At 59.5% G+C, this 55,947-nt stretch carries 53 protein-coding genes and 2 pseudogenes (1 of these 55 only partly in view); 16 read left to right on the forward strand and 39 right to left on the reverse strand.

Translation table 11 applies throughout. The features are described from left to right. Positions 1 to 175 precede the first annotated feature (175 nt). The 12 genes from ACIQV9_RS18545 to ACIQV9_RS18600 form a co-directional block, all read right to left on the reverse strand. The gene (locus tag ACIQV9_RS18545; protein ID WP_403104316.1) at positions 176 to 532 is read right to left on the reverse strand and encodes a DUF6124 family protein; all 357 of its coding nucleotides are present in this window, start codon (positions 530 to 532) and stop codon (positions 176 to 178) included. A 544-nt stretch (positions 533 to 1,076) separates the two neighbouring features. After that, complete coding sequence (locus ACIQV9_RS18550) at positions 1,077 to 1,721, reverse strand: methionine ABC transporter permease (RefSeq protein WP_403104318.1); 645 nt, start codon at positions 1,719 to 1,721, stop codon at positions 1,077 to 1,079. Then, the gene (locus tag ACIQV9_RS18555; protein WP_403104320.1) at positions 1,711 to 2,832 is read right to left on the reverse strand and encodes a methionine ABC transporter ATP-binding protein; all 1,122 of its coding nucleotides are present in this window, start codon (positions 2,830 to 2,832) and stop codon (positions 1,711 to 1,713) included. Before ACIQV9_RS18555 ends, ACIQV9_RS18550 begins: the two co-directional genes overlap by 11 nt. Before the next feature lie 2 nt (positions 2,833 to 2,834). After that, positions 2,835 to 3,644, reverse strand: a complete 810-nt coding sequence (locus ACIQV9_RS18560; RefSeq protein ID WP_403104322.1) for a MetQ/NlpA family ABC transporter substrate-binding protein — start codon at positions 3,642 to 3,644, stop codon at positions 2,835 to 2,837. A gap of 144 nt (positions 3,645 to 3,788) precedes the next feature. Continuing rightward, positions 3,789 to 5,147 (reverse strand): LLM class flavin-dependent oxidoreductase, encoded by a 1,359-nt coding sequence (locus tag ACIQV9_RS18565; RefSeq protein ID WP_403104324.1) that lies wholly within the window; start codon positions 5,145 to 5,147, stop codon positions 3,789 to 3,791. Beyond that, the gene (locus ACIQV9_RS18570; protein WP_403104325.1) at positions 5,147 to 6,340 is read right to left on the reverse strand and encodes an SfnB family sulfur acquisition oxidoreductase; all 1,194 of its coding nucleotides are present in this window, start codon (positions 6,338 to 6,340) and stop codon (positions 5,147 to 5,149) included. Before ACIQV9_RS18570 ends, ACIQV9_RS18565 begins: the two co-directional genes overlap by 1 nt. Before the next feature lie 38 nt (positions 6,341 to 6,378). Next, on the reverse strand, positions 6,379 to 7,620 hold the full coding sequence (locus ACIQV9_RS18575; protein ID WP_403104327.1) for an SfnB family sulfur acquisition oxidoreductase: 1,242 nt from the start codon (positions 7,618 to 7,620) through the stop codon (positions 6,379 to 6,381). A gap of 323 nt (positions 7,621 to 7,943) precedes the next feature. Continuing rightward, positions 7,944 to 8,708 (reverse strand): hypothetical protein, encoded by a 765-nt coding sequence (locus ACIQV9_RS18580; RefSeq protein ID WP_403104329.1) that lies wholly within the window; start codon positions 8,706 to 8,708, stop codon positions 7,944 to 7,946. 489 nt (positions 8,709 to 9,197) lie between these two features. Beyond that, entirely contained in the window at positions 9,198 to 9,953 is a 756-nt protein-coding gene (gene tcyN / locus ACIQV9_RS18585; protein WP_403104331.1) for an L-cystine ABC transporter ATP-binding protein TcyN, read from the reverse strand. A 4-nt stretch (positions 9,954 to 9,957) separates the two neighbouring features. Then, positions 9,958 to 10,623 carry a cystine ABC transporter permease gene (tcyL, locus tag ACIQV9_RS18590; RefSeq protein ID WP_010464804.1) on the reverse strand — a complete coding sequence of 222 codons (666 nt, stop codon included), beginning with the start codon at positions 10,621 to 10,623 and terminating at the stop codon, positions 9,958 to 9,960. Next, the gene (gene tcyJ, locus ACIQV9_RS18595; RefSeq protein ID WP_403104333.1) at positions 10,623 to 11,423 is read right to left on the reverse strand and encodes a cystine ABC transporter substrate-binding protein; all 801 of its coding nucleotides are present in this window, start codon (positions 11,421 to 11,423) and stop codon (positions 10,623 to 10,625) included. The genes tcyL and tcyJ overlap by 1 nt, the downstream gene beginning before the upstream one ends. A gap of 303 nt (positions 11,424 to 11,726) precedes the next feature. After that, positions 11,727 to 12,719: a D-cysteine desulfhydrase gene (locus tag ACIQV9_RS18600; protein WP_403104335.1), complete on the reverse strand. Its 993-nt coding sequence runs from the start codon at positions 12,717 to 12,719 to the stop codon at positions 11,727 to 11,729. 190 nt (positions 12,720 to 12,909) lie between these two features. Here ACIQV9_RS18600 and epsC point away from each other — a divergent pair, with 190 nt between their 5' ends. Both epsC and betT read left to right on the forward strand, forming a co-directional pair. Next, positions 12,910 to 13,836 carry a serine O-acetyltransferase EpsC gene (epsC, locus tag ACIQV9_RS18605; RefSeq protein WP_403104336.1) on the forward strand — a complete coding sequence of 309 codons (927 nt, stop codon included), beginning with the start codon at positions 12,910 to 12,912 and terminating at the stop codon, positions 13,834 to 13,836. 426 nt (positions 13,837 to 14,262) lie between these two features. Then, on the forward strand, positions 14,263 to 16,218 hold the full coding sequence (betT, locus tag ACIQV9_RS18610; RefSeq protein ID WP_403104502.1) for a choline transporter BetT: 1,956 nt from the start codon (positions 14,263 to 14,265) through the stop codon (positions 16,216 to 16,218). Between the two features lie 8 nt (positions 16,219 to 16,226). On the opposite strand, the gene ACIQV9_RS18615 is transcribed toward betT, so the two are convergent. Both ACIQV9_RS18615 and ACIQV9_RS18620 read right to left on the reverse strand, forming a co-directional pair. Continuing rightward, a complete protein-coding gene (locus tag ACIQV9_RS18615; protein ID WP_403104338.1) occupies positions 16,227 to 16,487 on the reverse strand; it encodes a hypothetical protein in 261 nt (86 codons plus the stop codon). 136 nt (positions 16,488 to 16,623) lie between these two features. After that, positions 16,624 to 17,364: an SDR family oxidoreductase gene (locus ACIQV9_RS18620; protein WP_403104340.1), complete on the reverse strand. Its 741-nt coding sequence runs from the start codon at positions 17,362 to 17,364 to the stop codon at positions 16,624 to 16,626. 130 nt (positions 17,365 to 17,494) lie between these two features. On the opposite strand from ACIQV9_RS18620, the gene ACIQV9_RS18625 reads away from it, so the two are divergent. Together ACIQV9_RS18625 and mgrA are read left to right on the forward strand one after the other, a co-directional pair. Then, the gene (locus ACIQV9_RS18625) at positions 17,495 to 18,385 is read left to right on the forward strand and encodes a LysR family transcriptional regulator (protein ID WP_403104342.1); all 891 of its coding nucleotides are present in this window, start codon (positions 17,495 to 17,497) and stop codon (positions 18,383 to 18,385) included. A gap of 247 nt (positions 18,386 to 18,632) precedes the next feature. Continuing rightward, a complete protein-coding gene (gene mgrA, locus ACIQV9_RS18630) occupies positions 18,633 to 19,670 on the forward strand; it encodes an L-glyceraldehyde 3-phosphate reductase (protein ID WP_403104344.1) in 1,038 nt (345 codons plus the stop codon). A 125-nt stretch (positions 19,671 to 19,795) separates the two neighbouring features. On the opposite strand, the gene tauD is transcribed toward mgrA, so the two are convergent. The 7 genes from tauD to ACIQV9_RS18665 all read right to left on the reverse strand — a co-directional run bounded on the left by tauD (position 19,796) and on the right by ACIQV9_RS18665 (position 28,252). Then, complete coding sequence (tauD, locus tag ACIQV9_RS18635) at positions 19,796 to 20,638, reverse strand: taurine dioxygenase (RefSeq protein ID WP_403104346.1); 843 nt, start codon at positions 20,636 to 20,638, stop codon at positions 19,796 to 19,798. A 144-nt stretch (positions 20,639 to 20,782) separates the two neighbouring features. Next, a complete protein-coding gene (gene tauC / locus ACIQV9_RS18640; RefSeq protein ID WP_403104348.1) occupies positions 20,783 to 21,616 on the reverse strand; it encodes a taurine ABC transporter permease TauC in 834 nt (277 codons plus the stop codon). Continuing rightward, positions 21,613 to 22,407, reverse strand: coding sequence for a taurine ABC transporter ATP-binding subunit (gene tauB, locus ACIQV9_RS18645; RefSeq protein ID WP_403104350.1), 795 nt, complete (start codon positions 22,405 to 22,407; stop codon positions 21,613 to 21,615). Before tauB ends, tauC begins: the two co-directional genes overlap by 4 nt. 16 nt (positions 22,408 to 22,423) lie before the next feature. After that, positions 22,424 to 23,401, reverse strand: coding sequence for a taurine ABC transporter substrate-binding protein (tauA, locus tag ACIQV9_RS18650; RefSeq protein WP_219093226.1), 978 nt, complete (start codon positions 23,399 to 23,401; stop codon positions 22,424 to 22,426). Between the two features lie 243 nt (positions 23,402 to 23,644). Then, positions 23,645 to 25,228, reverse strand: a complete 1,584-nt coding sequence (gshA, locus tag ACIQV9_RS18655; RefSeq protein ID WP_403104352.1) for a glutamate--cysteine ligase — start codon at positions 25,226 to 25,228, stop codon at positions 23,645 to 23,647. Between the two features lie 316 nt (positions 25,229 to 25,544). Further along, positions 25,545 to 25,928, reverse strand: a complete 384-nt coding sequence (locus ACIQV9_RS18660; protein WP_010464779.1) for a PaaI family thioesterase — start codon at positions 25,926 to 25,928, stop codon at positions 25,545 to 25,547. Beyond that, positions 25,928 to 28,252, reverse strand: a complete 2,325-nt coding sequence (locus tag ACIQV9_RS18665) for a Tex family protein (protein ID WP_403104354.1) — start codon at positions 28,250 to 28,252, stop codon at positions 25,928 to 25,930. The genes ACIQV9_RS18660 and ACIQV9_RS18665 overlap by 1 nt, the downstream gene beginning before the upstream one ends. A gap of 360 nt (positions 28,253 to 28,612) precedes the next feature. Here ACIQV9_RS18665 and ompR point away from each other — a divergent pair, with 360 nt between their 5' ends. Both ompR and ACIQV9_RS18675 read left to right on the forward strand, forming a co-directional pair. Further along, positions 28,613 to 29,353 (forward strand): two-component system response regulator OmpR, encoded by a 741-nt coding sequence (gene ompR, locus ACIQV9_RS18670; protein WP_010464774.1) that lies wholly within the window; start codon positions 28,613 to 28,615, stop codon positions 29,351 to 29,353. Positions 29,354 to 29,454: 101 nt separating this feature from the next. Beyond that, positions 29,455 to 30,768, forward strand: a complete 1,314-nt coding sequence (locus ACIQV9_RS18675; protein WP_403104356.1) for an ATP-binding protein — start codon at positions 29,455 to 29,457, stop codon at positions 30,766 to 30,768. A 120-nt stretch (positions 30,769 to 30,888) separates the two neighbouring features. Here the strand turns inward: ACIQV9_RS18675 and rimK are convergent, their stop codons facing one another. From rimK to ACIQV9_RS18690, 3 genes are all read right to left on the reverse strand, one after another. Further along, positions 30,889 to 31,794 carry a 30S ribosomal protein S6--L-glutamate ligase gene (gene rimK / locus ACIQV9_RS18680; RefSeq protein ID WP_007949201.1) on the reverse strand — a complete coding sequence of 302 codons (906 nt, stop codon included), beginning with the start codon at positions 31,792 to 31,794 and terminating at the stop codon, positions 30,889 to 30,891. Beyond that, positions 31,791 to 32,210, reverse strand: a complete 420-nt coding sequence (locus ACIQV9_RS18685) for an ATP-dependent zinc protease (RefSeq protein WP_229801818.1) — start codon at positions 32,208 to 32,210, stop codon at positions 31,791 to 31,793. Before ACIQV9_RS18685 ends, rimK begins: the two co-directional genes overlap by 4 nt. Before the next feature lie 77 nt (positions 32,211 to 32,287). Then, positions 32,288 to 33,067 (reverse strand): EAL domain-containing protein, encoded by a 780-nt coding sequence (locus tag ACIQV9_RS18690; protein WP_403104357.1) that lies wholly within the window; start codon positions 33,065 to 33,067, stop codon positions 32,288 to 32,290. A 116-nt stretch (positions 33,068 to 33,183) separates the two neighbouring features. Between ACIQV9_RS18690 and ACIQV9_RS18695 the strand changes: the two genes are divergently transcribed. Continuing rightward, the gene (locus ACIQV9_RS18695) at positions 33,184 to 33,591 is read left to right on the forward strand and encodes an RNA-binding S4 domain-containing protein (RefSeq protein ID WP_403104358.1); all 408 of its coding nucleotides are present in this window, start codon (positions 33,184 to 33,186) and stop codon (positions 33,589 to 33,591) included. 165 nt (positions 33,592 to 33,756) lie between these two features. On the opposite strand, the pseudogene ACIQV9_RS18700 reads toward ACIQV9_RS18695, so the two are convergent. Beyond that, positions 33,757 to 34,020: pseudogene (locus ACIQV9_RS18700) on the reverse strand (phosphoesterase); the annotation flags it as partial. Positions 34,021 to 34,122: 102 nt separating this feature from the next. Here ACIQV9_RS18700 and hslO point away from each other — a divergent pair. After that, entirely contained in the window at positions 34,123 to 35,025 is a 903-nt protein-coding gene (gene hslO / locus ACIQV9_RS18705; RefSeq protein WP_403104360.1) for an Hsp33 family molecular chaperone HslO, read from the forward strand. Between the two features lie 179 nt (positions 35,026 to 35,204). Continuing rightward, positions 35,205 to 36,746, forward strand: coding sequence for a phosphoenolpyruvate carboxykinase (locus ACIQV9_RS18710; protein ID WP_403104362.1), 1,542 nt, complete (start codon positions 35,205 to 35,207; stop codon positions 36,744 to 36,746). A 62-nt stretch (positions 36,747 to 36,808) separates the two neighbouring features. Here ACIQV9_RS18710 and ACIQV9_RS18715 read toward each other — a convergent pair whose 3' ends face one another. The 7 genes and pseudogenes from ACIQV9_RS18715 to ACIQV9_RS18745 all read right to left on the reverse strand — a co-directional run bounded on the left by ACIQV9_RS18715 (position 36,809) and on the right by ACIQV9_RS18745 (position 41,351). Further along, positions 36,809 to 37,663, reverse strand: a complete 855-nt coding sequence (locus tag ACIQV9_RS18715; RefSeq protein ID WP_403104504.1) for an EamA family transporter — start codon at positions 37,661 to 37,663, stop codon at positions 36,809 to 36,811. Between the two features lie 144 nt (positions 37,664 to 37,807). Continuing rightward, positions 37,808 to 38,296 carry a helix-turn-helix domain-containing protein gene (locus ACIQV9_RS18720; RefSeq protein WP_403104364.1) on the reverse strand — a complete coding sequence of 163 codons (489 nt, stop codon included), beginning with the start codon at positions 38,294 to 38,296 and terminating at the stop codon, positions 37,808 to 37,810. 82 nt (positions 38,297 to 38,378) lie between these two features. Next, positions 38,379 to 38,732 carry a DUF1493 family protein gene (locus ACIQV9_RS18725; RefSeq protein ID WP_403104365.1) on the reverse strand — a complete coding sequence of 118 codons (354 nt, stop codon included), beginning with the start codon at positions 38,730 to 38,732 and terminating at the stop codon, positions 38,379 to 38,381. Between the two features lie 88 nt (positions 38,733 to 38,820). After that, a pseudogene (locus tag ACIQV9_RS18730) lies at positions 38,821 to 38,976 on the reverse strand (YhfG family protein); the annotation flags it as partial. Between the two features lie 147 nt (positions 38,977 to 39,123). After that, positions 39,124 to 39,423: a hypothetical protein gene (locus ACIQV9_RS18735; RefSeq protein ID WP_403104367.1), complete on the reverse strand. Its 300-nt coding sequence runs from the start codon at positions 39,421 to 39,423 to the stop codon at positions 39,124 to 39,126. Positions 39,424 to 39,871: 448 nt separating this feature from the next. After that, positions 39,872 to 40,999: a hypothetical protein gene (locus ACIQV9_RS18740; protein ID WP_403104369.1), complete on the reverse strand. Its 1,128-nt coding sequence runs from the start codon at positions 40,997 to 40,999 to the stop codon at positions 39,872 to 39,874. Between the two features lie 88 nt (positions 41,000 to 41,087). Further along, positions 41,088 to 41,351, reverse strand: a complete 264-nt coding sequence (locus tag ACIQV9_RS18745) for a hypothetical protein (protein WP_403104371.1) — start codon at positions 41,349 to 41,351, stop codon at positions 41,088 to 41,090. Positions 41,352 to 41,620: 269 nt separating this feature from the next. Between ACIQV9_RS18745 and ACIQV9_RS18750 the strand changes: the two genes are divergently transcribed. From ACIQV9_RS18750 to ACIQV9_RS18765, 4 genes are all read left to right on the forward strand, one after another. After that, the gene (locus tag ACIQV9_RS18750; protein ID WP_403104372.1) at positions 41,621 to 42,124 is read left to right on the forward strand and encodes a polysaccharide deacetylase; all 504 of its coding nucleotides are present in this window, start codon (positions 41,621 to 41,623) and stop codon (positions 42,122 to 42,124) included. A gap of 258 nt (positions 42,125 to 42,382) precedes the next feature. Next, positions 42,383 to 44,317, forward strand: a complete 1,935-nt coding sequence (locus ACIQV9_RS18755) for an ATP-dependent DNA helicase RecQ (RefSeq protein WP_403104374.1) — start codon at positions 42,383 to 42,385, stop codon at positions 44,315 to 44,317. A gap of 102 nt (positions 44,318 to 44,419) precedes the next feature. Further along, positions 44,420 to 45,646: a 3-hydroxyacyl-CoA dehydrogenase NAD-binding domain-containing protein gene (locus tag ACIQV9_RS18760; RefSeq protein ID WP_403104376.1), complete on the forward strand. Its 1,227-nt coding sequence runs from the start codon at positions 44,420 to 44,422 to the stop codon at positions 45,644 to 45,646. A 136-nt stretch (positions 45,647 to 45,782) separates the two neighbouring features. Further along, a complete protein-coding gene (locus tag ACIQV9_RS18765) occupies positions 45,783 to 46,202 on the forward strand; it encodes an acyl-CoA thioesterase (RefSeq protein WP_403104378.1) in 420 nt (139 codons plus the stop codon). 67 nt (positions 46,203 to 46,269) lie between these two features. Here ACIQV9_RS18765 and ACIQV9_RS18770 read toward each other — a convergent pair whose 3' ends face one another. From ACIQV9_RS18770 to ACIQV9_RS18785, 4 genes are all read right to left on the reverse strand, one after another. Next, positions 46,270 to 46,758 (reverse strand): glycine zipper domain-containing protein, encoded by a 489-nt coding sequence (locus tag ACIQV9_RS18770; RefSeq protein WP_109627361.1) that lies wholly within the window; start codon positions 46,756 to 46,758, stop codon positions 46,270 to 46,272. 357 nt (positions 46,759 to 47,115) lie between these two features. Further along, the gene (locus ACIQV9_RS18775) at positions 47,116 to 49,464 is read right to left on the reverse strand and encodes an FdhF/YdeP family oxidoreductase (RefSeq protein WP_403104380.1); all 2,349 of its coding nucleotides are present in this window, start codon (positions 49,462 to 49,464) and stop codon (positions 47,116 to 47,118) included. Continuing rightward, the gene (fdhD, locus tag ACIQV9_RS18780) at positions 49,461 to 50,300 is read right to left on the reverse strand and encodes a formate dehydrogenase accessory sulfurtransferase FdhD (RefSeq protein ID WP_403104382.1); all 840 of its coding nucleotides are present in this window, start codon (positions 50,298 to 50,300) and stop codon (positions 49,461 to 49,463) included. Before fdhD ends, ACIQV9_RS18775 begins: the two co-directional genes overlap by 4 nt. 93 nt (positions 50,301 to 50,393) lie before the next feature. After that, positions 50,394 to 51,281 carry a LysR family transcriptional regulator gene (locus tag ACIQV9_RS18785; RefSeq protein ID WP_403104384.1) on the reverse strand — a complete coding sequence of 296 codons (888 nt, stop codon included), beginning with the start codon at positions 51,279 to 51,281 and terminating at the stop codon, positions 50,394 to 50,396. 138 nt (positions 51,282 to 51,419) lie between these two features. Between ACIQV9_RS18785 and lysM the strand changes: the two genes are divergently transcribed. Continuing rightward, a complete protein-coding gene (gene lysM, locus ACIQV9_RS18790; RefSeq protein ID WP_403104386.1) occupies positions 51,420 to 51,869 on the forward strand; it encodes a peptidoglycan-binding protein LysM in 450 nt (149 codons plus the stop codon). A gap of 127 nt (positions 51,870 to 51,996) precedes the next feature. Here lysM and yrfG read toward each other — a convergent pair whose 3' ends face one another. Beyond that, a complete protein-coding gene (gene yrfG, locus ACIQV9_RS18795; RefSeq protein WP_403104387.1) occupies positions 51,997 to 52,659 on the reverse strand; it encodes a GMP/IMP nucleotidase in 663 nt (220 codons plus the stop codon). A 90-nt stretch (positions 52,660 to 52,749) separates the two neighbouring features. Between yrfG and nudE the strand changes: the two genes are divergently transcribed. Both nudE and cysQ read left to right on the forward strand, forming a co-directional pair. Then, a complete protein-coding gene (nudE, locus tag ACIQV9_RS18800; protein ID WP_403104389.1) occupies positions 52,750 to 53,316 on the forward strand; it encodes an ADP compounds hydrolase NudE in 567 nt (188 codons plus the stop codon). Next, positions 53,313 to 54,140: a 3'(2'),5'-bisphosphate nucleotidase CysQ gene (cysQ, locus tag ACIQV9_RS18805; RefSeq protein WP_403104391.1), complete on the forward strand. Its 828-nt coding sequence runs from the start codon at positions 53,313 to 53,315 to the stop codon at positions 54,138 to 54,140. The genes nudE and cysQ overlap by 4 nt, the downstream gene beginning before the upstream one ends. A gap of 99 nt (positions 54,141 to 54,239) precedes the next feature. Here the strand turns inward: cysQ and ACIQV9_RS18810 are convergent, their stop codons facing one another. Both ACIQV9_RS18810 and ACIQV9_RS18815 read right to left on the reverse strand, forming a co-directional pair. After that, positions 54,240 to 54,695: a thioesterase domain-containing protein gene (locus ACIQV9_RS18810; RefSeq protein ID WP_403104392.1), complete on the reverse strand. Its 456-nt coding sequence runs from the start codon at positions 54,693 to 54,695 to the stop codon at positions 54,240 to 54,242. Positions 54,696 to 54,735: 40 nt separating this feature from the next. After that, positions 54,736 to 55,947: the 3' portion of a sigma-54-dependent transcriptional regulator gene (locus tag ACIQV9_RS18815; RefSeq protein ID WP_403104393.1), read on the reverse strand. The gene runs 183 nt beyond the window's last position; the window shows 1,212 of its 1,395 coding nt (coding positions 184–1,395); its start codon lies off the right edge, out of view; its stop codon occupies positions 54,736 to 54,738.

The following is a 55,947-nucleotide window of genomic DNA, read 5'->3' on the forward strand; positions in this document are numbered from 1 at the left end:
TTACCACTCACCTGTAGCAGCGGAAAAGCTGGCGGCGTGAGAACCGAAAAAAATGTCCAAAATTACTGGACCAGTTCAGCCTCGCTCCTACAGGGAACCGCGTCCGTCTGGACAACTCGGTCAACTGTAGGAGCGAGGCTTGCCCGCGAAGGCGATTTCACTGCCGACCGATAACTCAGCCCTGCTTCATCCCCAAACAATCAATGGATCGATCAACCATGGCTTTGGCAATCTCCAGCAAATGCCAGACAGAGAACACCATAGCCCGATCCGCCCCCTTGAGGTGATCGCCACACTGATACGCAGTGACCGAGGCGCATCGCAGCAGATCCGCGACATAAAGTTGGGTGTCTTCAAAGCTCACGTCTTCACTGACGTTGTAGAACCGCAGTTCATCGGGCGCCGAAGGCTGTTCACCGGTGAGGTAGAAATCGATTGCACGATAAAGAGCGGAACGGTCTCTTGGCGGATCGTCGGAGGGTTTGCCTTGGGTGGACGTTTCGGGAGGTGGATCGGGGACAGATCTTTTCATTGGTGTTGCTCCTATTGCTGCAGGGGAGCTGACACCTTCGCCTACTAAGCGGTGGGTGGCAGCTGTGCGCAGGTAGTAGGCCGGTCAATAGGAAAACCGGTGCACCCGAGAGTGCCCCACGCACAGCCGCCATTTTCTGCACGCGGTAAAAAACACCGGGCATGAGCATGGAACCGCCATACGCCTATTGTTCCGGGCTACTAAACCCGATCACTGATATGCAGTGACGGACCGAAGACTAGCCACCGGAATTGGCAGGCGCAAGCGAGCGGAATGATCTAGGAAATGTCCTGCAAATGAAAGGGACCAGGCCTGTAGGCACACTGATTTTCCTGTGGGAAATGTTCCCCCTGTCACGAAGGAAATTGCCTGTGCCGAGAGTGCTTTTGTGGCGAGGGGGTTTACCCCCGTTGGGTTGCGAAGCAGCCCCCAAGCCATTCAAAGAGGTGTGTCAGGCAAAACAGGTCGTCAGGTTTTTGGGGCCGCTTCGCAGCCCAACGGGGGCAAGCCCCCTCGCCACAAAAGCCCTTCAACCGTACCGCATTCAGCGTTTGTTTAGGCCCCGCGCCAACCGATCCCCACCGAGCTGGATAATCGCCACCAACACCACCAGCAGCACAATCACCGTCAGCATGATCTGGCTATCAAACCGCTGATACCCATACCGGTACGCAATGTCCCCCAACCCACCCGCACCAATCGCCCCGGCCATGGCCGACGAGTTGATCATGGTCACCAACGTAATGGTGAAACCACCGACAATCCCCGGCAGTGCCTCGGGCAACAACACATGCCAGACGATGTGCCAGCGTCGGCAACCCATCGCTTGCGCCGCTTCGACCAAGCCATGGTCCACCTCGCGCAAGCTGACTTCGGCAATGCGCGCAAAGAACGGCGTGGCTGCAATCGTCAGCGGCACCACGGCGGCCCAGACACCGTACGTGGTGCCGACGATCAACCGGGTAAACGGAATCAGCGCCACCATCAGAATCAGAAACGGAATCGAGCGGAACAGGTTCACGAAGGCGCCCAGTGCGCGGTTCAGCGCGGGTGCTTCGTAGATGCCGCCCTTGGTGCTGGTGACCAGAATCACCGCCAGCGGAATGCCCGCCAGCAGCGCAATCAGCGACGACACGCCGACCATCAAAAACGTGTCGATGAAGCCTTGCAGCAAGCGATCAAACCACATAACCCAATACCTCCGCCTGTTGCGCCCAGTTGCCAGCGCGCTGGCGCAGTTCTTCAGCGCCGAGCGCCGAACCGGTCACCGCCAGCAGCAATTGCCCTAGCGCGTGGCCCTGAATGCGCTCCACGCCACCTTGCAGCAACCTCACGCGACCGCCGAGGGCGCTGAACAGCGCTGCCAGGTCCGGTTCGTTCGTGGCGCTGCCGGTGAACTGCAAACGCAACACAACCGCCGCGTCCGAGGACTGAGGTTGTAGGCTCAAACGGCTTTGCAGTTCTTCCGGCAGAGCGTGTTGCAGCGGCGCGAGCAAGGTTTTGCTGACCTCATGCTGCGGGTTGCCGAACACTTCCCAGACCGGCCCTTGCTCGACGATTTTCCCGTGTTCCAGCACCACCACCCGATCACAGATATCGCGGATCACCGCCATCTCGTGGGTGATCAGCACAATGGTCAAACCAAGCCGCTGATTGATCTCACGCAGCAGGCCGAGGATCGATTGCGTGGTCTCCGGATCCAGCGCCGACGTGGCTTCGTCGCACAGCAGGATTTCCGGGTCGTGCACCAGGGCGCGGGCGATGCCGACACGCTGTTTCTGTCCGCCGGACAGTTGCGCCGGATAGGCCTTGTGCTTGCCTTGCAGGCCCACCAGCTCCAGCAGTTCGCGGACTTTCTGTTCGCGTTTTTCCTTGGGCACACCGGCCACTTTCAGCGGCAATTCGACGTTCTGCCAAACGGTCTTGGCCGACATCAGGTTGAAGTGCTGGAAGATCATGCCGATCCGTCGGCGCAGCGCGACCAGGCGGTCTTCGTCGAACTCGCCGATGTCCACTTGATCGATCAGCACCCGCCCGCTGCTCGGTTGTTCGAGGCGGTTGATGGTGCGGATCAGCGACGACTTGCCGGCGCCGCTGCGACCGATGATGCCGAACACCTCACCGCGCTGGATCGCCAGGTCGATGCCGTGCAACGCCGCCACCGGACCCTGCTGGCCGGTGTAGGTTTTACCCAGGCCGATGAAGCGCACATGGGCACGGTTCAGGTCCGGATGCAGTTCGGTCTGTTCGGCTTTATGTGGCTCTGGAATATCCAGTCGCCGTTGGATGGCGGCCGTCATCCTCAGCTTTCCCAGCCAGCTTGATAGAGCTTGCCGTGAGCCTTGTCCAGCGCCGCACGAACGGCCGGCGAGTGCTGGTAGATGTCGACGAACTTGATCAGGCGCGGGTCGGTTTTGCTCTTGGGCTGGATCACGAACTGGATCACGTATTCCTTGTGATCGAGGCCATCAAACAGCAACGCCGAACCGGCATCGAAAGTCTTCGACAGGCGAATGTAGGCCGGGTAGCCCTGGACCAGATCGGCGTCGTCATAGGCGCGTACAAGCTGCACGGCTTCAACCTGGAGGATTTTGATTTTCTTCGGGTTGGCGATGATGTCTTCTTCGGTGGCCTTGTAGCCAACACCCGGTTTGAGGGTGATCAGCCCGGCCTTGGCCAACAGTTGCAGGCCGCGACCGCTGTTGATCGGGTCGTTGGCGATGGCGACGCTGGCGCCTTGTGGCAGCTCGTCGAAGCTTTTGTATTTTTTCGAGTAGAGGCCGACGTTGTTGATGATCCCCGGCGCGAACGGCACCAGGTCAAAACCGGCGGCGGCCTTGGCGTTTTCCAGGAACGGGACGTGCTGGAAGTAATTCACGTCGATGTCGCCAGCCGCTAGGCTGACGTTGGGGGCGATCCAGTCGCTGAACTCCACCAGGTCGACTTGCAGGCCTTGTTTTTTGGCTTCCTCGACGGCGGCTTCCAGCGGGATGGCGAAGGCGGCGGTGGTGCCGACTTTCAGCGGCGCGTCGGCGGCGAAGGTGACAGAGCTGAAGAGGCCGAGGGCCAGGACCAGTGCTTTGACTGGGTGGGAGAGGCAGGTCTTTTTCATGGTGGATTTTCCAGTCAGTACATAAATTTAGGGTGTTTGGGCGGGCCTCTTCGCGGGCCAGCCTCGCTCCTACAGGTTCAGCGTCGTATCGGACATTTATGAACGACTCGATACCTGTAGGAGCGAGGCTTGCCCGCGAAGCTTTTAGCGGCGGTAGGCCGAACCGGTATGTTGCTCAGGCAAATGCGCTTCACCGTGAAACAGCTTTTCCCGCAGGCTGCCGTCGTCATAAACCGTCTTGTACGACCCACGCCGCTGTAACTCCGGGATCACCAGTTCAATGAAATCCACATAGCTTTCCGGCGTGACAATCCGTGTCAGGTTGAAGCCATCCAGCCCGGTCTCGGCGATCCACGATTCGAGTTCGTCCGCCACTTGCTCAGGCGAACCCACCACCGTGATGTAGCGACCGCCGAGGGCGTGTTGCTCAAGCAATTTGCGCCGGGTCCAGTCGTTGTTTTGCAGGTTTTTGGTCGCCGACTGGATCGCGTTGCTCTTCACGTACTGGATCGGTTCGTCGATCTCGTATTCGGAAAAATCGATTCCGGTCGACGCCGAAAAATGCGCTACGCCTGCTTCAGCGCTGGCGTAACTGAGGTACTCGGCGTGCTTCTTCCAGGCAAGCTCTTCGGTGGCACCGACAATCACGTTCAAGCCCATGAACACTTTGATGTCCTCGGGGTTACGCCCGGCTTCAACAGCGCTGGCGCGAACCTTGTCCACCTGAACCTTGGTCGACGGTTTGTTCTGCCCGCTGATGAACACGCACTCGGCATGACGCCCGGCGAACAGCAAACCGCGATCGGAACTGCCGGCCTGGAACAGCACCGGCGTGCGCTGCGGCGACGGCTCGCAGAGGTGATAACCCTCGACCTGATAGAACTCGCCCTTGTGCTCGACCTTGTGCACTTTTTCCGGTTGGGCGTAGATCCGCTGTTGCGGGTCATTCAGCACCGCGCCGTTTTCCCAGCTGCCTTCCCAGAGTTTGTAGAGCACTTCGAGGTATTCATCGGCCTGGTCGTAACGGCGATCGTGTTCCACCTGTTCGCTCAGGCCCATGGCTTTGGCGGCGCTGTCGAGGTAACCGGTGACGATGTTCCAGCCAACCCGGCCGCGACTCAGGTGATCGAGCGTCGACATGCGCCGGGCGAACAGATACGGCGGTTCGTACGTCAGGTTGGCGGTGAGGCCGAAGCCGAGATTTTTCGTCACCGCCGCCATGGCTGAAACCAGCAGCAGCGGGTCGTTGACCGGCAGCTGGATCGACTCTTTCAGCGGCACGTCGACCGAGTTCTGGTAGACGTCGTACACGCCGACGATATCGGCGATGAACAGGCCGTCGAACAACCCGCGCTCCAGCAACTGCGCCAGTTCGGTCCAGTATTCGATGGTTTTGTATTGGGTGGAGGTGTCCCGTGGATGCGTCCACAGGCCATGGTTGATGTGCCCGATGCAGTTCATGTTGAACGCGTTGAGCAGGATCTTCTTTTTCGCCTCGGCCATCAGAGGGTCCCTCGCAACGGAGGGTTTTCATCGTTGAGGTAGTAATTGCCGACGGCGTGATACTTCCAGCGCACCGGGTCGTGCAGGGTGTGCACCCGGGCGTTGCGCCAGTGGCGATCGAGGCCGTGTTCGATCAGCGTCGCCTGGCTGCCGGCCAGTTCAAACAGCGTGCTGCCGGCGGCGAGGGAAATTTCGGTGCTCAGAGCGCGGGCTTCGGCGACGGCAATCGAGGCAGCAGCGACGGTCTCGGCGTTGGAGTTGGCCTGGGCCTTGTCGAGGAATTCGCCGGAGCGTTCCAGCAAGGCTTCGGCAGCGTGCAGGCGAATGCTCAAGTGGCCGAAGCTCTTGATGGTCAACGGGTCGTCAGTGGCTTTTTCATGGGTGGCATCGATCCACGGCCGGGTTTTGGTGCGCACGAAGTGCAGGGCATCTTCATACGCGGCGCGGGCGATGCCGGTGTCGATGGCGGCGTGAAGAATCTGCGCCAATGGGCCGACAGGGGTCGGGCGCTCGAAGGCACTTTGAAAAGGGATCACGTCTTCGGCGGCGACGTAGACGTCTTCGAACACCACCGAACCGCTGCCGGTGGTGCGCTGGCCGAAACCGCTCCAGTCGTCGATGACGGTCAGGCCTTTGCTGTTGTGGGGGACGAACGCCAATTGCTGCACGCCGTTTTCATCCACGACGGAGGTCGGAATGCGTTGCGCATAGATCGCGCCGGTCGCGTAGAACTTGCGGCCGTTGATGCGATAACCATCACCGTCGCGAGTCAGGCTCGTGACACGGTCATGGGCGGTTTTGGTGCCCAGTTCCGCCAAGGCATTGCCGAAGCGCTGGCCGGCCAATACTTCGGCGTACAAACGTTTTTTCTGCTCTTCGCTGCCATTCACGCGCAGCACTTCGAGGGCGTAGAAATGGTTCTGCGGGATCTGTCCGAGTGAGCCGTCAGCCTGGGCAATCAGTGTGATGACCTTGGCCAGGGTGACGTTGGACACGCCGGCGCCACCGTATTCTTTTGGCACGCTGATGCCCCAGAGGCCCGAGCGGGAAAACACTTCCAGCTCCGGGTGCGGCAGGCGACGTTCGCGGTCGCGCAGGGCGCTGTCGCGTTTGAAATCTTCGGCCAGATCGGTAGCGACGATCAGGGCTTGCTCATCGCTGGTTATGACCGCGACGTGGTGAGAAAGAGTCATGTGTTTCTCCAGAGATCTGGTCAAAAGTGTTCTGGTCGTTAGATCCAGGAGTGGCGAGCGGGCAGCGTGCCGTTGAGGTGGTAAGTCCCGACCGCGTGATATTTCCAGCGCACCGGGTCGTGCAGCGTGTGCACGCGGGCGTTGCGCCAATGACGGTCGAGATTGAACTCGGCGAGCGTCGCGCGGCTGCCGGCCAGTTCGAAGAGCTTTTCGCTGGCGAGCAGCGAGATCTCGGTGGTCAGCACTTTCGCTTCAGCGACGGCAATCGAAGCGCGCGCGGCGGACTCGGCAGTGAGTGGCGCGGCGCTGACCTGATCGAGCACTTGCCCGGCCTTGCGCAGCAGCGCTTCGGCGGCGTGCAGTTCGATTTTCAACTTGCCGATATCGGCGATGACGTAGAGGTCATCGCTGGCCCGTTCGACCTTGGCGTCGATCCATGGCCGGGCGCGGGTTTTCACGAATTCGATAGCGTCATCGATGGCACCGCGAGCGATGCCGGCGTCGATGGCGGCTTGAATCAGTTGCGACACGGCACCCTGGATGTTCGGGCTCTCGTTTATCTTCCAATTGTCCACCACCAGCTCGGCGTCGACCCGCACGTTGTTGAGCAAAATGGTGCCGCTGGCGGTGGTGCGCTGACCGAAGCCCGACCAGTCATCGACGATGCGCAGGCCCGGTGTGCCGCGACGGACGAAGGCCAGCACTTGTTTGCCGTCGTCGTTCAGCGCCTTGACCGCCACCCAGTGGGCGAACAGTGCGCCGGTGGAGTAAAACTTCTGGCCGCTGATGACAAAACCATCCCCGTCAGCGGTGATCCGTGCCTTGAGTTCGAGGGTGTTTTTGGTGCCGCGTTCCGGCCCGGCATTGCCGATGCGCCAGCCTTCGAGCACGCTTTTGAACAGCTGTTTTTTCTGCGCCTCGGTGGCGCTGCCGAGCACCAGATTGAGGATGCCGAACTGGTTCTGCGGGATCTGTCCCAGTGCCGGGTCCGCCGCGGAAATGATCGCGAAGACCTCGGCCAGGGTGACGAACGAAACCTGCGGGCCACCGTACTCGCGCGGGATGGCAATGCTGCCTAATCCGCTGCGGGTGAACTGTTCGATTTCCGACCATGGCAACTTGCGCTGCCGGTCACGTTTGGCTGCTTGCAGGCGGGCGACTTGCGCCAGCTCATGGGCGGCCTTGATGGCTTGTGCGTCGTTGCGCAAGACCTGCGCGGGCAACAACAGGGGGGCGATGTCCAGATCACTCTGAACGATTGCATCTGCCAGACTGGACATCAGTGCCGCTCCTTGGCTGCACGCAATGCCCTGGCGATCTGCACTGGGGTGATTGTGTTCCGGACCATACCTACCTCACATCTCATGGGTCGCCGCGATGGTTGCGGCGAAATAAAAACAAGAATGTCCGGTGGTCCGGTGCATATACCGTAAGCGCGTATAAAAATTAAATAAACTAACTTTTAGGAATATGCATAGAAGGGTGCTGCTTTCCCCTGTAGGAGCGAGGCTTGCCCGCGAAGGCGGAGTGTCGGGCACCTTTGATGTTGACTGGCACACCGCCTTCGCGGGCAAGCCTCGCTCCTACAAAGACGGCGGTGTTTTCAGGGTTTGCGCGTTTCGGCGGCTTTCAATTCTTCTTTGAACGGCACTTTCAGATAGGGATTGTTGCAACCGATCTTGAGCCTGCGCGGCGGTGCCCAGCCGGAGTTGTTGCCCACTCGATCGAGGATGCAGTAAGTCACTTCCAGCCGGAGGTCTTCACCGGCTTCGAGAATGATCGCCGGCGGCACCCAGACCTGAACCGGCTGGCCCACCTCGTTGGCCTTGAGCTGCGGCAAGTCCATGCGCACATCGCCCCAGCGCAGGGTGATTTCATCGTCGACGGCCATGTTCAGGTAAGGCTCGATGGTCAAGGGTACGCCGCGTTTGATCTGGTTCGGATTGACCCCTTGACGGCGAATGGTTTCGGGGATGCCCACCGGTGCCAGGTACTCGTTTTCGTGACCGCACAGCGTGAGTGGCTGACCGCCCGGGCAATCGAGCTTGATCTGTACTCGCGTAGCGAGCGACAGCGCCGGCCCTTGTCCGACCTGCATGACGCGGTAGTGAATGCAGGAGGAGCCATTGGCGATGAAGCTTTGCGGCACGCGCAGGCTGACGACTTCGCCGACATCATCGGCCATGAGAACGCGGGAGGCGACGTAGCAGTTGTCCCAGAACAGTTCGATCAGGTCGCCTTCGTCCATGCCGGGGTAGGGCGCCACATCGATCAGCAGATGGGCCGCCGAAGTGACATTGATGCCAGTCTTGTGGGATTGCGCCAGGGTAGGGGCCGCAAGTCCGGATTTATTCGAGGTGCTTGTCATGGGTTTCTCCTTGAAGCCTTGCAGCGAAGTCCGTTTCTGAAAGATCAAAAGGCGTGTATTACCGAGCAACAAAGTTGTTCACTATTTGCAAGTTTCAATAATGATTTTGAACGATGGCTGACGCCTGCTGGCGACTAGATAAGAGTGCGCTTGAATAGGTGTCAATAGAGCTGGCTAGTTAAGTAGGGTATTCAGCGCTATTCAGAAATATCCTACGCTTTGAAGTTAATAAGCCGCACCGCTCTGTCGAATTTCGCCGCGTATTTATCGATTTTCAGGCGTGGGTGGCGGCGATCGTGTACGCGGTGAGGGCTCTGGATTTGGCGAATGTTAGGCGAGTTAAATCTGTTGCAGGACATATATATGTACCGCATGCAGTTGTAAAAACTGATCTATTGTTCGAATGAACGAGAAGACAGTGTCGGGAGATGTTGGTGCGGGAGAAGTTGTCACTTCCATCCATGGAAGTTAACAAGTGGTGAAGCGATATTAATGGTTGGCGTTATTCAGGAACTTGCTGAGGAACTGTTTGGTCCGCTCTTCTTTAGGGTTGGCAAACAGCGCCTTGGCTTCACCTTGCTCGACGATCACACCTTTGTCGAAAAACACCACACGGTTGGCCACGTCCCGGGCAAAGCCCATTTCGTGGGTGACGATAACCATGGTGCGCTTCTCTTCGGCCAGGCTGCGGATGGTCGCCAGCACTTCACCCACCAGCTCCGGATCGAGCGCTGAGGTGGGTTCATCGAACAGGATCACTTCCGGCTCCATCGCCAGCGCACGGGCAATCGCCACACGCTGTTGCTGACCACCGGAAAGGCGTCGCGGGTAAGCGTCTTCCTTGCCTGCCAGGCCAACCCTGGCCAAAAGCTTTTTACCCAGGGCAACGGCGTCGGCGTGCGGGATCTTCTTCACGATGATCGGGCCTTCGATGACGTTTTCCAGGGCGGTGCGATGGGGGAACAAGTTGAAGTTCTGGAACACGAAGCCGACGTGCTGACGCAAGCGCCGCACCAGGCTCTGCTGCTGGTTCAACGGGCGGCTGCCATCGATCTCGATGTCACCGACCTTGATCCGGCCGCTGGTGGGTTCTTCCAGAAAATTCAGGCATCGCAGGAAGGTGGTTTTACCCGAGCCGCTAGGCCCGATGATTGCCACCACCTCGCCTTCCTTCACTTGCAGATCGATGCCGTTGAGCACCACTTGACCCTTGAACTGCTTTGTCAGTTTTTCCACGACAATCATGGGGTCAGGACTCCTGGTCGTGCCGATTGACCCGCTCTTCCAACTTGTTCTGCAGGTGCGACAGCACCGTGGCCAGAATCCAGTAGATCAGCGCGGCGGCAAGGTACATGGTGAACACTTCGAAGGTGCGTGCTGTGATCAGCTGCGCTTGGCGGAACAGTTCCGGCACCTGGATGGTGGCGGCCAGCGCGGTGTCCTTGACCAGCGAAATGAAGCTGTTGCCCAGCGGCGGCAATGCAGTGCGCATTGCTTGCGGGATGATGGCCCGGCGCAGGGTCTGCGCACGGGTCATGCCGATGCTGGCGGCAGCTTCCCACTGACCGCGTTCGATGGAGCTGATCGCGGAACGCAGGATTTCACAGGCGTAAGCGGCCATGTTCAGCGAGAAGCCGATCAGGGCAGCCGGCAGCGGATCGAGTTCCATGCCCAATTGCGGCAAGCCGTAATAGATCACGAACAGTTGCACCAGCAACGGCGTGCCGCGAAAGAACGACACGTAGATGCGGGCGATCCAGCTCACCAGCTTGAAGCGCGACAGGCGCATCAGTGCCAGGCCGAAGCCCAGCATGAGGCCGAAGAACATCCCGCCCAGGCTCAAGATGACCGTGTAGTAGGCCCCCTTGAGCAGGAAGGGCAGAGAGTCCAGTGCGAGTTGGAAAGCTTCTTCCATTATTGAGTGACGTCAGCGCTGAAGTATTTTTCCGAAAGCTTCTTCAGCGTACCGTCGGCACGCAGCTTGTCGATGGCTTTGTTCACCGCAGCCAGCAACTCAGGCTCGCCTTTGCGCAGGGCAATACCGGCTTCCTGACGGGAGAACGCTTCGCCGGCGGCGGTTGTGTCCTTGGCTTTCTTGGCGTATTCCAGCGCGGCGAGGCGGTCGATCAGAATGGCGTCGATACGGCCGACGCGCAGGTCCTGGAACTTGGTCGGATCATCGTCATAAGTCTTGATGATGGCTTTAGGCTGATTGTCCTTGAGCCACTGCTCGTAGTTGGTGCCCAGGCCTACGCCGACTTTCTTACCGGCCAGATCGGCGGCAGACTTGATGTTCAGCTCCGCAGCCTTCTTGGTCAGCACCAGCGCCTGAATCCCGGAAACGGTGTACGGCTCGGAGAAGTCATACTTCTTCTTGCGCTCTTCGGAGATGGTCACCTGGTTGATTACCGCATCCAGACGCTTGGATTCCAGCGCCGCGAGGATGCCGTCCCATTTGGTCGGTTGCAGTTTGACCTTCACCCCCAGTTCTTTGGCCAGGGCTTCGGAGAACTCGACTTCGAAACCGGCCAGTTTGCCGTCGGCGTCGACGAAGCTGAACGGAGGGTAAGTGCCTTCCAGACCGACGTTGATCACGCCTGCGTCCTTGATTTTTTGCAGCTGCTCACCGGCAACCGCTTGCCCCAGTAGACCGGCGCTCAGTGCCAGGCCCAGCGAACCGACCAGCAGATTTCGACGTATTGCGGAAAAATTCATGACAAGCCCCTGTGTTTTCTTATGAAGACGCTTTTAGGAATGTTGGCAAAATCGGGATTTGGACGACTGCAATATCCTGCCCTAAAGCAGCGTATGCGTCTCGCTGCAAATTCGCCTGCGGCGTGACTATATGATGGCGCTTTTAGATAGGAAAATAATAAATATCGAGTTTGTTATACTTTTATTGAATATGAGATCGAGATCGTTCCCACGCTCTGCGTGGGAATGCCTCATGGGACGCTCCGCGTCCAGTGACGCGGAGCGTCACGGGCTGCATTCCCACGCAGAGCGTGGGAACGATCACTACAGGAAGTCTTTGTAGGCAAACAACGCCGGTGCCCCGCCGGTGTGCAGGAAGATGATCGGACCGTCGTTGAAACGCTGACGACCAATGCCGTCGAGCAATCCGGCCATCGCCTTGCCGGTGTACACCGGATCCAGCAGCAACCCTTCCTGACTCGCCACCAGCTTCACCGCCGCCAGTGTCCCGGCATTCGGCTCGCCATAACGCGGGCCGAAATATTCGTCCCACAGTTCGACCTTGAAACTCGCCGGCAGGCTCACGCCCAGTAACTCGGCCGTGCGTTCGGCGAGGCCTTGGACTTTCGGGCGCTGATCTTCGTCGCTGCGGGACACCGTGACACCAATCACTGGCAAATCCGGCAGTGCTTCACTCAACGCCAGCGCCAGACCGCCATGGGTCCCGGCGCTGCCCGAGGCCAGAACCACGGCGGCAAATTGCAGGCCGGTGTCCTTGATCTGTTCCGCCAGTTCCAGCCCGGCGCGTACATAACCCAGAGCGCCCAGGGCATTGGAGCCACCAATCGGCACCAGATACGGCTTTTTGCCGTTGTTGCGCAGACGGTCGGCCAGGGCTTGCAGTTGCTCGTCGGCGTTGTCGAGGTTTTCCACCAGCTCGACCTTGGCATCGAACAGGTCGAGCAGCAGCCGATTGCCGTTGCCCAGGTAGTTGGCGTCGTCGGTGCCCAACGGGTTTTCCAGCAGCGCGACGCAGCTCAAGCCAAGCCTGGCGGCAATGGCGGCGGTCTGGCGCACGTGGTTGGACTGAAGCGCGCCGGCGGTAATCAACGTGTCGGCGCCCTGGGCCAAGGCATCGGCCGCCAGGTATTCGAGTTTGCGCAGCTTGTTGCCGCCCATGGCCAGCGGTGTCAGGTCATCGCGTTTGACGTACACATCACGGCCGAGCCAGGTCGACAGCCGTTCGAGTTTTTCAAGCGAGGTAGGGTGGCCGAGGAGGTCGAGGCGGTTAAAGCGGGCAAGCTGTTGTTTGATCATGGGTCCGTACTGGCCAAGGGAGATGTCAGGACTATAGGCACGCCCAAATGCGTGGGCAACCGCCAATCGCTTATATCCGAAAGTGCTGAACACAGCACAATTGGTTCTTAATTCGGCTTCCAGACCTTGCCGTAAAGTAATCGCCGACAACGCGGCCAGACAGTCCGGCCGCCCGTGAGGAGTTTTTACCGTGAGCGAGCGTTCCAGCCATTGGCAATTGCAGACCATCGTCAGCCAACTGCGTACGGCGCGTGACCAGTGGCGCGCACAAAACGGCCGCGCCAGCGGCGAGCAGGGCGGACGCGAGTTGCCTTCCCGGGCCGCCATGGCGGAGATTCTTGAAGCGCTGTGCGGTGCGCTATTCCCGATGCGTCTGGGGCCGGTGGATTTGCGTGAGGAGAGTGAAGACTTTTACGTCGGCCACACCCTGGACGTCGCGTTGAATGCGTTGCTGGCCCAGGCGCGACTCGAACTGCGTTACGCCGCTCGCCACAGCGCCGAGGCCGACACTGAAGTCGAGGCCAAGACCATTGCGATCATTCAGGATTTCGCCCTCGCATTGCCGGGGCTGCGCAGTCTGCTGGACACCGATGTGCTGGCGGCCTATCACGGCGACCCGGCGGCGCGCAGCGTCGATGAAGTGCTGCTGTGCTATCCGGGAATTCTGGCGGTGATTCACCACCGTCTGGCGCACCATTTGTACCGCGCCGGGCTGCCGCTGCTGGCACGGATCAGCGCAGAAATTGCCCATTCGGCCACCGGTATCGATATCCATCCGGGCGCGCAGATCGGTCGCAGCTTTTTCATCGATCACGGGACGGGTGTGGTGATCGGCGAAACCGCCATTATTGGCGAGCGTGTGCGGATTTATCAGGCCGTGACGTTGGGCGCCAAGCGCTTCCCGTCGGATGAGGACGGCCAGTTGCAGAAGGGCCATCCGCGACATCCGATTGTTGAGGATGATGTGGTGATCTATGCCGGTGCGACGATTCTGGGGCGGATCACCATCGGCAAAGGCTCGACCATTGGCGGTAATGTCTGGCTGACCCGTAGCGTGCCACCGGGGTGCAACCTGACGCAGGCGAATTTGCAGCATGATGACGGGGCGCAGAAGTAAGGCCTGGAATCTTGGTTGACTGAGCTGGCCTCTTCGCGGGCAAGCCTCGCTCCTACAGGTTTTGTGTCGTTCACAAAATGATCGTTCGACACAAAACCTGTAGGAGCGAGGCTTGCCCGCGAATGGTTTCTGGCCGAGCCGAAATACTGGCATTTAGCTAATTTGCCGCTGAACGAATCCTCCAAATCCCCCGTCATACCCATCCTTGAGCTAGCGTACAGAACGTACCGCCGAGCCTTGCGATTAGTCCTTAGCACCCTATTCATGTTTAACTTGAACGCTCATTCAAGTTAAACCGCCGGTTTGCTGCCCGCTCACAACAGGAGGCTTGCCTTTGCCGAGTCCGTTATTGATTGCCCTGTTTCACCCCCTTGAGGTGCGCCTTTCATGAGTGCATCGTCCCTCCCTCCTAGCGGCCAGGTCCGCATGAATCCGCCGGTGTTTTATTTCGCGGCGACGTTCATTCTGCTATTCGGCATTGTCGTCATCGCCATGCCTGAACAGGCCGGCGCCTGGCTGTTGGAAGCGCAAAACTGGGCGGCCAACACGGTCGGCTGGTATTACATGCTCGCGATGACGCTGTATCTGGTCTTCGTGGTGGTCACCGCCTTGTCCGGCTACGGCAAGATCAAGCTCGGTGCCGACCACGACGAGCCCGAATTCAGTTACCTGTCCTGGGCCGGCATGCTGTTCGCCGCCGGGATCAGCATCACGCTGTTCTTCTTTTGCGTGTCCGAACCGCTGACCCACTTGGCGCAACCGCCACAAGGCGAGGCCGGCACGGCGGATGCGGCGCGTCAGGCGATGCAGATTCTGTTTCTGCACTGGGGCCTGCATGGCTGGGGCGTATTTGCCTTTGTCGGCATGGCGCTGGCCTACTTTGCCTACCGCCACAACCTGCCACTGGCCCTGCGTTCGGCGCTCTATCCGCTGATCGGCAAACGCATCAACGGCCCGATCGGTTACGCGGTGGACGGCTTCGGCATCATCGCCACAGTGTTCGGCCTCGGCGCCGACATGGGCTTTGGGGTGTTGCACCTCAACTCGGGCCTGGACTACCTGTTCGGCATCGCCCACACCCAGTGGATTCAGGTCGGCCTGATCACGTTGATGATGGGCGCAGCGATCCTCGTCGCGGTGTCCGGCGTCGACAAAGGCGTGCGGGTGATGTCCGACATCAACATGCTATTGGCCTGTGCGCTGCTGCTGTTCGTGTTGTTCGCCGGCCCAACTCAGCACTTGCTCAACACGCTGATCCAGAACATCGGCGATTACCTCGGCGCGTTGCCGATGAAGAGTTTCGATCTCTACGCCTACGACAAACCCAGCGACTGGCTGGGCGGCTGGACGGTGTTTTATTGGGCCTGGTGGATTGCGTGGTCGCCGTTCGTGGGCCTGTTTATCGCACGGATTTCCCGTGGCCGGACCATTCGCGAATTCGTCTTCGGCGTGCTGTTGATTCCGCTCGGTTTCACCCTGGCGTGGATGTCGATCTTCGGCAATAGCGCCATCGACCAGGTGCTCAACCACGGCATGAGTGCCCTCGGTATGTCAGCCATCGACAACCCGTCGATGACCCTCTACCTGCTGCTGGAAACCTACCCGTGGAGCAAAACCGTTATCGCGGTGACGGTGTTCATCAGCTTCGTCTTCTTCGTCACCTCGGCCGACTCCGGCACCGTGGTGCTGTCGACGCTCTCCGCCAAGGGCGGCAACCCGGATGAAGACGGGCCGAAATGGCTACGGGTGTTCTGGGGGGCGATGACGGCGCTGGTGACCAGTGCGTTGCTGTTCTCCGGCAGCATCGATGCGCTGAAGTCAGCGGTGGTGCTGACTTCGTTGCCGTTCTCGATGATCTTGCTGCTGATGATGTGGGGGCTGCACAAGGCGTTCTATCTGGAGTCGCAGAAGCAGATCGCGCAACTGCATTCCCTGGCGCCGGTGTCCGGCTCGCGGCGGGGCGGTTGGCGTCAGCGCTTGACCCAGGCCGTGCATTTCCCGTCTCGCGATGAGGTCTATCGCTTCCTCGATACCACGGTGCGCCCGGCGATCGAAGAAGTGAGTGCCGTGTTCGTCGAGAAAGGGTTGAACGTGGTCACTCAGCCAGACCCGGCCAACGACAACGTCAGCCTGGAAATCGGCCACGGCGAGGAGCATCCGTTTATCTATCAAGTGCAGATGCGTGGCTATTTCACGCCATCGTTTGCCCGTGGTGGCATGGGTTCCAAGGAACTCAACAACCGCCGTTATTACCGGGCCGAAGTGCATCTTGCAGAGGGCAGTCAGGACTACGATCTGGTGGGTTACACCAAGGAGCAGATCATCAACGACATCCTTGATCAGTACGAACGGCACATGCAGTTTTTGCATTTGGTGCGCTGATCGAACACTCACGTCTCGGTGGTCAACACCATGAACAACACCAGCGCCGCCACCGGTACACCGAACACGGCGCTGCCGACCACCAGTTCCGTGCTCAACGGCTGGCCGGCAGTGACCATGCCGACCGCGCCGTTGATCAGCGTCAGGGCCAGCCACAGCACCACAAAGCTATAGGCCAGGGTCTGGCGGCTGAAGCCGATTTTCTCGCCGATGAACAGCATCAGCGCCAGCAGGATCAGGCCGAAGGTGATGATGATCGTGGTGTGCATGGTGCGTGTTCTCCCTTCAGATGTGTGCTGCCCTCAAGACCGCCTTCGCGGGCAAGCCTCGCTCCTACAGATTGCGCGCAACCACTGTAGGAGCGAGGCTTGCCCGCGAAGGCGTCTGGCCTGCCTGCAAACCAGCTTAAACCAATCCACCATTAGCCCGCAGAATCTGTCCATTGACCCAAGCCGAATCCGGCCCAACCAAAAACGACACCACGCGAGCAATGTCCTCCGGCTGACCGAGACGCTCCAGCGGAGGCATTTTGGCGAAGGTCTGGATCTGCTCTTCGCTCTTGCCGTGCAAAAACAACTCGGTCGCCACCGGCCCGGGGGCTAATGCGTTGACGGTGATGTTGCGTCCGCGCATTTCCTTGGCAAACACCTGGGTCAGTGATTCCACCGCCGCTTTGCTGGCGATGTACACCGCGTAGCCCGGCAGGTTGAGGCCGACGGTGCTGCTGGAGAAGTTGACGATCCGCCCGCCGCTGTTCAAACGCGTCGCCGCTTCACGCAAGGTGTTGAAGGTGCCGCGCGCATGGATGTTGAAGGTCTGGTCGAACAGTTCATCCGTGTGTTGCGCCAGCGGCATCACTTTGAGAATACCGGCGTTGTTGATCAGCACATCGACCTTGCCCAACTGTGTTTCGGTCTCGTCGAACATCCGGCGCGCGTCGTCGGCGTTGGCCACGTCAGCCTTCACCGCTATGGCCTGATGCCCGGCCTGACGCAGTTCCACTACCAGTTTTGAGGCTTCGGTGGCGCTGCTGGCGTAGTTGATGGCGACAGAGAAACCTTCGCTGGCCAGTTGTCTGGCGATCACTGCGCCGATACCGCGGGAGGCGCCGGTCACGATGGCAACTTTCGAAGTTTTAGTAGTCATGGCGAGGATTCCTTTTGAAGGTGTTTGCTTGGGGTGAAGCCAGATTCACATGTTTACTCAGGCCGATAAATGCACGAGAGTTGCCTTGACTGTTCAATAATCGCCAACAATCGACCGCCAGGAGACCCGCGTGGATCAAGTCAAAGCGATGAAGGTCTTCGTGCGGATCTACGAGCGCAGCAGCTTCACGCTGGCCGCTGAAGACCTGAACCTGCCGCGAGCGACGCTGACCCATACCCTGAATCAATTCGAAGCATGGCTGGGTACGCGTTTGCTCGAACGCAGCACGCGTAAGGTGCGCCCGACACTGGATGGCGAGGCGTACTACCTGCGTTGTGTGCAACTGTTGGCGGAACTGGAAGAGGCCGAACTGGCGTTTCGCGTCTGCTCGCCCAAAGGCCGCTTGCGCGTTGACCTGCATGGCACCCTGGCCAAGCATTTTGTGATCCCCGCATTACCGCAGTTCATGGAGCGTTACCCGGACGTCGAACTGTCCATCAGCGAGTCTGACCGCTTTGTCGACCTGATCGCTGAAGGCGTTGACTGTGTGCTGCGCGCCGGCACCTTGAGTGATTCGGCGCTGATCGGAAAACGCATCGCCAACCTGCGCCAGATCACCTGCGCCAGCCCCGCCTACCTGCGCAAATACGGTGAACCGACAAGCCTGCAAGACCTGAAACACCACCAAGCGGTGAACTACGTCTCGCGCACCACCGCCAAGTTGTTCCCCTTCGAATTCATGGTCGATGGCGAGCTCAAGGAAGTCGCTATCGACGGCGCGGTTTCAGTGTTCGGTGCTGAAATTTATGCGGCGTCGGCGATTGCCGGGCTCGGCCTGATCCAATGTCCGCATTACCGAATGGAAGCGCAGATTGCCCAAGGTCTGGTGCGAGAAGTCCTCATTGACACGCCGCCGCCGCCAATGCCGGTTTCGGTGCTGTACCCCCACAACCGACACATGTCGCCACGGGTTCGGGTGTTTGTGGATTGGTTGGCGGAGGTGTTTGCGGGGGCTGTTTGACCTTGCTCGCTGTTCTTGATCGTTCCCATGCTCCGCGTGGGAATGCAGCCCGGGACGCTCCGCGTCCCATCAAGAGCCGAACGCGGAGCGTCCGTTGAGGCATTCCCACGCAGAGCGTGGGAACGATCATCTATGAAACGTTTCAGCATTTTCTCGAGTCCGAGGTTTATCGGCGTTTGTCTGGGCGTATGCTGGGCAACTTGCGAAGCAGTCGATACCAACTTCAAGACAGACAAGAGAGGATTCGATGACTTACACCGCTGCCGAAAACCGCTATGACTCTATCCCTTACCGCCGCGTAGGCCGCAGCGGTCTGGTGCTGCCGGCACTGTCCCTGGGGCTGTGGCACAACTTCGGCGACAGCACGCCGATCGACACTCAGCGCTCGCTGTTGCGCACTGCCTTCGACCTGGGCATCAACCACTTCGACCTGGCCAATAATTATGGTCCGCCGTATGGCAGTGCCGAGATCAATTTCGGTCGTTTGCTGCGTGAAGACTTCAAGCAGTATCGCGACGAGCTGATCATCTCGAGCAAGGCCGGTTGGGACATGTGGCCCGGCCCTTACGGCCAGGGCGGCGGTTCGCGCAAATACGTGCTGGCCAGCCTCGACCAGAGCCTGCAACGCCTGGGCCTGGATTATGTGGACATCTTTTATTCCCATCGCTTCGACCCGGACACGCCGCTGGAAGAAACCGCCAGTGCACTGGCCAACGCCGTGCAGCAGGGCAAGGCGCTGTACATCGGCATCTCGTCGTATTCCGGGGTGAAAACCCGTGAAATGGCGGCGCTGCTGAAAGAGTGGAAAGTGCCGTTGCTGATTCACCAGCCGGCGTACAACTTGCTCAATCGCTGGGTGGAAAAGGATCTGCTGGATGTCACCGACGAACTCGGCACCGGCGTGATTGCGTTCACGCCATTGGCGCAGGGCTTGTTGACCGACAAATACCTCAATGGCATTCCGAAGGATGCGCGGGTCAATCGCCCGGGCGGTGGTTCTTTGCAGGAATCTCATTTGTCCGAAGCCAACATCGCCCACGTGCGCGGGCTCAACGAAATCGCCAAGCGTCGCGGTCAGAGCCTGGCGCAACTGGCGTTGGCGTGGGCGTTGCGCGATCCGCGCGTGACCTCGGCATTGATCGGTGCGAGCCGGCCGGAGCAGATTATCGAGAACGTCGGGGCGTTGAAGAATCTGAGCTTTAGCGCGGAAGAACTGGCGGAGATTGACCGGTTTGCCCAGGAAGGCGGGATCAATCTTTGGGAGAAGCCTTCGGCGGCTGAGTAAGACCCTACTTGATCGTTCCCACGCTCCGCGTGGGAATGCCTCCCGTGACGCTCCGCGTCACAGTGGACGCGGAGCGTCCATGGCTGCATTCCCACGCAGAGCGTGGGAACGATCGGGCTATCGGCTCACCGGAAGAAAGGCACATCCCCCAACACCGTAGCCCGCTGCATCACCCGCCGCGCCGGCCGGTAGTCATCCACGGCGTAATGCTGTGTCACGCGGTTATCCCAGAACGCCACATCGTCCTTCTGCCAACGCCATCGAATCGTAAATTCCGGTCGCGTCGCATGAGCAAACAAAAACTTCAGAATCGCTTCACTCTCGGCGTCCGACAGCTCATTGATCTTCGACGTGAAGCCTTCATTGACGAACAACGACCGACGCCCGCTCACAGGGTGCGTGCGAATTACCGGATGCGACAGCGGTGGATTCTTGCGGCGCGCTTCTTCCCACTGGGCCAACGCTTCCGGTGTGTTGCCATAACGCTCCAGCGGAAACGAGCGGGTGAAATCGTGAGTCGCCGTCAGCCCTTCGAGCAAGACTTTCATCGGCGCGGACAACGCTTCATATGCCGCAATGCCGCTGGCCCACAACGTGTCGCCACCAAACTCCGGCAGCAACTTGGCGCTCAGCACCGCGCCCATGGCCGGGGTCGGCAGGAAGGTCACGTCGGTGTGCCAGATCGCGTTGTCGCGCACGTCGGTAACTGCAGTGTCGAGGATCAACACTTCGGGCTGTTCCGGCACGTTCGGGTAGATCGGATGGATGTGCAGATCGCCAAAATTCGCAGCGAACCGTGCCTGCTGCTGTGGCGTGATCGGCTGGTCACGGAAGAACAGCACTTGATGCTTGAGCAACGCCTGCTCGATGGCATCGCGCTGTTCCAGGTTCAGCGGTTGGCTGACGTCGATGCCGCTGATTTGCGCGCCGAGGGCCGAGCTGAGGGGGACGATGGTCAGGTTACTCATGGTGATTCTCTTCAATCCGGGGTGCCGAGCTTTTGTAGGAGTGAGCCTGCTCGCGATAGCTGTCTTTCAGGCAACATCGCAGTGACTGACTCACCGCATTCGTGAGCAGGCTCACTCCCACAGGGTTTGTCACATGATGATTTTTCAGTGAGCCTGGCCGTGCCACGGCACCAATTTGCGTTGCAGGGCGCGCAGGCCCATTTCCATGGCGAAGGCGATCAAGGCGATGACCAGAATCCCCAGCACCACCACATCGGTGACCAGGAATTGCGCGGCCGACTGCACCATAAATCCCAAGCCGCTGGTGGCGGCGATCAGTTCGGCGGCAACCAGCGTCGACCAACCCACGCCCAGCCCGATGCGCACACCGGTCAAAATGTCCGGTAAGGCACTCGGCAGAATTACATGGCGAATCAACTGCACCCGGGTCGCGCCCAACGATTGCGCGGCGCGCAATTTGGCCGGGTCGACCGTGCGCACGCCGGTCGCGGTGGCGATGGCGATCGGGGCAAAAATCGCCAGGTAGATCAGCAAGACTTTCGACAGCTCACCGATGCCGCACCAGATCACGATCAGCGGCAGATAAGCCAGCGGTGGAATCGGCCGGTAGAACTCGATCAACGGATCGAGAATGCCGCGAGCGATGCGGTTGTGGCCGATGGCGATGCCGACGGGCACAGCGGTCAGCACCGCGAAACCAAGGCCCAGACCGATACGGCTGAGACTGGCGCCCAAGTGCTGCCACAACGTTGAATCCATGTAGCCGCTGGTCACCAGCAGCCAGCCTTTTTGCAGCACGGCGGACGGTGGCGGCAGAAACAGCGGTTCGATCATCCCTGTGGCGGTGACGGCCCACCAAATGACAACAAGCGCCACCAGCGTCAGCAGGCTGATCCACCGAGTGCTGAGGCTGCGACGTAGCGGGATGACCGTCGAACCCGGTTTCACCGCAACGACGGGAATTTGATAGCTGCTCATGCGCGCTCCTGCCGCTGGGCGGTGCTGCGTTGGGAGAACACTTTGGCGAGCACGTGTTCGCGGGTTTCGATGAAGCGCGGGTCGGACTTGATCGAGCGAGCCGACTCACCGGCAGCGTAACGCTGGCCGAAATCCAGGCTCAGGCGTTCGACGATTTGCCCCGGGTTCGGCGCCAGCAGAATCAAATCCGTGGCGAGGAACACCGCTTCTTCGATGTCGTGGGTAATCAGGAATACCGGTTTGGCGGTGCGCTGCCAGACTTGCAGAAGAAGCTCCTGCATCTGTTCGCGGGTGAAGGCGTCGAGGGCACCAAAGGGTTCGTCCATCAGCAAAACGCGCGGGTCGGCGGCCAGCGCGCGGGCCAGGCCGACACGCTGTTTCTGGCCGCCAGAGAGCTGCCAGATGCGGCGACTTTCGAAGCCGGAAAGGTCCACCAGTGCGAGCATTTCCCGAGCGCGCAGTTCACGTTTTTCCCGCGCAATGCCGGCCAGTTCCAGACCGAAACCGACATTGGCCAACACGTCCTGCCAAGGCAGCAGGGCGTCGTCCTGAAACACCACGCCGCGTTCGGCGCTCGGGCCTTTGACCGGCACGCCGTCAAGGGTGATGCGCCCGGCGCTGGGCTCGACGAAACCGGCAATCAGGTTCAACAGCGAGGTCTTGCCACTGCCGGACGGGCCGAGGGCGACCAGCAATTGCTGGGGCCCCAGACTCAGGGAAATATCCGCCAGTACCGGTTCCGGGCTGCCGGGGTACTGTGCGCTGATGCGCTCCAGCTGTAGCAAAGCCATTGCGGTTAACTCCCGATCAGTTGGTGATGTACTTGGCGCTGACGTAAGGGGCGTAGTCCGGCAGCACGGCCTCGACCTTGCCTTGTTCCTTGAGGAAGGCGGCGGTGTCGGTGATGGCCTTGGTGGTCGGCGCGCCGAGGGTAATCACTTGATCAGCCGCCAGCGGGAAGACGTTGCCTTGCAGCAGCAACGGAATGTCGCTGGCCTTGGCGCCGGAGAGTTTCACCAGTTTGTCGACGTTGCTTTGATTGGCCAGCCAGGCTTTCGGGTCTTTGCGGTAATCGGCGTAGGCGTCCAGGGTCACTTTGGCGAACGCGGTGACGATTTCCGGGTGCTTCTCGGCGAAGTCTTTACGTACGATCCAGGCATCGAAGGTCGGCGCGCCGAACTTGGCCAGTTCACCGGAGGTGATCAGCACTTTGCCGTTCTCCTTGGCGACACCGAGGGCTGGGTCCCACACGTAAGTGGCGTCGATATCACCGCGTTTCCACGCGGCAATGATGGCTGGCGGGGCAAGGTTGAGCACGGTGACTTTCGATGGGTCGATGTTCCAGTGCTTCAGTGCGGCCAGCAGGCTGTAGTGGCCGGTGGAAACGAACGGCACAGCGATTTTCTTGCCGATCAGGTCCTGCGGGGTTTTGATCCCGGAACCGTCGCGGGCGACCAGGGCTTCAGCGGCGCCGATCTGCGTGGCGATGAGGAACGTTTCTACCGGGACTTTGCGGGTGATCGCCGCCGTCAGGGGGCTGGAACCGAGGTAGCCGATCTGCACGTCACCGGAGGCGATGGCGGCGATGATGTCGGCGCCATTGTCGAACTTGCGCCAGTCGATCTTGGCGTTGGTGGCTTTTTCGTAAGCGCCGTCGGCCTGGGCGACTTTCGCCGGGTCAACGGTGGTTTGGTAGGCGACCGTAACGTCGGCGGCCTGGGCAAAGAAACTCGCCGCAGCCAGAGACGCGGCCGCCAGCAGGCGAAGAGGGAAATTCAGTTTCATTGAGAAGCTCCTTGTCAGGCGACCGAGAGTCGGCGTGAAAAGGAGACTAAATGATCTAAGAATTCGAAAATAAATAACTTTTTCGAATGAGCTTATGAGCGGAAAATTCTAAGGGAGACCGCGGTGCGGCCTTCGCGGGCAAGCCTCGCTCCTACAGTTTGTGTCGGTCACCCATTTGTGACTCGACCCCGAACCTGTAGGAGCGAGGCTTGCCCGCGAAAAGGTCCGAAGGACCTTCAGAGGTTAGTTACTGATCGACAGAATGCTTGCCTGATACGACCCGACAAACACATCGAAATCGCCGACTTCGTTCTGCTCCAGCTCCACTTGCTCAGCCAGCGAGGAACGCGCGCGTTCTTCAAACCTGGCCTGATCTTCGCCGTTCAATGGCTCGCTACGGAAAAACTCCGCATGCACCTGGCTCTGACGCAGGGAGAACTGAGCGAAGCTTTCTTTGTGCTCGGCCATCGCCGCCAGCACTTGGGCCGATGGCGTCAGGGACGGGTCCTTGACCTTGGCCAGTTGCGCATCCAATGCCTTGCTGTGGGCATCGCCGCCATGGCTTTGATCAAGCAGCGCCGCGAGCGGAGCTATTTTTTCCAACAATTCGCCGGCCCATTCCTTCAGGTCGACCGGTTGACCGTCGCGCTGCAGTTGCAGGCCCGGACGGCGACCTTCCTTGACCACGCTGAGGAAGTTCGAGGTCGCGTTGCCGCACGAGGTATTGGTCAGCAGCGGGCTGTCGTTCAGCGCGCAATACAGCAGGAACGCGTCGAGGAAGCGCGACTCTGGCAGGTCGATACCCATCGGCAGGAACGGGTTGATGTCCAGGCAGCGTACTTCGACGTACTGAATGCCACGGGCCACCAGCGCCTGAATCGGCCGTTCACCGGTGTAGGTCACGCGTTTCGGGCGGATGTTGGAGTAGTACTCGTTTTCGATCTGCAGGATGTTGGTGTTGAGCTGAACCCACTCACCGTCCTGATGCGTGCCGATTTCGACATACGGCGCATACGGTGTGGCGACCGCTTTGCGCAGGCTATCGGTATAGCTCGCCAAGTCGTTGTAGCACGGCGTCAGACCGGCCTGGGCGTTGCTCTGGTAACCCAGGTCACTCATGCGCAGGCTGGTGGCGTATGGCAGGTACAACGTGTCCGGGTCCAGTTGTTCCAACTGGTGCGAACGACCGCGCAGGAAACCGGCGTCCAGCGCAGGCGAAGCACCGAACAGGTACATCAGCAGCCAGCTGTAGCGGCGGAAGTTGCGGATCAGCGCGATGTAGGCCGACGACTGATAATCGCGGTCGGTGCCGACAAAGCCTTCAGTCTCGCGAAGCAGTGGCCAGAGCTTTTCCGGCAGGGAAAAGTTGTAGTGAATCCCGGCGATGCACTGCATGGTCTTGCCGTAGCGCAGGGCCAGGCCCTTGCGGTAGACGTACTTGAGCTGACCGATGTTGGACGTGCCGTAATAGGCGATCGGGATGTCTTCCTCGGCCGGCAGCGGGCACGGCATCGATGGACTCCACAGAAACTCGTTGCCAAGCTTGCTGTAGGCAAAACGGTGAATCTTGTCCAGGCTCGCCAGCGTATCGGCTGGGTCTGGCAGGGCCGGGGTAATGAACTCCAGCAGCGACTCGGAATAGTCGGTGGTGATTTGTTCATTGGTCAGCGCGGAACCCAATTCTTCCGGGTGCGGCGTTTGCGCCAGGCGACCTTCGCCGGTCACGCGCAGGCATTCACGTTCGATGCCGTGAAGGCACTGTTCGAGCAGAGAGAGGTTAGCGCGCTCGCCGAGCAGAGCCAGGCGGCGGTTGAGAAGTTCGCTCAAGTTGGATTCCTTCACGCGTCAGTCGCCCCAATATGGGGGTGGGCAAGACGGTCTACAAGGGTGAAGTTAAAACTGGCGTTTTCGCCTGGTTTTTGCAACCGCGCAAGCCATGCCGGTCAGTAAAGAGCTACACCATCCCTGTGGGAGTGACCTGTGGCGAGGGGGCTTGCCCCCGTTGGGCTGCGAAGCAGCCCCAAAATCTCTAAGTTTCCAAGATCCTTGTGAGTGCTACGCACTCAAACGGGGGCAAGCCCCCTCGCCACAGGCTCCCACAGGTTGCTTTGCGCTGAAATTAACTCAAATCGATGACTTCTAGCTACAGGACAGCGAACGTGCCTTGTGCTTTTGCGACGAGTTTGTCGCCTTGCATCACGTCGGCTTCAACCACCAGCGTGCGGCGGCCCGGGTGGATCACCCGCGCCGTGCACATCACTTCACCGTCTGAAACAGCGCGAATGTAGTTGATCTTGCACTCGATGGTCGCGCTCTGCTGGTCAAAGCCGTGGGTGCTGGAACAGGCCAGCCCCATGGCAATGTCCACCAGACTGAACAAGGCCCCGCCGTGCAGCTTGCCGCCGCGATTGCGCAGCTCTGGCGCAAGCCCCAGGGCGACCTGCGCCACCCCGGCTTCCAAACTGTGCAAGCGACACCCCAGCAGCTTGAAAAAAGCGCTTTCGGTCAGCCCGGCGGGGATCTCCATCAGCGTTTCTTCAACTGCTTGGCGTTGGCGAACAACGAAGCCATGGCGTTGTTGGCCGGGGCCGCTGCCGTGGTTTCTTTACGCGGTGCGGTGTTCTGGGATTGGCGCGGAGCCGAACCCGGACGCGCACCACGGGCGCCATCGATTTTCTCGCCTGGGGTGTCGCTCATGCGCATCGACAGACCCACACGTTTGCGCGGGATGTCGATTTCCATGACCTTCACTTTCACCACGTCACCGGCCTTCACCGCTTCACGCGGATCCTTGATGAACTTCTCCGAAAGCGCAGAAATATGCACCAAACCGTCCTGATGCACGCCGATGTCGACGAACGCACCGAAGTTGGTCACGTTGGTCACCACGCCTTCGAGGATCATCCCCAGCTGCAAGTCCTTGAGGTCTTCGACACCTTCCTGGAACTCGGCGGTCTTGAACTCCGGACGCGGGTCACGGCCTGGTTTTTCCAGTTCTTGCAGGATGTCGGTCACCGTTGGCAGACCGAAGGTTTCGTCGGTGTACTTCTTCGGGTCGAGACGCTTGAGGAAGCTCGCGTCGCCGATCAGCGAACGGATATCACGGTCGGTTTCAGCGGCAATGCGCTGCACCAACGGATAGGCTTCCGGGTGAACCGCCGACGAATCCAGCGGGTTGTCGCCGTTCATGACGCGCAGGAAACCGGCCGCCTGTTCGAAGGTTTTCTCGCCCAGACGAGCGACTTTCTTCAGCGCTGCACGGGTTTTGAACGCGCCGTGCTCGTCGCGGTGGCTGACGATGTTTTGCGCCAGGGTCGCGTTGAGGCCGGAGATGCGCGCCAGCAGCGCCACGGAAGCGGTGTTGACGTCGACGCCCACGGCGTTCACGCAGTCCTCGACCACGGCATCCAGGCCGCGCGCCAGTTTCAGCTGCGACACGTCGTGCTGATACTGGCCGACGCCGATGGATTTCGGATCGATCTTCACCAGTTCAGCCAGCGGATCCTGCAAGCGACGGGCAATCGACACGGCGCCACGGATCGACACGTCGAGGTCCGGGAATTCCTTCGAAGCCAATTCCGACGCCGAGTAAACCGATGCACCGGCTTCGGAGACCATGACTTTGGTCATCTTCATGGCTGGGTATTTTTTGATCAGCTCAGCGGCGAGCTTGTCGGTTTCACGGCTGGCGGTGCCGTTGCCGATGGCGATCAGGTCCACTGCATGCTTGGCGCACAGGGCGGCGAGTATCGCGATGGTCTGGTCCCACTTGTTGTGCGGTACGTGCGGGTAAACCGTAGCGTGATCCAGCAACTTGCCGGTGGAATCGACCACAGCGACCTTGCAACCGGTGCGCAGGCCCGGGTCGAGACCCAGCGTAGCGCGCGGGCCGGCCGGGGCCGACAGCAGCAAGTCGTGCAGGTTGTGGGCGAAAACGTTGATCGCTTCGGTTTCCGCGCCATCGCGCAGCTCGCCCAGCAGGTCGGTTTCCAGGTGGGTGTAGAGCTTGACCTTCCAGGTCCAGCGCACCACTTCGCCCAGCCATTTATCGGCGGCGCGGTTCTGGTTCTGGATGCCGAATTGCTGGCCGATCATGCCTTCGCACGGGTGCATGGTGCCCGGTAGCTCGTCGCCGACTTTCAGCGCGGAGCTGAGAATGCCTTCGTTGCGGCCACGGAAAATCGCCAGCGCGCGGTGCGACGGCATGCTTTTCAGCGGTTCGTCGTGTTCGAAGTAATCGCGGAACTTGGCGCCTTCCTCTTCCTTGCCGGCGATCACGCGGGCACTGAGGGTCGCTTCCTGCTTGAGGTAGCTGCGCAGTTTGTCCAGCAAACCGGCGTCTTCGGCGAAGCGCTCCATCAGGATGTATTTGGCGCCTTCAAGGGCAGCCTTCACATCGGCCACGCCTTTTTCGGCGTCGACGAAGCGTGCGGCTTCAGCGTCAGGCGTCAGGCTCGGATCGTTGAACAGGCCGTCGGCCAGCTCGCCGAGGCCGGCTTCCAGGGCGATCTGGCCCTTGGTGCGGCGCTTCTGCTTGTACGGCAAGTACAAGTCTTCGAGGCGGGTCTTGGTGTCGGCGAGTTTGATGTCGCGCTCGAGTTGCGGGGTCAGCTTGCCTTGCTCTTCGATGCTGGCAAGGATGCTGATACGCCGTTCGTCGAGTTCTCGCAGGTAGCGCAGACGTTCTTCCAGATGACGCAACTGAATGTCATCGAGGCTGCCGGTCACTTCTTTCCGGTAGCGGGCGATGAAGGGAACGGTAGAGCCTTCATCGAGTAGCGCGACGGCCGCTTCGACCTGTTGTGGGCGTACACCGAGTTCCTCGGCGATGCGGCTGTTGATGCTGTCCATAAAACCACCTGACAAATTGTGAAAGCAGGCTCGCAGGCGCAGGGATAGAGGCTCGGCGAGTCTGGTTGAGCGGCCTGGCCTGCGCCGCTACCTGGATCAACAGGTATCCCGTTGACCCGTGAAATCGAACAATGACTGCCGGCGCCATGAAAATAAAAAGCGGCCACCTGCAGCCATGATCAGACGTTGCCTGACACAAAAGGCCGCGCATTATAACCAGCGTTCTATCATTCCGGGGCATCGCAGGCAGTAGCGCGAAGGCTGGATTTCTGGCGGTGAAGGAAAAATCTGCTAACAATGCACACGGTGCGTATAACGGCAGCTACGCCATAATGCGCGCCGAGATCAAAGGAGCATCTAATGAGCAGCACTGCAAACAATGCTGAAGGCGAAAAAATTCTTATTGTTGACGACGATCCAGGGCTGAGCAGCCTGCTGGAACGTTTTTTCGTCAGCAAGGGCTACCGCGCCCGCGCCGTACCGAACACCGAACAAATGGATCGCCTGCTGGCGCGTGAAGTGTTCAACCTGGTCGTCCTCGACCTGATGCTGCCCGGCGAAGACGGTCTTACCGCCTGCCGCCGGCTGCGCACCGCGAACAATCAGATCCCGATCATCATGCTGACCGCCAAGGGCGATGAGCTGAGCCGCATCAAGGGCCTGGAACTGGGCGCCGACGATTACCTGGCCAAGCCATTCAACCCGGATGAGCTGATGGCCCGTGTCAAAGCGGTCCTGCGCCGTCAGTCGACGCCTGTGCCGGGCGCACCGGGCAGCGAAGACGAAAGCGTGACCTTCGGTGACTACGAACTGTCCCTCGCCACCCGCGAACTCAAGCGCGGTGATGAAGTGCACATGCTGACCACCGGTGAATTCGCGGTGCTCAAGGCCTTGGTCATGAACGCGCGTCAGCCACTGACTCGCGACAAGCTGATGAACCTGGCCCGTGGCCGTGAATGGGATGCCCTGGAGCGTTCCATCGACGTGCAGATTTCCCGTCTGCGCCGGATGATCGAGCCTGATCCATCCAAACCGCGTTACATCCAGACGGTCTGGGGCGTGGGCTACGTGTTCGTACCGGATGGCGCCGCCACCAAGTGATCGGCGATTTGTAGGAGCGGGTCTTGCGGACGATTGTCCGCAGACTCGCGATCCGCAATATGCGAGCATCGCTCGCTCCTGCAAGTGTGTAGCGGTTATCCATGAAAACCCCCGTTTGGTTCCCCCAGAGTTTCTTCTCCCGCACCCTGTGGCTGGTGCTGATTGTCGTCCTGTTCTCCAAGGCGCTGACCCTGGTTTATCTGTTGATGAACGAAGACGTGCTGGTGGACCGACAATACAGCCACGGCGTCGCCCTGACGCTGCGCGCCTATTGGGCCGCCGATGAAAAAAACCGTGAGAAAATCGCTGATGCCGCCACCCTGATCAGGGTCGTGGGCGCGGGTGTGCCGGAAGGCGAGCAACATTGGCCCTATAGCGAGATCTATCAGCGGCAGATGCAGGCAGAGCTGGGAGCCGACACGGAAGTGCGATTACGCATGCATTCACCGCCGGCCCTGTGGGTTCGGGCGCCCAGCCTGGGCGATGGCTGGCTGAAAGTGCCGCTTTATCCGCATCCGTTGCGCGGCCAGAAAATCTGGAATGTGCTCGGCTGGTTCCTTGCTATCGGCCTGTTGTCCACCGCCTCGGCGTGGATCTTCGTCAGTCAGCTCAATCAACCGTTGAAACGTCTGGTGTATGCCGCACGGCAACTCGGCCAGGGTCGCAGCGTGCGCCTGCCGATCAGCGATACGCCGAGCGAAATGACCGAGGTTTACCGCGCCTTCAACCAGATGGCCGAGGACGTCGAACAGGCCGGACGCGAGCGCGAGCTGATGTTGGCCGGGGTGTCCCATGACCTGCGCACACCGCTGACCCGTTTGCGCTTGTCCCTGGAGTTGATGGGCGACCATAGCGACCTTACGGACGACATGGTGCGCGACATTGAAGACATGGACGCGATTCTTGACCAGTTCCTGGCGTTTATCCGCGATGGTCGTGACGAGTCTGTCGAGGAAGTGGACCTGACCGACCTGGTTCGTGAAGTCGCTGCGCCGTACAACCAGAACGAAGAAAAAGTGCGTCTGCGCCTGGAACCGATCCAGCCGTTTCCCCTGCGTCGGGTGTCGATGAAGCGGCTGTTGAACAACTTGATCGGCAACGCTTTGCACCATGCCGGCAGCGGGGTTGAGGTGGCGGCTTATGTCTCCGGCGATACCAGCGCCCCGTATGTGGTGTTGAGCGTCATGGACCGTGGGGCGGGGATTGATCCTTCTGAACTGGAAGCGATCTTTAACCCGTTCACTCGAGGTGATCGTGCACGGGGCGGGAAGGGGACAGGGCTGGGCTTGGCTATCGTGAAGCGGATCGCTTCGATGCATGGCGGGAACGTTGAGTTGCGCAATCGCTCAGGTGGCGGGCTTGAAGCTCGGGTGCGGTTGCCGCTGGGGTTGATGCTGCCTAGAGACGCGGTCTAACCTGATCGTTCCCACGCTCCGCGTGGGAATGTAGCCCGGGACGCTCCGCGTCCCATTCAAAGCCGAACGCAGAGCGTCCGATGAGGCATTCCCACGCAGAGCGTGGGAACGATCAGCGCGTTAACCCTTGCCTTTGGTGCGAGTCATATTCGGCCCGCCATTCTTCTCAAGATGCTCAATGATGATTCCCGCCACGTTCTTCCCTGTGGTGGTCTCGATCCCTTCCAGCCCCGGCGACGAGTTCACTTCCATCACCAGCGGCCCGTGATTGGAACGCAGGATATCCACGCCCGCCACCGCCAGACCCATGACCTTCGCCGCGCGCAACGCGGTCATGCGTTCTTCCGGGGTGATCTTGATCAGGCTGGCGCTGCCACCGCGATGCAGGTTGGAACGGAATTCCCCAGGCTTGGCCTGGCGTTTCATCGCCGCGATCACTTTGTCGCCGACCACGAAGCAGCGAATGTCCGCACCACCGGCTTCCTTGATGTACTCCTGAACCATGATGTTCTGCTTCAGGCCCATGAACGCTTCAATCACCGACTCTGCGGCGGTCGCCGTTTCACACAAAACCACGCCGATGCCCTGGGTGCCTTCCAGCACCTTGATCACCAGCGGTGCGCCGTTGACCATGTCGATCAAGTCGGGAATGTCATCCGGGGAGTGCGCAAACCCGGTCACCGGCAAACCGATCCCGCGACGCGACAGCAATTGCAGCGACCGCAGTTTGTCTCGCGAACGGGCGATGGCCACCGACTCGTTGAGCGGGAAAACCCCCATCATTTCGAACTGGCGCAACACCGCGCAGCCATAAAACGTCACAGACGCACCGATCCGCGGGATCACCGCGTCGAAGCCCTCCAGCGGCTTGCCGCGGTAGTGGATCTGCGGCTTGTGGCTGGCAATGTTCATATAGGCGCGCAGGGTGTCGATCACCACCATTTCATGGCCACGCTCGGTACCGGCTTCGACCAGACGACGAGTGGAATACAGACGCGGGTTCCGCGACAGCACAGCGATCTTCATGCAACACCTGTGGAAGAGGTAGATACCGGGAACACCGGCTTGTCTTGTACATATTTAATCCCCGGATTGACCACCAACTGGCCGTCGATCAGGGCTTTGGAACCGAGTAACAGGCGATAACGCATTGACTTTCGGCAGGCGAGAGTGAATTCGACCCGCCATACCCGATCACCCAGGGCCAGTGTGGTGCTGACCACATAACGCATCTGCGCGTGACCGTTGGAGCTTTTAATGGTTTTGCGCGTCACCAGTGGCGCCTCGCAGCGTCGATGACGCAATTGCACCACCGTGCCCAGGTGCGCGGTGAAGCGCACCCAGCTTTCACCGTCGCGCTCGAACGGCTCGATGTCGGTGGCATGCAGGCTTGAGGTGCTGGCGCCGGTGTCGATTTTTGCGCGCAGGCCCGCGACTCCCAGATCCGGGAGCGCCACCCACTCGCGCAGACCGATAACGGTCAAATGGTCAAATGTCTTCAATAGGAAAAAACCGGCGATTAACGCGTCCAGGCCTCAGGCGTTACCTGGGCCAACGCTTTGAATGCAGGCTTGGCGAACCAGTAACCCTGCATCAGAAATATTCCACAGTCCGCCAGGAAATCCCGTTCTCCGGCGCTTTCGATGCCTTCGGCGATGACTGTAACGTTCAACTCCGCACAGATTGTGACAACCCCTCGAACGATAGCCTGACGAACACGATCGCGATCGACATCGCGGATCAGTGCCATGTCGAGTTTGATCAGGTCCGGTTGGAAATCAGCCAGCAGATTGAGCCCCGAGTAGCCCGCGCCGAAATCGTCGATGGCGGTCTTGAAGCCGAATTCGCGGTATTCACGCAGAATATTAGTCAAATGGCGATAGTTATCTACGTGCTGGCTTTCCAGGGTTTCGAAAATCAGACGGTTGATCGGGAAGTTGTGTTTTTTTGCGGCCTCCAGGGTGGTGCGAATGCACAGCTCCGGGCGGTATACGGCGTTGGGCATGAAGTTGATCGACAAGTGTGTCTGCATGTTTAGATTGGCCGCACCCTCGATGGCGCGGGTCCGGCAGAGCTGGTCGAAACGGTAGCGATTCTCCTCGTTGACCTGATCGAGCACCGACAGTGCGCCTTCCCCGGCAACGCCGCGTACCAACGCTTCATGAGCAAAAATCGACCGGTCGCGCAGGTCGACGATCGGTTGGTAGGCAAAAGAAAAATCGAAGCCCAGCGGCTCGCTTTGCTGACAGCCCTGGCAACCGCCCTGCGGCGAGGTCAATGAAGACGGGAATATAGTCACTCGATCACTCCATGCTGGTGAGCCGGCCAATTTCACAGTCTATCTGTAGGGCCGGGTTCTTGCGCCCGACAGAAACGGTAGTACAGTTCCGACTACTGGCGGAAAGAGGAATTCATATGGCACAAAAACAGGAAGAGGACGACAAGGTCCGTCTCGATAAGTGGTTGTGGGCCGCGCGTTTTTATAAAACACGGGCCTTGGCCAAGGCGGCGATTGAAAGCGGCAAGGTGCATTGCCGGGGTGAGCGCTGCAAACCGGGCAAGGAGCCGAGAGTCGGCGACGAATTTCAGATTCGCGGAGGGTTCGAGGAGCGCACGGTGGTGGTTCAGGCGCTATCAATTGTGCGCCGTGGCGCCCCAGAGGCTCAGACCTTGTATGCGGAAACCGATGCCAGCATCGCCAAGCGAGAAGCGGCTGCGGCCATGCGCAAGGCCGGCGCGTTGGGCGTGAGCACCGATGGCAAGCCGAGCAAGAAACAGCGGCGGGATTTGTTCAAGTTTCGTGGGAGCAGCAACGACGAGTGAGGCGGTTGCTTCTATGTCCTCTGGGCTGACGCTTTCGCGAGCAGGTATTGCGCAGTCCTGTATAGAACCCCCCAGCCCAACGCCCACACCGCCAGCAGCACGCCACCAATGTAGAAAACCAAAAAACGCCTGGCGCAGCGCACCTCAGCCTTCTCGAATACCCGAGTCGCCCTTGATCAGCAGCGTCAGTAGCACCACTCCAGCCACCACATCGAATGGGCGCAGACTTGCAATCGCCCAGATGCGTAGCCATATCGTGTTGCTGGCCAGCGGCGCATTCAGCAGGCGAAACAGCCACTCGTCGAAAATCACACACAGCATCTGACCCGTAGGCCATAACCAGAAGGCCAGCAGTGCCAGAGGCACGAAATTGCACAGAGCCAACCGGCGCAGGTTCCACCTTGCTTGGAACAAACCCGGATTGTTCATAAAATGCCTCCCATGGCTGAACATCGCGCACCAAAGCGGTGCTGCAAACGCGCAATTTTCACGATTTGTAACCAATTTGTCATTACTTCAGAACCCAGACCTATGACCGATATACCGGATACCGACTACACCCAACGCTTCATCTTTGATGACAGCGACACCCGCGGCGAGCTGGTCGGGTTGGAGCGTAGCTACGCCGAAGTCCTCGCCAAACACCCCTATCCGGAGCCGGTCGCGCAACTGCTCGGCGAATTGATGGCGGCCGCTTCGTTGCTGGTCGGCACCTTGAAGTTCGATGGCTTGCTGATTCTTCAGGCCCGTTCCGACGGCCCGATTCCGCTGCTGATGATCGAGTGCTCCAGCGAGCGTGAAATCCGTGGCCTGGCCCGTTATGAAGCCGACCAGATTGCCCCCGACGCGACCCTCGCCGACCTGATGCCCAATGGCGTGTTGGCGCTGACCATCGACCCGACCCAAGGTCAACGTTATCAAGGCATTGTTGATCTGGATGGCGAAACCCTGTCGGAGTGCTTCACTAATTACTTCGTGATGTCGCAACAGGTCAGTACCCGTTTCTGGCTGTACGCCGACGGCCGTCGCGCCCGTGGCCTGTTGCTGCAGCAACTGCCTGCCGACCGCCTGAAAGACGAAGAAGAACGCGCCGCCAGCTGGCAGCACATCACCGCGCTGGGTAGCACCCTGACCGCCGATGAACTGCTGAGCCTGGACAACGAAACCGTGCTTCATCGCCTCTACCACGAAGAACAAGTGCGCCTGTTCGATGTGCAGAAACTGCGTTTCCGTTGCAGCTGCTCGCGCGAACGTTCGGGCAATGCGCTGGTCAGCTTGGGTATGGAAGACGCGCAGGCGCTGGTCATCGAGCACGGCGGCAAAGTCGAAATCGATTGCCAGTTCTGCAACGAGCGCTATCTGTTTGATGCGGCTGATATCACCCAATTGTTCGCCGGCGCGGGTGTCGATACGCCGTCAGATACCCGTCACTAAAACGGTTCAGCGCAGGTAAATTCACTGGATAGCGCCGGAATAACGCCGTTACGACGGGAGGGCCCTACTATTTTTGGGCTTTTCTGGCATAATCCGGGCCACTTTTTTCGCGGTAGTAGTGCACGACTTTCTACTACAAAACGTTTGGAGCACTCGGCCACTGGCCGACGGGGAACCTCATGACGCAAGCCAATAACGCCGTGTACACCGATCTGAGTGTTGATGATCTGGTTAAAGAAGCCCTGAATCGCGGTGAAGGCGAGCTTGCCGACACTGGCGCGCTGGTTGTTCGCACCGGTCACCGTACCGGCCGCTCGCCAGTCGACCGTTTCATCGTTGAAGAGCCATCCACTCAGGCCGCTATCGCCTGGGGCCCGATCAACCGCAAGTTCCCGGCCGACAAGTTCGATGCCCTGTGGGACCGCGTCGAGGCCTTCAACAACGCGCAAGAGCATTTCGTTTCCCACGTCCATGTAGGTGCGTCGGATGATCACTACCTGCCCGTGAAGATGACCACGCAGACTGCCTGGCAGAACCTGTTCGGTCGTTGCCTGTTCATCAACCCGGAAAAGTACAACCCGGCTGGCCGTGATGAGTGGCAAGTGCTCAACGTTGCCAACTTCGAATGCGTGCCAGAGCGTGATGGCACCAACTCCGATGGTTGCGTGATCCTCAACTTCGCACAGAAGAAAGTGCTGATCGCCGGCATGCGTTACGCCGGTGAAATGAAGAAAGCCATGTTCTCGGTACAGAACTTCCTGCTGCCGGCCGCCGACGTGCTGCCAATGCACTGCGCTGCCAACATTGGTGAAGCGGGCGACGTGACCCTGTTCTTCGGTCTGTCCGGCACTGGTAAAACCACCTTGTCCGCTGACGAAAGCCGTTACCTGATCGGTGACGACGAACACGGCTGGGGCGAAGGCGTTGTCTTCAACATCGAAGGCGGCTGCTACGCCAAGTGCATCGACCTGTCCGAGAAGAACGAACCGGTCATCTGGAAAGCCATCAAGCACGGCGCTGTCCTGGAAAACGTCGTGATCGATGACGCCAAGCACGCCGACTACACCGACGTCAGCCTGACCCAGAACAGCCGCGCGGCCTATCCGCTGGAACACGTAGCCAAGCGTTCCGAGAAGAACCTCGGTGGCGAGCCAAACGCTGTGATCTTCCTGACCTGCGACCTGACCGGCGTACTTCCGCCAGTGTCGATCCTCAGCGAAGAACAAGCGGCTTACCACTTCCTGTCCGGCTACACCGCGCTGGTGGGCTCGACCGAAATGGGTTCCGGCAGCGGCATCAAGTCGACCTTCTCTACCTGCTTCGGCGCACCATTCTTCCCGCGTCCAGCTGGCGAATACGCAGAACTGCTGATCAAGCGCATCCGCGGCTTCGGCTCCAAGGTCTACCTGGTCAACACCGGCTGGACCGGCGGCGGCTACGGCGTTGGCAAGCGCTTCAACATCCCGACCACGCGTGGCGTGATTGCAGCGATCCAGAGCGGCGCGTTGATCGGTGCTGAAACCGAGCACCTCGACACCATCAACCTGGACGTGCCATTGGCTGTGCCGGGCGTTGAGACTGGCCTGTTGAACCCACGTAACACCTGGGCTGACAAGGCTGCTTATGATGAAGCGGCTAAGGCGCTGGCTGGGTTGTTTGTTGAGAACTTCAAGAAGTTTGAGGTTAGCGACGCGATCAAGGCGGCGGGTCCTAAGCTGTAAGGCTTGGATTTAGCGAATGAAAAAGCCGCCTGTTGAGGGCGGCTTTTTTGTGGGTGTTCGGTTTAGGTTTTCAGGTGTAAAACGAACGCTCCCACTAACACCAAAACCACGCCCAGCACCTGTATTTTCGCCAGCCTCTCCTTGAAGAATACGTATCCCAGAATCGCCGCAATTCCTCCGGATAACGTGCTGATGACTGTCACCACCGATACCGACCCCGCCACCGCGCCCCAAGCGAATGATGAGAATCCACCAAGGTTCATGAGACTGGCACCGGTCAGCGTCATGCAGTTCTTCATGGGTGGAATTTTCAGGCCATCCTTTACCCTCAACACGATAACCACCAGCACGACCAACCCGATCAGATACGCGAGCCAAAGCATCGTCACCGGACCAAGCACCGGAAGCACGAAGCGTCCTTGCAGCCAGAAACTGGTGCCATAAAAAACAGCCGCCAACAGTGCATAGGCAATCGAACTGCTGGCCTGAGTGGTGTGTGGAAGTTTCGAGTCAGAGTGGATACTGGAGAGGATGACCCCGATCACGCACAGCACGATGCACAGCAGTTGGATCAGGCTGATCTGCTCACCGCCCGCCCAGGACAGCAGCGTGGTGACCACGCCGTAAGAGGTCACCAGCGGCGCGACGATAGAGGCTTTGCCGAGGGCGAACGCCTTGGACAAGGCCAGCGCTCCAGACACGGTCAACACAGCGGCGACAATGCCGATCAGCCAGACATCGAGCGATGCCGACATGGACTTGAGAATGAAGGCAGGAAAAGCGATCAGCAACAGGCTCATGATGCTGAAGCCCAGCGCCTGACCGAAATACACCGCGCGTTTGACGCCGACTGCGCGGGCGTTCAAACCCACCAGAAAATCCGTGCCGCCCCAGAGTAGGGCGGCAAGTAAACCCATCAGTACGTCCACGCTATGTCCTTATAGGTGTGTTTGGGGAGCGCATCGTAACCTTTTGGGTTGGAAGTGGCGATAGCTGGTGAAATCGAGGGGAGCGGGTTCTCAGTATTAAAGCCTCGCACGCGCCCAAATCTACATGCCTCGCTATGAGCTGGATTCAGGCTTCTTTTTTTCAGTAAATAGAGTGGAGAAAGCGTGGGTATTCAGTGGGAAGTCGTCCGGGTCAAACCCGCTGTAATCTGACCCACGAATAACACTACCTGTCTGAGAGCCGAATGGTTTGCTTGCCTTGGCGGTAGTGGTGCTTTGTTCGTGCCTGTTTTTTTTGATCTTTTGGCTTGGGGCTCGACTTAACTGAGCGTCCTGTAATCGACGTCCCATTTCATCGGATTCGCCAACCTTGTTCAGGTCTTGCTCAAGACCCAATACCTGCATCACTGACAGATACGCCCCAATCGTCACCCCTGCACCACCCGACTCCAGTGAACGCAATGTCATGACAGACATGCCGGCCCGCTCTGCCACCATTTTAGCGGTCAACCTTCGACGCAAACGTGCCAGTTTCAGGCGTTCGCCGAACTCGGTAAGCAGTCGTTTGGTACGAGGAAGCAGTGGCGCTGTTTTTCTAGCCATGCAGCTAATATTCCTTCACTTCTGAGGTGATAGCGCCAGAATAATTGCAGTTATGCGGGCCTGTTCAGTCGCAGCTCCTGCTTTATTGGCCTTCCATTTCCTGTGTATCCCAGCGTTGCGATTTGACCGCTTGGTAGAGCATGCCAATGGTCAGCGGGACTTTGTCGCCTCGACCCTTCGCCCTACGCTTGAGATGCACATCAAACCCTTCCGGCTGAAAGTACCGGTAGGCGCCGTAATCGATGAAGTCGATCGCAAACTGTTCTTCCAGCGCTTCCATCAGTTTTCGCGCATCGGCACCGTCGCAGCCCAGGTCGAAGTTGATCGAGGTGGTGAGGCTGATGGTTTTGCGTTCGGGCAGTCCGAGTTCTTCGTGCAGTAACTGCATGAGCAGGTGCATGGCGTGGTCGTCGGGGAAGTTTGGGGCGAGGTTCATTGCGGGGTGTCCGGTTGGGCTTGGGTGGATCTTATTGGTCGTCAGGCTTGTGGGGAAGGGCGGAAGCGGATTGCGGCGGTTTGTCTTGTTGGTATTTGGTGAGCGCTTCTTCTCGCGTAGGCAGTGGTTTGTCGAGGTCTGCCGGTGATGTGTCGAAACCAGCGAGATGCAGACTGGCCAGGTAATTAGAGCGGCGGACCTTTTCGTAGTGCGCTTGTTTGTGTTTGAACGTTAATTCAGACATCACGATTGTCTCAGGCGTTGAAGGCTTGATCGTTTCCACGCTCTGCGTGGGAATGCAGCCCTGGACGCTCTGCGTCCCTAAGAGCCGAACGCGGAGCGTTCGTGGAGGCATTCCCACGCGGAGCGTGGGAACGATCTTCGCTGGGTGTCAGGTTGGTGCTTTCCAGCCCATCATGCGTTGTTGGGCGACTTGGAGAAGGTCGCAGCCGTCCTGGGCTAAGAGGAAGAGCGCGTGGGTGATGTGGGGGATGTCTTCGACGTCGCCGTGTTTGAAGCAAACGCAGTGCAGGGTTTTGAGAAGGTCACTGGATGCTCGGATGCGCTGGAGGGCGGCTTCGAGGATGTCCTGGGGGTTGGCCTCTGTGTCGATGATCAGGGGCGGGGAATCGGTGAGGTTGGTTTGCAGTGGTAGGTAACGATCATTTGCGGACGTATTAAATTTGTTCATTTCGTTTGATCTCAAATGCATCAGTAGGAACCGCCACCATCGTGACCAAGCGATGGGAGGCGGACTGTGTTCGGGTTGGTCAACCGGTGAGATCACACGCAAACCCGGCACGTCCGAAGACGTCCCAAACACAGCCGCCATAAAGCATGCTGACGCAAAAGCGCCGGCAGCATACAACGGGTGCGTGCGTAGATCTAATTCGGGTGACCAAGCCCGAGCCGCTGAATTAGCAGCGACAGTCACGACTATAGATACGAGCCACCAGGCAGCGATAGACGACAAAGAGTCCCCGCTTGTAGGAACGGGCCGAACCTTGGCTAGGCTCTTTCTATAGGAATTTTCCGCGACGCAATTTCTCGCTTTTTTCCGCCATCGGCTTCATCGCGTCCTTATCAGAAATGCTCGGTCGTGGATCATCAAGATTGGCCTGAACCTCCACCCCCATCACTTAATCAATATGCTGATAAGCCCCCACATCCAGCAGGCCAGTAGTCAACCCGGTCGCCGGCGCATAGATCGTGCCTTTTACAGCCGAAAACTTGACCCCGTTGCTGCCCAGCGAAACGTAGCGCTCGCCCTGGTCCAGTTCGGTGAAGAAGGTGTAGGAGCACTTTTCCATCGCTTTGTATTTCGCGGCCGCGCTGGCCATGGCGTTGTGGTGGTTTTGCAGGTCGGTCGGGGTCAGGTTGGAGGTTTTGTTCAGCGGAACGCCCCAGCGTTTCAGGCACACTTCGGCAAAGTGGCGGACGATCAGGCCGGGTTCGGCCAGCGCTTTAGGGCCGCTGACACCATCGACTGCGGCGTTGCCAACCAGCGTGCCGTGGCGGCCGGGCATCGGGTAGATGTGGGTTCGGGTGCCGGTGGCCGTTTGCGGAATGACGCAGCTGAAGCCTTTGGAGCGTTCGTCTCGGGCGTAGAAGCCAACGTATTCTTTTACGTTGGCATTCAGTTTGACTTTGTCTTCCTGAAAGTTACCGATGCCCGGTACCGGATCAATGGCAAAAATGTTCACCTGGATGTTTTTCAGTGCGCTGTCCTTGAACATGGCATTGGCCAGCATATGGCAACTAATGCCGCCACGGCTCCAACCTACCAAGTTGACTTTGTTTGGAATAATGCCGTCCTTGCGGAATGTTTTTATGATTTGTTCCTGCAACTTCTGCTGGGTCACGCTGCGGTCGCCATAGTTGTACTTGCGCCACATCCAGGAACCTTCGACGATCACATCTTCAATAGGGATCCCGGCAGCCTTGAGACGGTTGTATTCAGCCTCGGTCAGTTTTTCACGCTCCCAGTCGCATTTGCCTTTGATGATGTTGATGGCGTGTTTGACGTTCTCTTCCCAGCCTTTGCCGAACAGCGTGCCGCTCAGTCCGTAGTCCCCGGATTTGGTGAACAGTTCGTCGGCTTGCAGGTTGCTGGTGCCGGGGCCGTCAATCACGATCCATTCGGCAAATTCGCGGCCACCGTGATGGGAAGCCAGTGTCGAGACCAGTTCGCCGTTCCAGTAAGTCGGGTTCTGGTTGTCGAATTTGGTCGAGCCGGTACCGCAGAAGAAAATAGTTAATGTAGTCATTGTAGTGCTCTTGATTGGTTTAAGAGCTTGCAGACTAGTGTTTGTTGTTTGTAAGTTGAAGAAGTTAGTTGTTTCTATGTTTGTGTTTTTAAAGTTCTATTCGTTGTCTTGCAACTTCAAGAAGTTCGCAGCCATCCTGGGTTAATAAGTAAAGTGCATTCACTATATGGGGTATGTCTTTCACATCAGCTTGTTTGAAGCACAGGCAATAAAGTGTTTCGAGCAGGTCGCTGGCGGCACTCAGGCGTTGTTGAGCGGCGTCGAGGACGGCGCGGGTGCTGGCGGCGGTATCAATGACCAACACGGGCGTTTCGCTGTAGCTGGTTTTGAGCGGGCGATAGCGGTCTTGCATGAGGTCAGTCCTGTATTCCGGGGCGCGGCAAACTATAGAGGCGCGGATACAGGCGTCGCAATACAGCGCAAATGGACAGTGTTTGTAGGGGATTTACCTGCGTTGTGGCCTTTTGCCTACGTGTACCCCGAGGCTTTTTTCAGCAATTCCCCTAGAGGTCGAATTTCCTACGGGTTTGTCAGGCGCAACGCACCAATCCTCTGTATCGTGCGCGCCAGAATCTGTAGGACGTTAAAAAACGTCTGTCCAACGCTTAAAGGGAATTAAGTATGCAATGGCTACGTATGGCCTCGATTTTGTTGTTGTGGGCGGGTGTTTGTCGTTTGGCGGGCGCAGCTGACACGGGTAACTCGTTGGTCCTCGCCAATATGGATCGCACCGGTTGGCCGGATGCGCTGACCAGCCAGGCGAACGTGGACACCGCGTCCCGTGCCGAGGTGTTGATGTTTGGCAAGGCACTGCTGGCCAGCGAAATGCTGGACGAACAAAGTCTGAAACAGCGACTGGGCGTGCAGGATGTAAAGCTCAAGTCGGTCAGGCAGGTACGTGACGGGTTGTGGGATCGGTTACTGACCACCTACCGCGGCGCCAGTCAGAACTGCGACGGCGAACCCTTCTGCCCCCGCGTGCGAAGCGTCGCTGATTTGCGTCAGTTGGCGGCGGCTTTCACGGGGGAAATCAGCCCGGCCCATGCGGTTTGGGCGAGTAAGAGCCAAACCTTTCATGAGCAGGCGCTGAATGAGCAGTTGCGTGTGGCGGTGTTGGTGCCCTGAGTTTGTCCAAGTGTTTGTGGTGGCTTTGCTGGCCCCTTCGCGAGCGGGCTTGTTTCCACAGTTTGAAATGCTTTCCCCTGTGGGAGCGAGCTTGCTCGCGAAAGCAATCTGCCCGCCGCTCAATCCCCTCAAGCCTGACCATGTCCTTGATGCATCCGCTGTATCATCCCGTATCGTTTTGGCCCCCGACCTTTTCTCGACTCGCTGCGTTTGCCGGCTAGGCTTTGGGCTTCGCAGCGGTCAACGGAGTGACAGCTTATGCACAACACCCTGGAACAGGTTTTCGGTTATCCACAGTTTCGGCCCGGCCAGGAGGCGGCGGTCAGCGCGGTGTTGGCCGGGCGCTCGGCGGCGGCGATTTTCCCCACCGGCTCGGGCAAGTCCCTGTGTTATCAATTGCCGGCCCTGTTGTTGCCACACCTGACGCTGGTGGTCTCGCCACTGCTGGCATTGATGCAGGATCAGTTGGCGTTCCTTCAACGCCATGGCATTGCAGCGGGCAGCATCGATTCGGCCCAGAGTCGTGACGACGCAAGTGATGTGATGGCCCGGGCCAAGTCCGGCGAGCTGAAGATTTTGATGATCTCTGTGGAGCGCCTGAAGAACGAACGCTTCCGCAATTTCCTGCAGCAGGTGCCGATCTCGTTGTTGGTGGTGGACGAGGCTCACTGCATCTCGGAGTGGGGCCACAATTTCCGCCCCGACTACCTCAAGCTTCCCGACTACCAGCGCCAGTTCAACATTCCGCAGGCGCTGCTGCTGACCGCCACTGCGACGCCCAAAGTGATCGCGGACATGGAGGCGAAGTTCGCCATCGCTCCCGAAGACGTCGTGACCACCGGTTTCTACAGGCCAAACCTGAATCTGCTGGTCGAGCCGGTACGTGGTCCGGACAAACGCCGACGACTCGTCGAATGGATGAGCGAACGTCCTGGCCAGCCGAGCATCGTTTACGTCACCCTGCAAAAAACCGCCGAGCACATCGCCGAACACCTGGGACGCAACGGCATTCAGGCCGAGGCCTATCATGCTGGTTTGCCCCACGAACGACGCGAAGCCATCCAGAAACGCTTCATGGGCGGGCAGTCGAATTGCATCGTCGCCACCATCGCCTTCGGCATGGGCATCGACAAGAGCGACATCCGCAACGTCGTGCATTTCGACCTGCCCAAATCCATCGAAAACTACAGCCAGGAAATCGGCCGCGCCGGGCGTGACGGCCACCCATCCGACTGCCTGGTGTTGGCGAACCGCGACAGCCTCAACGTGCTGGAAAACTTCGTATACGGCGACACGCCAGAACTGGAAGGCATTCGCTGTGTGCTCGATGAGATGCAAGCTGCTGCGCCTGAGGGGCAGTGGGAGTTTCTGTTGGGACCCTTGTCGGACCAGAGCAACATTCGCCAGTTGCCGCTCAAGACCTTGCTGGTGCAGCTCGAACTGCGTGGTTTGATTGCCCCGCGTTACGCCTATTACGCCGAATACCGCTTCAAGTATTTGCAAGAGCCGGAAGCCTTGCTGGCCCGTTTCGAGGGTGAGCGCAAAGACTTTGTCGCGGCCATCATCCAGACCTCCAGTCGCGCGCGGACATGGGCCACGGTGAATTTCGACGCACTCTATGAACAGCATCAAGCCGAGCGTAACCGGGTGGTCAAGGCGCTGGATTATTTCCAGGAGAAAGGCTGGGTCGAGCTCGAAAGCAAGCAAATGACCGAGGTCTACAGCCTGCTGCAAACGAATGTCGACAGTCAGGCACTGAGCGCCGAATTGCACGCCTGTTTCACCCAGCATGAACGTACCGAGATCGCTCGGATTCACGCGATGCTGGATCTGTTCGCCACCGATCATTGCCTGGGCTATCGCCTGGCCGAGTACTTCGGCGATGAAAACGCGCCTCGTCAGTGCGGGCATTGTTCGGTGTGTCATGGGCACGTGGCGCGGCTGCCATCGCCGCCGGAACTGCCGGCGCTTGTGGATAAAAACTTTGAAGCGCTGTGCGGTGATTTTATCCACAGGCATGAACAGCACACCGGCAACGTACCGTCGGCCGAACGGGTAACGCGGTTTTTATGCGGGATCAGCGTGCCGCTGTTTACCAAGCTCAAGGCGCGTTCGATTTCGGGATTTGCGGCGCTGGAAAATTATCCGTATGCCGAGGTCCGGGGATGGGCCGAGGCGCACTTGCCGGCGTAGATCCATCCGCTGAATGTCCCTCATCACAGGAATAAATTTCAAAAATACCCGGCGGCTGACTATGGTGAGGGCTGTCTTTGGATCGCCAACAAGAGAACAAACATGAGCCAGACACCGTTCAACATTCAGCGCGCCGCCGTGATCGGTGCGGGCACCATGGGCCGTGGCATTGTCATGTGCCTGGCCAACGCCGGCGTTGCGGTGCAGTGGGTCGATAACAATCCGCAGATGCTGGAACAGGCGCTGGCCGCTGTGGCGGACACCTATGCGCACAATGTGCGACAAGGCCGCATCGATCAGGCCGAGGCGGATGCGCGCATCGCACGGGTCACGGCGGCGGCTGATTATGCGGCGATCCGCGAGGTTGATCTGGTGATCGAAGCGGTTTACGAAAATCTTGAGCTCAAGCAAAAGATTTTCCGCGAACTGGACGGACTGCTCAAACCCGAAGCCATTCTGGCCAGCAACACGTCGGCGCTGGATATCGACGCCATCGCCGCGGCAACTCGCCGTCCGGCTCAGGTCCTGGGGCTGCACTTCTTCAGCCCGGCGCACATTATGAAATTGCTGGAAATCGTTCGCGGTGCGCAGACTTCGCCCGCAGTACTGAGTGCGGCGCTGGAGCTGGGCAAGCGCATGGGTAAGGTCAGTGTGGTGGCGGGCAACTGCAATGGTTTCATCGGCAACCGCATGCTCAATACCTACGTGCTCGAAGCGCGCAAGATGCTGCTTGAGGGCGCTTATCCCTATCAGGTGGATGCCGCTTTGCAAGGTTTCGGTTTTGCCATGGGGCCGTTCCGCATGTACGACGTGGTTGGCGTCGACCTGGGATGGCGGGCCCGGGAATTGGCTGGCGCAGGGCAGGATGCGCCTGAGGTTCAGGTGGATAACCGTCTGTGCGAACTGGGGCGTTTTGGTCAGAAGAGTGGCAACGGGTATTACCACTATGAACCGGGCAGTCGACAGGCCGAGCACGACCCGGAAGTCGATGCGCTGGTGTTGCAGGTCAGCGAAGGGTTGGGCTTCCAGCGTCGGGAGATAAGCCCTGAGGAAATTCTCGAGCGCTGTCTGCTGGCGCTGGTCAATGAAGGGGCGAAGATCCTTCAGGAAGGTATTGCGGGCTCTGCGCACGACATCGATCTGGTGTACCTCAACGGTTACGGTTTCCCGGCGAACAAGGGCGGACCGATGGCGTGGGCAGATCAGCAAGGGCTGGCGGATATTCATCAGCGCTTGATGGCACTGGAGACCCGCCAAGGCGATCACTGGAAACCGGCGCGGTTGATTGGCGAGTTGGAGGCGATGGGTAAAGGGTTTGCGGATCGGTAGACTGCGCTGCACTGATCGTTCCCACGCTCTGCGTGGGAACGCCTCCATGGACGCTCTGCGTCCGCTGTTGGGACGCGGAGCGTCCCGGGCTGCATTCCCACGCAGAGCGTGGGAACGATCCTTTAAGCGAGAACCCATGAATCAACGCACCGACTACCCGCACTTCCAGCCCATCACCACCCGTTGGCACGACAACGACGCCTACGGTCACGTCAACAACGTCACCTACTACAGCTTTTTCGACACGGCGGTGAACACCTACCTGATCGAAATCGGTGGACTGGATATACATGACGGCGAGGTGGTGGGTTTTGTGGTGAGTTCGTCTTGCGATTACTTCGCCTCCATCGCCTTTCCGGACCGGATCGAGATCGGTCTGCGGGTGGGCAAGTTGGGCAACAGCTCGGTGCAATACGAGCTGGCGGTGTTCAAGGCCGGGGAAGAAGAGGCCTGCGCGGCGGGGCGATTCGTGCATGTCTTTGTGGATCGGGCGTCGAATCAGCCGGTGGCGATTCCTGCCGGGTTGCGCGGTGCATTGGAACGCTTGGTGATATGACGGACAAAAAAATCGCAGCCCTTGGGCTGCGATTTTTTATCTAGCTGTCAGCGAAGCCGTTCAAGCCTCAATGATGACGATTGTGCTTGTGATGTTTGCGGTGACCATAGGCATGACCACGGCCCGGATGGCCATCACGGTAGTAACGACGATCATCACGGCCGCCGCGATAGGAGCGACGATCATCGTCCTCATCGCTCTTGTTGCCCATGTAGTTACCCAGCGCGCCACCGGCGCCGCCGCCTGCTGCGGAGCCGATCAGGCTGCCGGTGGTGCCGCCCATGCTGCGGCCGACCACGTTACCGCCTGCTGCGCCCAACGCACCGCCAATGGCGGCTTCGCCACGGCTGCGTTTGTCTGCGCCAACTGCGCTACCACCCGCGCCGCCCAGGGCCGCGCCAATGGTGGAACCAGTATTGCCGCCTAACGATTGACCGACGACCGAGCCAAGAACCCCGCCCAATGCGCCGCCCACACCTGCTTCGGTGGTGCCTCCGGCAGAAGCGAAGCCACTGACCAGGCCAAGGGACAACAAGAGAATCGAGGAGAACTTCATTAGAGGAACCTCAAGGGGATGACGGCGCGATCCTGAGGCTGTGTCATGGTCGTGACAATCGAAATCCGACGAGTAACACGACTTGAGCACATTTCTATAAGTTGCTGTTTTTTGGGCGGAACTTAAGTGTTTTTCGCCGGTCTTTAGCTACTTCGGACAGGCCGTTTTTGTGAAAAAACGGCCTTTTTTGTGGGCGATTGGAAAGTTGCCGCAGGGTCTTGATCAGGTGTTCTCATGTCGGACGCCTTCGCGGGCAAGCCTCGCTCCTACAGGATCCGTGTCATGTACAAAAAATGCATACGACACAGACCTGTGGGAGCGAGGCTTGCCCGCGAAGAGGCCAGAGCTGCTGTCCCGTTAAGCCGACTTGGCCAAAATCAACCCGGTCTCACTCGCCATTTCCAGCCGTATTGCCACAAACTTCGACGTCGGCGTATGGCTGCCATCCCCGGTGCTTTCCAGCGGCACCAGTGGATTCACTTCCGGGTAATACGCAGCGGCCTGCCCTGCAGGAATATCAAACGCCAGCAGGGTAAAGCCCTTCACCCGACGCTCACGCCCGTCATCCCAGATCGAAACGATGTCAGCCTTCTGCCCAGGCTTGAAGCCCAGGCGAATGATGTCCGCTTCGTTCACAAACAACACATCCCGCTGACCCTTCACGCCACGGTAACGGTCATCCAGCCCGTAAATCGTGGTGTTGTACTGATCGTGGGAACGCATCGACTGCATGATCAGGTCCGGCAACACGCCGGTGGCGCGGGTGCGTTCGTGCACCAGGTCTTTGGGCAGCGCGTTCGGGCGGAAATTGGCGCGCCCGGACGGAGTGTTCCACTTGCGCGCACCAGCACTGTTGCCGAGGTAGAAACCGCCCGGATTCTTGATCTTCTCGTTAAAGTCGCGGAAGCCTGGAATGGTATCGGCGATCAGATCGCGAATGCGGCTGTAATCGGCCACGAGCCAGTTCCAGTCCACCGGTTTGCTGCCCAGGGTCGCGGCAGCGATGCCGGCGATGATCCAGGGCTCGGAGCGCATCTGATTAGACAGTGCCTGCAACTGGCCGTTGGAGGCGTGGACCATGCTGAACGAATCTTCGACGGTCACCGCTTGCGCGCCTTCGGCCTGGATATCGATGTCGGTACGGCCCAGGCACGGCAGGATCAGCGCGTCTTTACCGTGGGCCAGATGGCTGCGGTTGAGCTTGGTGCTGATCTGCACGGTCAGGTCGCAATTGCTCAAGGCCTGGAAGGTGCGCGGGCTGTCCGGGGTCGCCTGGGCGAAGTTGCCACCCAGACCGATAAAGACTTTGGCGCGACCTTCGGCCATGGCATGAATCGCCTCGACCACGTTATGGCCGTTTTCACGCGGCACCTTGAACTGGAAGCGCCGCTCCAAAGAATCGAGGAACGCCACCGGTGGACGTTCGTTGATGCCCATCGTGCGGTCGCCCTGCACGTTACTGTGGCCGCGCACCGGGCACAGGCCGGCGCCCGGCCGGCCGATGTTGCCGCGCAGCAGCATCAGGTTGGCGATTTCCTGGATGGTTGCCACCGAGTGGCGGTGCTGGGTGATGCCCATGGCCCAGCACATGATGACGTTCTTGCCTTTGGCGTACATGCGCGCCGCCTGCTCGATGTCCACCAGAGTCAGGCCGGACTGCTCGACGATCTGCGCCCACGGCGTGTCATCAATGGCGCCCAGGTATTCCAACACGTTGGCGCTGTGTTCATTGAGGAAGTCGTGATCGAACACGGAAGGGTTGCCGGTCTGCTGCGCTTCGCGTTCCCAATGCAGCAGGAATTTCGCCATGCCGCGCAGCACCGCCATGTCGCCGCCCAGCGCCGGGCGGAAGTAGGCGGTGTTGGTTGGCTTGTCGCCATTGGTGAGCATTTCGATCGGGTGTTGCGGGTGCTGGAAGCGTTCCAGGCCGCGCTCTTTCAGCGGGTTGACGCACACCACTTGAGCGCCGCGTTTAACCGCTTCGCGCAGGGGTTCGAGCATCCGCGGGTGGTTGGTGCCCGGGTTCTGGCCCCAGACAAAAATCGCATCGGCGTGTTCGAAGTCGTCGAAGGTCACGGTGCCTTTGCCGACACCGACACTTTGCGCCAACGCCACACCACTGGCCTCGTGGCACATGTTCGAGCAGTCGGGGAAATTGTTGGTGCCGTAGGCGCGCACGAACAGCTGATACAAGTACGCCGCTTCGTTGCTGGCACGACCCGAGGTGTAGAACTCGGCCTGACTCGGGCTCGACAGGCCCTGCAAATGTTTGGCGATCAAGGCGAACGCCGCTTCCCAGCTGATCGGCTTGTAGCGATCAGTTTCGGCGTCATAGCTTAATGGCTCGGTCAGACGCCCCTGATATTCCAGCCAATAGTCACTTTGTTCGAGCAACGAACTGACGCTGTGTTTAGCAAAGAAAGTACCGTCAACACGCCGTTTGGTCGCTTCCCAGTTCACCGCTTTGGCGCCGTTCTCGCAGAACGCCACCATGCCGGCTTCGTTGGAATCGCCCCAGGCGCAACCGGGGCAATCGAACCCGCCGTTCTTGTTGGTTTTGAGCATTATGCGCAGGTTTTTCAGCGCGTTGTCACTGGTCAACCAGGCCCGGGCAACGCTGGCCAGTGCGCCCCATCCACCGGCCGGGCCTTTGTAGGGCTTGTAGCGAGGGACGGGTTTCTGGTCGGCTTGACGATGTTGACTCACGCTTGATTCTCCAATGCCGGGCTGTAGACCCGCGGTGCATTTTTCTGGGGCAGATGGATGAGATTGAGGTTGTGGCGACGGGCCCATTGCACGGCAAGGCCGGTGGGCGACGACAGGCTGACCAGGGTCTGGATGCCTGCGCGCAACACTTTCTGAATCAATTCGAGGCTGCAACGGCTGGTGACAATCGCCAGGCCGCCTTCGGTCGGGATCTTCTGACGGATGAGCCCGCCAATCAGTTTGTCGAGGGCGTTGTGCCGGCCGATGTCTTCGCGGCCCAGCAGCAACTCGCCCTGACCGTTCATGAACACCGCCGCATGCACCGCGCCGGAGTGCTGGCCAAGAGGCTGGAAGGCCCCGATGCGCTGGCGCAAACCGTCCAGCCATTCGACAGGTGGCAGGGGGGCTCCGGGCAACACTTTTAGGTCCGGCAATGCCTGTTCAACTGCCTCCACACCGCAGAGCCCGCAGCCGCTGGTGCCAGCCATTTGCCGACGCTGCTGCTTGAGGTTCCAGAACGCGCGGTTGGCGATGGTCACTTGCGCGTATTGCGCCGACCCGGTGCCACTGAGTTGAAGGTCATAGATGTCGGACGCATCTTCGATGATGCCGCTGCCGAGGCTGAAACCGACGATGAAGTCTTCAAGATCCGTCGGCGTAACCAACATCACCGCCTGGCTGATGCCGTTATAAGCGATCGCCAGCGCGACTTCCTCGGCGAGCGCGGTGCTGGCCGATTCGGTGTATTGAAGGTCGCTGTAATCGTAGGTCTGGCTGGCGGCGGGCGCGGGCGCTTCAAAGGCTGGCGCCGCGCAGGCAGGGCGCTTGGCTTTCATGGGCATCACCGACGGTTTAGTCAGGTTTAAGCCTAGGCGCGTCAACATGTCGCGTCTAATCGCTATTACTGATCTGCCGATAGATGACGTCGATCAAGAGGCTGTCAGCGATTTCTGATAGATCGCAAAACAGGCTTCGGCCAGCGCCGAGCGTGGGGCGCTTCGACGCATGATCAGCCCCAGCCGGGCAAGGGTCTGAGCGTTTTCGATGGGTTGCAGGCGCAAATGGTCAGTCAGGTTTTCCAGGCCGCCGTCCAGCGGCATCACCGCGCAGCAGAGGCCGCCGTGCACCGCTTGTAACAATTGGTGGACGGCGTCGGTTTGCAGAAGCGGCTGGGGTGTCAGGCCACGGCTGTGGAAGTTGTGGTCAATGGACTGGCGAAAGTGCATGCCGCTGGTAAGCATGCCCAGAGGCAACTCGATCAAGGACTCCCAACTCAGCGGTGCCTCGCCGAAGCTGAAGAAGCGCTGATCGTAGAGCAGGCCCATGCGGGTTTCGCTGAAGGCCAGGGAGTCGAAACGCTCGTTGTCCAGACGCTCCAGGTACGACACGCCAAGGTCCAGGCGATTGTTCGCCAGTTGTTCGAGGATTTGTTCGGAACTCAGGGCCGAGAGTTCAAAGCGCAGGTTCGGGTGTTCGGCATGCAGGCGTTGCATCAACGGCAGCGGATCGAAACTCGACAGCGGCACCACGCCCAACCGCAGCGTACCGACCAGATTGCCGCGACAGGCGGCGGCCTCGGCCTGCAAGCCGTCGTAGGCCGCCAGCACCGTGCGCGCCCACGCCAGCACGCGCTCGCCCGGCGCGGTGAACCCTTCGAAGCGCTGGCCACGATTTACCAGCGGCAGGTCGAGTTCTTCTTCGAGGCTGCGCAGGCGCATGGACAAGGTCGGCTGGGTGATATGGCAGCGCGCCGCCGCCTGGCCGAAGTGGCGGGTTTCGTCGAGGGCGATGAGGAATTTCAGCTGCTTGATGTCCATCTTCGCTCCAGGGCGCGGTGAAGGTCGGGATTCTAGCGCTTGTGCCAGATCAACGTCATTGGTCGGGTTGGAACCGGGGGTATCAAGCTTGGTCTAGTCTTTTGCGTCTGGAACCTAAAACCCCAAGGAGAGCAAACGATGAGCCTTTTCAGTTTTCTAAAAGAAGCCGGTGAAAAAATTCTCGATGCGCTGACGCCGGACAAGGCCGAAGCCAACAGCGAGGCGTTGACCAAGCACGTCAAGGACGCCCTGACCGGGATAGACACTTCCAAGATCCAGGTGAAAGTCGAGGGAGAAAAAATCATCGCTACCGGCGAAGCCGCCAGCCAGGAAGAGAAGGAAAAGATCCTTCTTGCGCTGGGTAACGTGGCCGGTATCAGCGGTGTGGATGATCAGATCACGGTGACTGGACCGGTGGCTACGCCGGCCAAATTCGTCACGGTCGAGAAAGGCGACACGCTTAGCGCGATTTCCAAGCGTGTGTATGGCGATGCCAACAAATATCAAAAGATCTTCGAGGCCAATAAACCGCAGCTCAAACACCCGGACAAGATCTATCCAGGGCAGTCGTTGCGGATTCCTGAGTAACCCTCAAGACCGAGTGATGGCTTTCGCGGGCAAGCCTCGCTCCTACAGGATTTGTGTCGTACGCATGCATCGTGAACGACACAAATTCTGTAGGAGCGAGGCTTGCCCGCGATGCAGGCGACTCGGTCTAAAGCCCTGCAATAAGCTCCCGATAATCCCCAACCGCCGCAAACTCCGCCGTGTCCTTGGGCCCTTTGCGACTGTCCGGCTCACTCACCGCCAACAGGTGCGCCACGCCAAAACTGCGCGCACTGCGCAGGATCGGCAACGTATCGTCGATAAACAGGCTGCGCGCCGGGTCGAAACCGATGTCGGCCTGCAACGCCTCCCAGAACTGCGGATTTTCCTTGGGAAACCCGTAGTCATGCGAGCTGATCAACCGCTCGAAGTACGGCGCCAGTTCAATCCGTTCCAGCTTCAATGACAGCGAATCACGGTGCGCATTGGTGATCATCACCACGCGTTTGCCCGCCTGTTTGATTGCCGCCAGAAACGTGTCCGCATCCGGGCGCAGGGCGATCAGGTGGGCGGTTTCCAGTTTCAGCTCACGCACCGGCAGCTTTAGCTCGGCGCTCCAGAAATCCAGGCAATACCACTGCAACTGACCGGCGTTGCGTTCGAACAGCGGCTGCAACTCCATCTCGGCCATGGCCCGGCTGACCCCGTGCAACTCGGCGTAACGCTGGGGCAGGTGTTCCATCCAGAAATGGTTGTCGTAGTGCAGGTCCAGCAGCGTGCCGTCCATATCCAGCAAAACGGTGTCGATGTCGCGCCAGGGCAGCAGGGACATAAAAAACTTCTCCAGCGGTAATAAAGATATCCGAGGTCAACAATCAGGATAGGCCGGGTATAGTAACCCGCTATCGCCCAGGAGCCGCTTATGCGCCAGAAACCCACCGTACTCGCCCGCGAGATCGTCGCCACCAGCCGTTTGTTCTGCGTCGAGGAGCTGAAGCTGCGCTTTTCCAATGGCGTGGAGCGCACCTACGAGCGTTTGGTCGGCAAAGGCGCCGGGTATGGCGCGGTGATGATCGTGGCGATGCTCGATGCGGATCATGCCGTGCTGGTCGAAGAGTATTGTGGCGGCACCGATGCCTATGAGTTGTCGTTGCCCAAAGGTTTGGTCGAGCCGGGCGAGGACGTGCTGGCGGCGGCCGAGCGCGAGCTCAAGGAAGAGGCCGGGTATGGTGCTCGGCAGCTGGAGCATCTGACCGAGTTGTCGTTGTCCCCCGGTTACATGAGCCAGAAAATCCAGGTGGTGCTGGCCACCGATCTGTACGAAGAACGCCTGGAGGGCGACGAGCCCGAGCCGATGGGTGTGGACAAGATCAACTTGCGCGAGCTGTCGGCCTTGGCGCAGAACCCGCGATTCACGGAGGGCCGTGCCTTGGCGGCGCTGTACCTGGCCCGTGATCTGCTGACGCAGCGCGGGGTGTTTCTGCCATGAATTTCCCGCATCCGTTGATGGCGCCGGTGGTTGAACTGGCGTTGAAGGCTGGCGAAGCGATTTTGCCGTTCTGGCGCACAGGGACTGCGGTGACGGCGAAGGCTGACGATTCTCCGGTCACCGCCGCTGACTTGGCCGCTCATCATCTGATTCTGGACGGGCTGACGGCGCTGGATCCGAGCATTCCGGTGCTGTCCGAAGAAGACGCCAACATTCCCCAGAGCGTGCGCGCCGGGTGGCAGCGCTGGTGGCTGGTGGACCCGTTGGACGGGACCAAGGAGTTCATTTCCGGCAGCGAAGAGTTCACCGTCAACATCGCGCTGATCGAACAGGGCCGGGTGGTGTTTGGCGTGGTGTCGATGCCGACCAGCGGCCGCTTTTATGTCGGTGGTGCCGGTCTGGGCGCGTGGCGTGGCGACAAAGGTGCCGAGGCGTTGCCGATTCAGGTTCGCGAGGTGCCGGCTCCGGGTGAAGCCTTTACCGTCGTTGCCAGTCGTCGGCATTCGAGTTCTGAGCAGGAACGCTTGCTGGCCGGGTTGAGCGCCAGTCTGGGCGAGTTGAAACTGGCGAATATCGGCAGTTCGCTGAAATTCTGTCTGTTGGCGGAAGGCGCGGCGGATTGTTATCCGCGATTGGCGCCGACTTCGCAGTGGGACACAGCGGCAGCGCAAGGTGTGCTGGAAGGCGCGGGCGGTGAGGTGCTGGATTTGAGCGGGAAGCCGTTTTGTTATCCGGCGCGGGAATCGTTGTTGAATGAGTTCTTTTTGGCGCTGCCGGCAAAGGCCGCCTGGCGCGAAAAACTGCTGGAACTCGCCCGCCTCTAAGATTGCAAGATCGTTCCCACGCGGAGCGTGGGAACGATCAGTCACTGCTGCGCTGCGCAGCGAGCGGGAGCAAGCTCCCTCGCCACAGGTCTTGTGTGCTTACCGGTGCAGGACGTACTGCCCGGTAAACCTCACCGCATCGTCATCGCTATCGGCATTGACGATCCGCGAATGCAGCGTCAAACGCGCCCGCCCGTATCGCTGATACGTCGCCAGAAACTTCTTCCACACCGTCGCACTCGGTGCCTGACAAATCGCAATCGCGTCCATGGTCACCGGCAGCGGATAAGTGATGTGCCCTTCGTGAATCACGATGTGCCCGCCTTCAATCCCTTCTTCATGCAAGCGCAAATGCAGCCAGCCCCACCCGGCCAGCACCGCGCCGCAATACAGGCTGCCGCCGAACATGGTGCTTTTGTGATTGACGTTGGCCTCGAGCGGCATGTGCAGGCGCAGTTGCTGGTCGTGCCAGTCGAGCACTTTTAGGCCCATGTCCCGGGTCAACGGAATATCGTGATGGAGGACTGATTCCAGGTGACGACTGTCGCGGCTCATGGACGGGTCTCTTGTTTGAAGATAATGAGGGGACGGTAGCTCAATCGAGTTCGTCGGTGTGACTGCTGGCGCCACCGTCGGCGAAGTTCAGGCCATGCTTGCGCAGTTTGTCGTGCAGGGTCTTGCGCGGAATGCCGAGGGCTTCGGCGAGGCTGCGCACCGAGCTGTGAGAGCGTGCCAGTTCCGCGGCAATCAACGATTTCTCGAAATTTTCCACCTGCTCGCTCAGACCGCCGCTGACCACTTCGACCGTCATGCCGGCAGCGCCCTCCGGGGTGTTGTTGTCCAGCGCCAGTTCCAGACCCAAGGCAAAGCGTTCGGCGGCGTTTTGCAGTTCCCGCACGTTGCCCGGCCAGGTGTGGCGCAGCAGCAGAGCGCGCTGCCCCGGTTGCAGTTCATGGGGCGGCAAGCCATGGCGGGCGCTGGCTTCGTCGGCGAAATACTGGAACAGCATCAGCGCATCTTCTCCGCGCTCACGCAGCGGTGGAATACGCAGCGGCGCGACGTTCAGGCGGTAATACAAGTCGGCACGGAACCGCCCTTGATCGGCGGACTGGCGCAGGTCTTCCTTGGTCGCGGCGATGATGCGGATGTCCAGCGGGATCAGCTGATTGCCGCCCAGCCGCTCGACCACGCGCTCCTGCAGCAAGCGCAGCAGTTTCACCTGCACGTCCAGGCTCATGCTTTCGATTTCGTCGAGGAACAGCGTGCCGCCGTTGGCGAATTCGAACTTGCCGATACGGCGCTTTTGCGCGCCGGTGAACGCGCCCGGCTCGTGACCGAACAACTCGCTTTCGACCACAGACTCAGCCAACGCCCCGGCGTTGATCGCCACGAACGGGCCGCTGCGCCGGCTCGACAAATCGTGCAGCGCCCTGGCCACGACTTCTTTGCCAGCACCGGTTTCGCCGAGGATCAGCACGTCGGCCTTGGTCGCCGCCAACGCGCCAATTTGCTCGCGCAAGCGCAGCATCGGCGCCGATTGCCCGACCAGTCGGGTGCTTAGTTCATTGCGATCGCTCAAGGCCAGGCGCAGGCTGCGGTTATCCAGCACCAGCCGGCGCAGGGCCAATGCGCGGCGCACGCTGTCGAGCAGGGCATCGCTGGCGAAAGGTTTTTCCAGAAAGTCATAGGCCCCGGCGCGCATCGCTTGCACGGCCAGCGGCACATCGCCGTGGCCGGTGATCAGCAGCACCGGCAACTCCGGGTCCTGGGCATGCAGTTCAGTCAGCAGTTCGAGGCCGTCCATGCC

The sequence above is a fragment of the Pseudomonas sp. NPDC099000 genome (assembly GCF_044759925.1).
Classification (GTDB): Bacteria; Pseudomonadota; Gammaproteobacteria; order Pseudomonadales; family Pseudomonadaceae; genus Aquipseudomonas.

Bases quoted from the DNA above. Each gene is read 5' to 3' on its own strand.
- ACIQV9_RS18765 (WP_403104378.1), top strand. From the start codon at position 45,783: ATGAATCAACGCACCGACTACCCGCACTTCCAGCCCATCACCACCCGT.
- ACIQV9_RS18570 (WP_403104325.1), bottom strand. From the start codon at position 6,340: ATGACTCTTTCTCACCACGTCGCGGTCATAACCAGCGATGAGCAAGCC.
- tauD (WP_403104346.1), bottom strand. From the start codon at position 20,638: ATGAGTAACCTGACCATCGTCCCCCTCAGCTCGGCCCTCGGCGCGCAA.
- ACIQV9_RS18710 (WP_403104362.1), top strand. From the start codon at position 35,205: ATGACGCAAGCCAATAACGCCGTGTACACCGATCTGAGTGTTGATGAT.
- hslO (WP_403104360.1), top strand. From the start codon at position 34,123: ATGACCGATATACCGGATACCGACTACACCCAACGCTTCATCTTTGAT.
- ACIQV9_RS18545 (WP_403104316.1), bottom strand. From the start codon at position 532: ATGAAAAGATCTGTCCCCGATCCACCTCCCGAAACGTCCACCCAAGGC.
- ACIQV9_RS18750 (WP_403104372.1), top strand. From the start codon at position 41,621: ATGCAATGGCTACGTATGGCCTCGATTTTGTTGTTGTGGGCGGGTGTT.
- cysQ (WP_403104391.1), top strand. From the start codon at position 53,313: ATGAATTTCCCGCATCCGTTGATGGCGCCGGTGGTTGAACTGGCGTTG.
- ACIQV9_RS18660 (WP_010464779.1), bottom strand. From the start codon at position 25,928: ATGGAGATCCCCGCCGGGCTGACCGAAAGCGCTTTTTTCAAGCTGCTG.
- ACIQV9_RS18555 (WP_403104320.1), bottom strand. From the start codon at position 2,832: ATGACGGCCGCCATCCAACGGCGACTGGATATTCCAGAGCCACATAAA.
- ACIQV9_RS18810 (WP_403104392.1), bottom strand. From the start codon at position 54,695: ATGAGCCGCGACAGTCGTCACCTGGAATCAGTCCTCCATCACGATATT.
- ACIQV9_RS18560 (WP_403104322.1), bottom strand. From the start codon at position 3,644: ATGAAAAAGACCTGCCTCTCCCACCCAGTCAAAGCACTGGTCCTGGCC.
- ACIQV9_RS18720 (WP_403104364.1), bottom strand. From the start codon at position 38,296: ATGGCTAGAAAAACAGCGCCACTGCTTCCTCGTACCAAACGACTGCTT.
- rimK (WP_007949201.1), bottom strand. From the start codon at position 31,794: ATGAAGATCGCTGTGCTGTCGCGGAACCCGCGTCTGTATTCCACTCGT.
- ACIQV9_RS18695 (WP_403104358.1), top strand. From the start codon at position 33,184: ATGGCACAAAAACAGGAAGAGGACGACAAGGTCCGTCTCGATAAGTGG.
- ACIQV9_RS18740 (WP_403104369.1), bottom strand. From the start codon at position 40,999: ATGACTACATTAACTATTTTCTTCTGCGGTACCGGCTCGACCAAATTC.
- tcyL (WP_010464804.1), bottom strand. From the start codon at position 10,623: ATGGAAGAAGCTTTCCAACTCGCACTGGACTCTCTGCCCTTCCTGCTC.
- mgrA (WP_403104344.1), top strand. From the start codon at position 18,633: ATGACTTACACCGCTGCCGAAAACCGCTATGACTCTATCCCTTACCGC.
- ACIQV9_RS18615 (WP_403104338.1), bottom strand. From the start codon at position 16,487: ATGCACACCACGATCATCATCACCTTCGGCCTGATCCTGCTGGCGCTG.
- ACIQV9_RS18565 (WP_403104324.1), bottom strand. From the start codon at position 5,147: ATGGCCGAGGCGAAAAAGAAGATCCTGCTCAACGCGTTCAACATGAAC.
- ACIQV9_RS18745 (WP_403104371.1), bottom strand. From the start codon at position 41,351: ATGCAAGACCGCTATCGCCCGCTCAAAACCAGCTACAGCGAAACGCCC.
- fdhD (WP_403104382.1), bottom strand. From the start codon at position 50,300: ATGAAAGCCAAGCGCCCTGCCTGCGCGGCGCCAGCCTTTGAAGCGCCC.
- ACIQV9_RS18575 (WP_403104327.1), bottom strand. From the start codon at position 7,620: ATGTCCAGTCTGGCAGATGCAATCGTTCAGAGTGATCTGGACATCGCC.
- tauB (WP_403104350.1), bottom strand. From the start codon at position 22,407: ATGGCTTTGCTACAGCTGGAGCGCATCAGCGCACAGTACCCCGGCAGC.
- nudE (WP_403104389.1), top strand. From the start codon at position 52,750: ATGCGCCAGAAACCCACCGTACTCGCCCGCGAGATCGTCGCCACCAGC.
- ACIQV9_RS18770 (WP_109627361.1), bottom strand. From the start codon at position 46,758: ATGAAGTTCTCCTCGATTCTCTTGTTGTCCCTTGGCCTGGTCAGTGGC.
- ACIQV9_RS18725 (WP_403104365.1), bottom strand. From the start codon at position 38,732: ATGAACCTCGCCCCAAACTTCCCCGACGACCACGCCATGCACCTGCTC.
- tcyJ (WP_403104333.1), bottom strand. From the start codon at position 11,423: ATGAATTTTTCCGCAATACGTCGAAATCTGCTGGTCGGTTCGCTGGGC.
- ACIQV9_RS18735 (WP_403104367.1), bottom strand. From the start codon at position 39,423: ATGAACAAATTTAATACGTCCGCAAATGATCGTTACCTACCACTGCAA.
- ompR (WP_010464774.1), top strand. From the start codon at position 28,613: ATGAGCAGCACTGCAAACAATGCTGAAGGCGAAAAAATTCTTATTGTT.
- ACIQV9_RS18675 (WP_403104356.1), top strand. From the start codon at position 29,455: ATGAAAACCCCCGTTTGGTTCCCCCAGAGTTTCTTCTCCCGCACCCTG.
- ACIQV9_RS18755 (WP_403104374.1), top strand. From the start codon at position 42,383: ATGCACAACACCCTGGAACAGGTTTTCGGTTATCCACAGTTTCGGCCC.
- lysM (WP_403104386.1), top strand. From the start codon at position 51,420: ATGAGCCTTTTCAGTTTTCTAAAAGAAGCCGGTGAAAAAATTCTCGAT.
- ACIQV9_RS18785 (WP_403104384.1), bottom strand. From the start codon at position 51,281: ATGGACATCAAGCAGCTGAAATTCCTCATCGCCCTCGACGAAACCCGC.
- betT (WP_403104502.1), top strand. From the start codon at position 14,263: ATGAATCCGCCGGTGTTTTATTTCGCGGCGACGTTCATTCTGCTATTC.
- ACIQV9_RS18665 (WP_403104354.1), bottom strand. From the start codon at position 28,252: ATGGACAGCATCAACAGCCGCATCGCCGAGGAACTCGGTGTACGCCCA.
- ACIQV9_RS18715 (WP_403104504.1), bottom strand. From the start codon at position 37,663: ATGGGTTTACTTGCCGCCCTACTCTGGGGCGGCACGGATTTTCTGGTG.
- tcyN (WP_403104331.1), bottom strand. From the start codon at position 9,953: ATGATTGTCGTGGAAAAACTGACAAAGCAGTTCAAGGGTCAAGTGGTG.
- ACIQV9_RS18760 (WP_403104376.1), top strand. From the start codon at position 44,420: ATGAGCCAGACACCGTTCAACATTCAGCGCGCCGCCGTGATCGGTGCG.
- tauA (WP_219093226.1), bottom strand. From the start codon at position 23,401: ATGAAACTGAATTTCCCTCTTCGCCTGCTGGCGGCCGCGTCTCTGGCT.
- yrfG (WP_403104387.1), bottom strand. From the start codon at position 52,659: ATGTCCCTGCTGCCCTGGCGCGACATCGACACCGTTTTGCTGGATATG.
- tauC (WP_403104348.1), bottom strand. From the start codon at position 21,616: ATGAGCAGCTATCAAATTCCCGTCGTTGCGGTGAAACCGGGTTCGACG.
- ACIQV9_RS18600 (WP_403104335.1), bottom strand. From the start codon at position 12,719: ATGATCAAACAACAGCTTGCCCGCTTTAACCGCCTCGACCTCCTCGGC.
- ACIQV9_RS18550 (WP_403104318.1), bottom strand. From the start codon at position 1,721: ATGTGGTTTGATCGCTTGCTGCAAGGCTTCATCGACACGTTTTTGATG.
- ACIQV9_RS18580 (WP_403104329.1), bottom strand. From the start codon at position 8,708: ATGACAAGCACCTCGAATAAATCCGGACTTGCGGCCCCTACCCTGGCG.
- ACIQV9_RS18620 (WP_403104340.1), bottom strand. From the start codon at position 17,364: ATGACTACTAAAACTTCGAAAGTTGCCATCGTGACCGGCGCCTCCCGC.